Origin of the sequence: Lysobacter sp. Root604 (assembly GCF_001427505.1) — a bacterium.
Lineage (GTDB): Bacteria > Pseudomonadota > Gammaproteobacteria > Xanthomonadales > Xanthomonadaceae > Lysobacter.
The window spans coordinates 19,782-77,452 of sequence record NZ_LMGS01000011.1; the positions used below are offsets into that span (position 1 = coordinate 19,782).

40 protein-coding genes (1 of these 40 only partly in view) are annotated in these 57,671 nt (G+C 67.1%); 27 read left to right on the forward strand and 13 right to left on the reverse strand.

Annotated features, from left to right (window positions below; translation table 11 throughout):
- The 7 genes from ASD69_RS22270 to ASD69_RS17485 all read left to right on the forward strand — a co-directional run.
- A partial coding sequence (locus ASD69_RS22270) for an alpha/beta fold hydrolase (RefSeq protein WP_162250670.1) occupies positions 1-2,554 on the forward strand: 2,554 nt, incomplete at its 5' end.
- 422 nt (positions 2,555-2,976) lie between these two features.
- Positions 2,977-4,005 carry an HlyD family efflux transporter periplasmic adaptor subunit gene (locus ASD69_RS17455; RefSeq protein WP_056181347.1) on the forward strand — a complete coding sequence of 343 codons (1,029 nt, stop codon included), beginning with the start codon at positions 2,977-2,979 and terminating at the stop codon, positions 4,003-4,005.
- 75 nt (positions 4,006-4,080) lie between these two features.
- Entirely contained in the window at positions 4,081-4,797 is a 717-nt protein-coding gene (locus tag ASD69_RS17460; protein WP_056181349.1) for an ABC transporter ATP-binding protein, read from the forward strand.
- A 2,580-nt stretch (positions 4,798-7,377) separates the two neighbouring features.
- Positions 7,378-7,749, forward strand: coding sequence for a DUF6249 domain-containing protein (locus ASD69_RS17470; protein ID WP_056181354.1), 372 nt, complete (start codon positions 7,378-7,380; stop codon positions 7,747-7,749).
- Positions 7,742-8,317: an RNA polymerase sigma factor gene (locus tag ASD69_RS17475; RefSeq protein WP_056181357.1), complete on the forward strand. Its 576-nt coding sequence runs from the start codon at positions 7,742-7,744 to the stop codon at positions 8,315-8,317. Before ASD69_RS17470 ends, ASD69_RS17475 begins: the two co-directional genes overlap by 8 nt.
- Positions 8,314-8,631: a hypothetical protein gene (locus tag ASD69_RS17480; RefSeq protein WP_056181360.1), complete on the forward strand. Its 318-nt coding sequence runs from the start codon at positions 8,314-8,316 to the stop codon at positions 8,629-8,631. Before ASD69_RS17475 ends, ASD69_RS17480 begins: the two co-directional genes overlap by 4 nt.
- 72 nt (positions 8,632-8,703) lie before the next feature.
- A complete protein-coding gene (locus ASD69_RS17485; protein WP_056181363.1) occupies positions 8,704-8,916 on the forward strand; it encodes a hypothetical protein in 213 nt (70 codons plus the stop codon).
- 68 nt (positions 8,917-8,984) lie between these two features.
- Here ASD69_RS17485 and ASD69_RS17490 read toward each other — a convergent pair whose 3' ends face one another.
- Genes ASD69_RS17490 through ASD69_RS17515 form a run of 6 tightly spaced genes read right to left on the reverse strand, consistent with a single transcriptional unit; the run spans position 8,985 to position 15,617 of the window.
- Entirely contained in the window at positions 8,985-10,229 is a 1,245-nt protein-coding gene (locus ASD69_RS17490) for a cation:dicarboxylase symporter family transporter (protein WP_056181367.1), read from the reverse strand.
- Positions 10,230-10,268: 39 nt separating this feature from the next.
- The gene (locus tag ASD69_RS17495) at positions 10,269-11,033 is read right to left on the reverse strand and encodes a hypothetical protein (protein ID WP_056181370.1); all 765 of its coding nucleotides are present in this window, start codon (positions 11,031-11,033) and stop codon (positions 10,269-10,271) included.
- 17 nt (positions 11,034-11,050) lie between these two features.
- On the reverse strand, positions 11,051-11,902 hold the full coding sequence (locus ASD69_RS17500; RefSeq protein ID WP_056181374.1) for a MurR/RpiR family transcriptional regulator: 852 nt from the start codon (positions 11,900-11,902) through the stop codon (positions 11,051-11,053).
- A gap of 19 nt (positions 11,903-11,921) precedes the next feature.
- On the reverse strand, positions 11,922-13,019 hold the full coding sequence (locus ASD69_RS17505; RefSeq protein ID WP_056181377.1) for a dipeptide epimerase: 1,098 nt from the start codon (positions 13,017-13,019) through the stop codon (positions 11,922-11,924).
- Between the two features lie 32 nt (positions 13,020-13,051).
- On the reverse strand, positions 13,052-14,455 hold the full coding sequence (locus tag ASD69_RS17510) for an SH3 domain-containing protein (RefSeq protein WP_056181382.1): 1,404 nt from the start codon (positions 14,453-14,455) through the stop codon (positions 13,052-13,054).
- Between the two features lie 4 nt (positions 14,456-14,459).
- The gene (locus ASD69_RS17515; RefSeq protein WP_056181385.1) at positions 14,460-15,617 is read right to left on the reverse strand and encodes a DUF819 family protein; all 1,158 of its coding nucleotides are present in this window, start codon (positions 15,615-15,617) and stop codon (positions 14,460-14,462) included.
- A gap of 203 nt (positions 15,618-15,820) precedes the next feature.
- On the opposite strand from ASD69_RS17515, the gene ASD69_RS17520 reads away from it, so the two are divergent.
- From ASD69_RS17520 to ASD69_RS17530, 3 genes are all read left to right on the forward strand, one after another.
- The gene (locus ASD69_RS17520) at positions 15,821-17,278 is read left to right on the forward strand and encodes a transglutaminase-like domain-containing protein (RefSeq protein WP_056181388.1); all 1,458 of its coding nucleotides are present in this window, start codon (positions 15,821-15,823) and stop codon (positions 17,276-17,278) included.
- 42 nt (positions 17,279-17,320) lie between these two features.
- Positions 17,321-20,272, forward strand: coding sequence for a TonB-dependent receptor (locus ASD69_RS17525; protein ID WP_056181391.1), 2,952 nt, complete (start codon positions 17,321-17,323; stop codon positions 20,270-20,272).
- Between the two features lie 139 nt (positions 20,273-20,411).
- Positions 20,412-21,977 carry a serine hydrolase gene (locus tag ASD69_RS17530; protein ID WP_082576599.1) on the forward strand — a complete coding sequence of 522 codons (1,566 nt, stop codon included), beginning with the start codon at positions 20,412-20,414 and terminating at the stop codon, positions 21,975-21,977.
- Between the two features lie 164 nt (positions 21,978-22,141).
- On the opposite strand, the gene ASD69_RS17535 is transcribed toward ASD69_RS17530, so the two are convergent.
- Both ASD69_RS17535 and ASD69_RS17540 read right to left on the reverse strand, forming a co-directional pair.
- Entirely contained in the window at positions 22,142-23,101 is a 960-nt protein-coding gene (locus ASD69_RS17535; protein WP_056181394.1) for a hypothetical protein, read from the reverse strand.
- 3 nt (positions 23,102-23,104) lie between these two features.
- Positions 23,105-23,440, reverse strand: a complete 336-nt coding sequence (locus ASD69_RS17540; RefSeq protein WP_056181397.1) for a helix-turn-helix transcriptional regulator — start codon at positions 23,438-23,440, stop codon at positions 23,105-23,107.
- A 176-nt stretch (positions 23,441-23,616) separates the two neighbouring features.
- Between ASD69_RS17540 and ASD69_RS17545 the strand changes: the two genes are divergently transcribed.
- The 16 genes from ASD69_RS17545 (at position 23,617) to ASD69_RS17620 (ending at position 48,742) form a co-directional block, all read left to right on the forward strand.
- Complete coding sequence (locus ASD69_RS17545; protein ID WP_056181400.1) at positions 23,617-24,465, forward strand: CoA ester lyase; 849 nt, start codon at positions 23,617-23,619, stop codon at positions 24,463-24,465.
- A gap of 11 nt (positions 24,466-24,476) precedes the next feature.
- Positions 24,477-26,918 carry a sodium:solute symporter gene (locus tag ASD69_RS17550; protein WP_056181920.1) on the forward strand — a complete coding sequence of 814 codons (2,442 nt, stop codon included), beginning with the start codon at positions 24,477-24,479 and terminating at the stop codon, positions 26,916-26,918.
- 381 nt (positions 26,919-27,299) lie between these two features.
- Positions 27,300-28,184, forward strand: a complete 885-nt coding sequence (locus ASD69_RS17555; protein WP_056181402.1) for a LysR family transcriptional regulator — start codon at positions 27,300-27,302, stop codon at positions 28,182-28,184.
- A 269-nt stretch (positions 28,185-28,453) separates the two neighbouring features.
- Positions 28,454-30,730, forward strand: a complete 2,277-nt coding sequence (locus ASD69_RS17560) for a TonB-dependent receptor (RefSeq protein ID WP_056181406.1) — start codon at positions 28,454-28,456, stop codon at positions 30,728-30,730.
- A gap of 223 nt (positions 30,731-30,953) precedes the next feature.
- Positions 30,954-32,093, forward strand: a complete 1,140-nt coding sequence (locus ASD69_RS17565) for a serine hydrolase domain-containing protein (protein WP_056181409.1) — start codon at positions 30,954-30,956, stop codon at positions 32,091-32,093.
- Positions 32,090-33,022: a ribokinase gene (locus tag ASD69_RS17570; protein ID WP_056181411.1), complete on the forward strand. Its 933-nt coding sequence runs from the start codon at positions 32,090-32,092 to the stop codon at positions 33,020-33,022. Before ASD69_RS17565 ends, ASD69_RS17570 begins: the two co-directional genes overlap by 4 nt.
- Before the next feature lie 50 nt (positions 33,023-33,072).
- Entirely contained in the window at positions 33,073-35,259 is a 2,187-nt protein-coding gene (locus ASD69_RS17575) for an SUMF1/EgtB/PvdO family nonheme iron enzyme (protein WP_056181413.1), read from the forward strand.
- A gap of 4 nt (positions 35,260-35,263) precedes the next feature.
- The gene (locus ASD69_RS17580) at positions 35,264-37,108 is read left to right on the forward strand and encodes a beta-L-arabinofuranosidase domain-containing protein (RefSeq protein WP_056181415.1); all 1,845 of its coding nucleotides are present in this window, start codon (positions 35,264-35,266) and stop codon (positions 37,106-37,108) included.
- 99 nt (positions 37,109-37,207) lie between these two features.
- Positions 37,208-38,407, forward strand: a complete 1,200-nt coding sequence (locus tag ASD69_RS17585) for a CoA transferase (RefSeq protein WP_235567261.1) — start codon at positions 37,208-37,210, stop codon at positions 38,405-38,407.
- 502 nt (positions 38,408-38,909) lie between these two features.
- The gene (gene rfbB, locus ASD69_RS17590) at positions 38,910-39,968 is read left to right on the forward strand and encodes a dTDP-glucose 4,6-dehydratase (protein ID WP_056181419.1); all 1,059 of its coding nucleotides are present in this window, start codon (positions 38,910-38,912) and stop codon (positions 39,966-39,968) included.
- A 121-nt stretch (positions 39,969-40,089) separates the two neighbouring features.
- A complete protein-coding gene (gene rfbA, locus ASD69_RS17595) occupies positions 40,090-40,977 on the forward strand; it encodes a glucose-1-phosphate thymidylyltransferase RfbA (RefSeq protein ID WP_157489530.1) in 888 nt (295 codons plus the stop codon).
- Positions 40,974-41,531, forward strand: a complete 558-nt coding sequence (gene rfbC, locus ASD69_RS17600; protein ID WP_056181425.1) for a dTDP-4-dehydrorhamnose 3,5-epimerase — start codon at positions 40,974-40,976, stop codon at positions 41,529-41,531. Before rfbA ends, rfbC begins: the two co-directional genes overlap by 4 nt.
- Positions 41,528-42,439, forward strand: a complete 912-nt coding sequence (gene rfbD, locus ASD69_RS17605) for a dTDP-4-dehydrorhamnose reductase (protein ID WP_056181428.1) — start codon at positions 41,528-41,530, stop codon at positions 42,437-42,439. Before rfbC ends, rfbD begins: the two co-directional genes overlap by 4 nt.
- Before the next feature lie 96 nt (positions 42,440-42,535).
- Positions 42,536-44,542, forward strand: a complete 2,007-nt coding sequence (locus tag ASD69_RS17610; protein ID WP_056181431.1) for a S9 family peptidase — start codon at positions 42,536-42,538, stop codon at positions 44,540-44,542.
- A 109-nt stretch (positions 44,543-44,651) separates the two neighbouring features.
- Complete coding sequence (locus ASD69_RS17615) at positions 44,652-46,631, forward strand: S9 family peptidase (RefSeq protein WP_082576600.1); 1,980 nt, start codon at positions 44,652-44,654, stop codon at positions 46,629-46,631.
- A 398-nt stretch (positions 46,632-47,029) separates the two neighbouring features.
- The gene (locus tag ASD69_RS17620; protein WP_235567262.1) at positions 47,030-48,742 is read left to right on the forward strand and encodes a S9 family peptidase; all 1,713 of its coding nucleotides are present in this window, start codon (positions 47,030-47,032) and stop codon (positions 48,740-48,742) included.
- A 111-nt stretch (positions 48,743-48,853) separates the two neighbouring features.
- On the opposite strand, the gene ASD69_RS17625 is transcribed toward ASD69_RS17620, so the two are convergent.
- Positions 48,854-50,584, reverse strand: coding sequence for an oligopeptide:H+ symporter (locus ASD69_RS17625; protein ID WP_056181433.1), 1,731 nt, complete (start codon positions 50,582-50,584; stop codon positions 48,854-48,856).
- 163 nt (positions 50,585-50,747) lie between these two features.
- On the opposite strand from ASD69_RS17625, the gene ASD69_RS17630 reads away from it, so the two are divergent.
- Positions 50,748-52,826: a S9 family peptidase gene (locus ASD69_RS17630; RefSeq protein WP_056181436.1), complete on the forward strand. Its 2,079-nt coding sequence runs from the start codon at positions 50,748-50,750 to the stop codon at positions 52,824-52,826.
- A 350-nt stretch (positions 52,827-53,176) separates the two neighbouring features.
- On the opposite strand, the gene ASD69_RS17635 is transcribed toward ASD69_RS17630, so the two are convergent.
- The 4 genes from ASD69_RS17635 to ASD69_RS17650 form a co-directional block, all read right to left on the reverse strand.
- Positions 53,177-53,413, reverse strand: a complete 237-nt coding sequence (locus ASD69_RS17635; protein WP_082576603.1) for a CstA-like transporter-associated (seleno)protein — start codon at positions 53,411-53,413, stop codon at positions 53,177-53,179.
- On the reverse strand, positions 53,385-55,445 hold the full coding sequence (locus tag ASD69_RS17640) for a carbon starvation CstA family protein (protein WP_056181438.1): 2,061 nt from the start codon (positions 55,443-55,445) through the stop codon (positions 53,385-53,387). Before ASD69_RS17640 ends, ASD69_RS17635 begins: the two co-directional genes overlap by 29 nt.
- A 349-nt stretch (positions 55,446-55,794) precedes the next feature.
- Complete coding sequence (locus tag ASD69_RS17645; RefSeq protein ID WP_056181441.1) at positions 55,795-56,796, reverse strand: magnesium and cobalt transport protein CorA; 1,002 nt, start codon at positions 56,794-56,796, stop codon at positions 55,795-55,797.
- Between the two features lie 42 nt (positions 56,797-56,838).
- Positions 56,839-57,671, reverse strand: the 3' portion of a protein-coding gene (locus ASD69_RS17650) for a DUF4105 domain-containing protein (RefSeq protein ID WP_235567263.1). The gene runs 421 nt beyond the window's last position; the window shows 833 of its 1,254 coding nt (coding positions 422-1,254); the start codon falls outside the window, past its right edge; the stop codon is at positions 56,839-56,841.

Consider the following 57,671-nt stretch of genomic DNA (forward strand, 5'->3'; position numbering starts at 1 on the left):
GGCGACCGACTATCCGAAGGATGCGCTGATCCACGAACTGTTCGAGCGGCAGGCGACCGCGCAGCCGGATGCGGTGGCGGTGGTTTACGAAGACCACCATCTGACGTACGGCGAGTTGAACGCGCGCGCGAACCAGTTGGCGCACGAGCTGATCGCGCGCGGGGTGCGGCCGGATGATCGCGTGGCGATCTGCTGCGAACGCAGCTTCGACCTGGTGGTCGGCCTGCTGGGCATCCTCAAGGCCGGCGGCGCCTACGTGTCGCTGGACCCAGCCTATCCGGCCGAACGGCTGGCCTTCATCCTGCAGGACAGCGCGCCCCGGCTGCTGCTCTCGACCACGCGCCTGGACGGGCATCTGCCCGCCGGCGACGTGCCCGTGCTGTGGTTGGACCAGGCGCCAGCCACGCTGGCGAGCCATCCGGTCGACAACCTCGACGCACGACGGCAGGGCCTGAGCTCGCGTCACCTGGCCTATGTGATCTACACCTCCGGTTCCACCGGCACGCCCAAGGGCGTGGCGATCGAGCATGCCAACACGCTCAACTTGTTGGCCTGGGCGCAGGCCAGTTTCACGGCGGCCGAGCTGAGCCACACCCTGTTTGCCACCTCCACCAATTTCGACCTGGCGGTGTTCGAGTTGTTCGTGCCGCTGTCGTGCGGGGCCACGGTGGGCCTGCGCCCGGATGTGCTGGCGGTGACCGCCCAGGACACGATGACGCTGATCAACACGGTGCCCTCCGGTATCGACGCGTTGCTGCGTTCTCGGTGCGTGCCGGATACGGTACGCACGATCAACCTCGCCGGCGAGGCTTTGAAGCCGGCGCTGGTGGCGCAGCTGTTTGCCGGCACGTCTGCCGAAGAGGTGGTGAACCTGTACGGTCCCAGCGAGACCACCACGTACTCGACCTGGGTGCGGATGGACCGCAGCCATGCGGGACCGGTGCTGATTGGCCGACCGATCGCCAACACCCAGGTGTACATCCTGGATGCGCAGGGCGAGCCGGTGCCGGTGGGCGTGGCGGGCGAGCTCTACATCATCGCCAACACCCAGGTGTACATCCTGGATGCGCAGGGCGAGCCGGTGCCGGTGGGCGTGGCGGGCGAGCTCTACATCGGCGGCGATGGCGTGGCACGCGGCTATCTGAACCAGCCGGCGTTGACGGCCGAGCGTTTCGTACGCGATCCGTTCAGTGCCGACCCGCAGGCGCGCATGTACAAGACCGGCGACCTCGGCCGCTGGCTGCCGGACGGCAACATCGAGTACCTGGGGCGCAACGATTTCCAGGTGAAGATCCGCGGCTTCCGCATCGAGCTGGGCGAGATCGAGGCCCGGCTGGCGGGGTGCGCCGGCGTGCGCGAGGCGGTGGTGCTGGCGCGCGAGGACGAGCCGGGCGACAAGCGGCTGGTGGCGTATGTGGTGTCAGCGGCGGCAGCGGAGCCGACGGCGGTGCAGTTGCGCGAAGCGCTGCAAACGCAGTTGCCCGAGTACATGGTGCCGAGCGCCTTCATGGTGCTCGACGCATTCCCGCTGACGCCGAACGGCAAGCTGGATCGCAAGGCGCTACCCGCGCCGGACGGCAGCTCGATCATGCAGCGCGGGTACGAGGCGCCGCAGGGCGAGATCGAACAGGGGCTGGCGGAGATATGGCGGTCGCTGCTGAAGGTCGAACAGGTGGGTCGCCACGATCACTTCTTCGAACTGGGCGGCCACTCGCTGCTGGTGGTGCAGATGACCTCGCAGGTGCGCGAGCGGCTCGGCATCGAACTGGCTTTGCGCGAGATTTTCCTGCATTCGACGCTGTCCGCACTCGCTGCGCGGATGACGACGCACGTCTCTACTCGTACCTGGAGTCCGCTGGTTCAGTTCAAGAAGACGCCTGGAAAACCCACGCTCTATCTGGTGCCCGGTCTTGCCATGACGGCCGCTTCGTTCTGGGATCTGGCGCAGTCGCTCGATGGGCGCATGAATGTGCACGTCCTGGAAGCGCAGGGACTGGAAGAAGGTCAGAAGCCATGCACGCGGATGGAAGACATCGTCGAGATGAATCTTTCGGCCATGCGCGAGAACGGACTTCCGGAGGGGCCGATCGTGCTGGGCGGACATTCCTACGGCGGTTCGGTGGCATTCGAGCTGGCACGTGCGCTGGAGGCATCCGGGCATCGTGTGCAGCTGATGCTGATCGATAACCTGCTGGTGCTTCCGTGGCAGTTGTTCAGGACGACGGATCCGGAGTTGAAGCGCGTCCTGAGCACGGACAAGCGTCTGAAAAAACTGTTCGACGCCCAATCCGCCATTTACGAGCGATACAAACCGTCGGGTCGTTTCCGCGGCGCGGTGGAAGTCATTTACGCGCGCGACGGCAAAATCAAAACGATGCCGGAGCGCAAGCGCCTGCATGCCTGCTGGGAATATTGCGAGCAGAAACCGGTGGTGTCCTCGGTAGGGGGAGATCATCGCAGCATGCTTGGCGCAGCACATGCGGATGAACTGTCGGAAGCCATCTGGCAAGCGTGGCGTCGCTACATCGACGGGTCGGAGGGTTTCGCGCACTAGGTAAATCGAAATCGTGCTCGACTTGAACTGAATCGCTGTTGGGATATTGCACCGCCGTGTGCCGCTGGGGAGTGGCGACGGCGGTAGCCGAGGAGGATATGTGGACATACTTAGAGAAAGTCAGCCGGTAGCCCCCTGGTGGCGTCGCCACCGGCGGTGGCTGCTGGTGTCGGTGGGTGCGGCGGTGGTGGTGGTGGCGGCGATGAGCGTGCTGGGACGTGCCGACCAGCTGGCGTCGCGCGACCGGGTGGTGCTGGCGAAGGTGAAGCAAGGCGAGTTCCTGGTGCAGGTGCGCGGTGTGGGCGAACTTACGTCCAAGCACATGCAGTTCCTGGGCGCGAAGGTCGAGGGCCAGGTGGAACGCATCGCGGTGGAAGCCGGCGCGGCGGTGAANCGGTGTGGGCGAACTTACGTCCAAGCACATGCAGTTCCTGGGCGCGAAGGTCGAGGGCCAGGTGGAACGCATCGCGGTGGAAGCCGGCGCGGCGGTGAAGAAGGGCGACATCCTGGCGAGCCTGGCCAACCCGAAGCTKCACGAGCAGCTGTCGGAGAGCGAGTGGGAGCTGGCGGCGCAGAAGAAGGAGCAGCAGGCCAACATCGCCAGCATGCAGGCRGAGCTGGTSGACCTGCAGACGGACGCACGGATCGCGCAGTCGGAGYTGAAGGTGCTGTCCCTGCGCGAGGCCTCCGAGGCCAAGCTGCAAGCCGACGGCATCGTGTCGAAGCTGACCTACGAGCAGACGCAGCGTGGGGTGGAGCAGCAGAAGCTGCGCATCGTGGCGGCGCAGGAGCGCGTKCGGATGATGCAGCAGCGCCTGAGCGCGCAGCGGGARGCGGACACGGCGCGGCTGAACAAGATGGGCAACACGCTGGACATTCTTCGCCAGCAGATCGCCGACCTGTCGGTGCGCGCACCGATCGACGGTGTGGTGGGGCAGATGGCCCTGAAGCTGGGCCAGCAGGTGGTGAGCGGGGACGAGATCGGTCGGATCGCGCCGTACGACAACCTGGTGGCGTTGCTGGACGTGCAGGACTACCAGGCGCGGGATGTGCGGGTCAATCAGGCGGTGCGCATCGACACGCGCGGCAACGTGGTGCCGGGCCGGGTGACGCGCATCGATCCGGCGGTGACCGACGGGATGGTGAAGGTGGAGGTGAAGCTGGACGGTTCCGTGCCGGCGAGCCTGCGCGCCAACCAGAGCGTGGAAGGGGTGATCGAGATCGCGCGCAAACCCAACGCGCTGTTCGTCAGCCGGCCGCCGTTGGCGCAGGGGCACGGACAGGCGGCGGTCTACCGCGTGGAAGGCGACACGGCGGTGCGCACGCTGGTGGATTTCGGGCTGGTGTCCACGCGCGACATCGAGGTGCTCGGCACGCTGAAGGCCGGCGACCAGATCGTGGTTTCCGATGTATCGGCGTGGGGCGAGCACAGCCGGGTCTTGCTGAAGTAGCCCTATCCCCCTCCTTTCATTTTTCAACCATCACGCACCCGCCTGCGAGCGGGTATCCAAGGAGTGAAACGCGTTATGAACGGCGAAACCCTGATCGAACTGTCGGCGATCCGCAAATCCTTTCTCACCGAGAAGGTCGAGACCCGGGCGCTCGACGACATCTCCCTGCGGGTGGGGAAGGGCGAGTACGTGGCCCTGTCCGGCCCGTCCGGCTCGGGCAAGTCGACGCTGCTGTCGCTGCTGGGCCTGCTGGATACCTGGGACGCGGGTAGCTACACGCTCAACGGCCACGACGTGTCGGCGCTGGGCCGCGACCAGCGGGCGGCGATCCGTAACCGCGAGATCGGCTTCGTGTTCCAGGCCTTCCACCTGATCAGCGACCTGACGGTGGAAGAGAACGTGGGTCTGCCGCTGACGTACCGGACGGACCTGGGCAAGGCCGAGCGCGCGCAGTGGGTGGCGCAGGCGCTGGCGCGTGTGGACATGACCCATCGCGCGCAGCACTTCCCGGCGCAGCTGTCGGGCGGCCAGCAGCAGCGCGTGGCGGTCGCGCGTGCGGTGGCGGGGCGTCCGTCGCTGATCCTGGCGGACGAACCGACCGGCAACCTGGACTCGAAGAACGCCGAGGCGGTGATCGAGCTGCTGGACGGCCTGCACCAGGACGGCGCGACCATCTGCATGGTGACGCACAACCCGGAGACGGCGGCGCGCTGTCCGCGCCAGATCGAGCTGTTCGACGGACGCATTGTGGCCGACCGGTCGCAGCACGCCGCGTTGCGGACGGTCGGCTGAGGAGCGGACGATGTCGTACTGGACGGATGTGAAATACGCGCTGCGCCTGTTGCGCAAGACCCCGGTGTTCACCCTGACCACGATCCTGGTGTTGGCCGGCGGTCTGGCGGTGAGTCTGTACACCTTTGGTTTGCTGAACACCGCGCTGTACAAGGACCTGCCGATTACCGACGGGGATCGGGTGATGCGCCTGGAGGGTCGTTCGGGCGGTCTGCCGACGCAGACGCTGGATGCCTACGAGCTGGCGCAGATCGCGCCGCAGGTGAAGGAACTGGAAGCGATCGGGGTCTACAGCGACACCGACGTGGAAGTGAGCGATCGTGAGCTGAGCCAGATGGTGCCAGCCACGTACGGTCAGTGGGACATGTTCGGCTTTATCGGGGTGCAGCCGCAGTTGGGYCGCAGCTTCCTGCCGGCCGATACGATCGGCGGCGCCGAGCCGGTGGCGATCGTCAGCCATGCGCTGTGGCAGTCGGCCTTCGCCGGYTCGCCGGACATCGTGGGTCGGGTCATCCACGTCAACCGCAAGCCGGTACGTGTGGTCGGTGTGATGCCGGCGGGTGTGACCTTCCCGGTRTGGTCGCGGTTGTGGCTGCCGATGCCGCAGCAGGAGTCGCAGCCGGTGAACGAGGCGGCCTCCAGCGAAGTGGGCGCGTATGCCCGGCTGCGCCCGGGTGCGACGCGGGCGTCGGCGTCGGCGGAGCTGACGGACCTGTTGACCGGCCTGCGCCAGCGGCATCGTCGCGTGGACGGCAAGCCGTACGAGTACAACGCGATGGCGCTGGAAACCTTCCAGATGAGTCTGGCCGGGGGCGGCGCGGGCAACGTGATGTTCGCGGTGCTGAACCTGCTGGCCGGCTTCATCATGCTGCTGTCGTGCGTGAACGTGGGCAACATGCTGCTGGCGCGCACGCAGGAGCGGTTGAAGGAGATTGCGGTGCGGATGGCGATCGGTGCGCCGCGCGGCCGGCTGCTGTGGCAGATGATGCTGGAGAGCCTGCTGATCTGCGTGGTGGGCGGCGGGCTGGCCCTGCTGCTGATCGCGTACTGGCTGAARGCGACCGACCAGTTCCTGCAYGGGTGGAGCGACCGTCTGCCGTTCTGGGCGAGCTGGGGCGTGGACGCGCAGTCGGTGCTGATGACGTTCGSGTTCGTGCTGTTCGCCGTGTGCGTGGTGTCGATCCTGCCGACCTGGCGGGTGCTGCGCGTGCCGTGCACGACCTTGCTGCGCGACGGAACGCGCGGCGCACGCGGACGCTTGAGCGGTCGGCTGTCGCGGTTGCTGCTGACGGTGCAGATCGTGCTGATATCGGTGGTGATGGCGGTCGGCAGCGCATTGACCTTCGTGGCCTGGCGCACGTCGAACCTGGACACGGGCATCGATGGCGAGCGGCTGCTGGCGCTGGACGTGGCCGCGCCCAAGGGCAGCGACGGCACGCCGGCCAGCAAGGCGCAGTACCACGAGCGCCTGCTGGCGAGCATCCGTGCGCAGTCGGACGTCGAGGGGGCGATGCTGTGGAGTGGCGCGGCCAGTCGGCGCTTCGGGGTGGATGGCATGAACTATCCGGTGGCGGGCGATTACCCGGAGGCGACGGTGCGGCTGAGTTCGGATGCGCCGGTATCGCTGGGTGCGCGACTGCTCGATGGACGCTACTTCGACTCCCGCGACGGCAGCGACGGCAGCCGWTCGGCGCTGGTGAGCAAGACGCTGGCCGAGCGTTACTGGCCGGGCRGCTCGCCGATCGGCCGGTCGATCCAGTTGTTCGATGCGAAGGGYAAGGCGCGCGAGCAGCGGGTCGTGGTGGGCGTGGTCAGCGATGTGCTGGACGACAGCCAGCTGATGCAGGCGGATGCGCGTGCGGTGACGGCGATCTACCTGCCGTTCGCCCAGGCGGCGCCGGTCAGTGCGCGYTATCTGGTGCGTTACCGCGGCGACGAGCCGTCGGCGCGCGCAACGCTGCTGAACCTGGCGTGGCAGGCCAATGCGGCGCCCGGGGTGGCGGTGGATCGCTACACGGCGCTGCGCGACCGCACGGTGGCSCTGAGCCGSAGTCTGGCGAAGCTGTTCGTGTACAGCGGTCTGTTCGCGCTRTTGCTGGCGCTGACCGGCATCTACGGCCTGTGCAGCAACGAAGTGATCCTGCGCAGGCAGGAGGTGGGGCTGCGCCGCGCGATCGGCGCAAGCGACGGATCGATCCTGCGCTTGTTCCTGCGCCAGGGCGCGCGGCGTCTGGCGGTGGGCCTGGTGCTCGCGACGCTGATCGGNCGCGCGATCGGCGCAAGCGACGGATCGATCCTGCGCTTGTTCCTGCGCCAGGGCGCGCGGCGTCTGGCGGTGGGCCTGGTGCTCGCGACGCTGATCGGYGGGGCGGGGCTGTTCCTGCTCTCGCGTCTGGCCGGGCTGGGGACCGTGGTGCCGGTGGCGATCGGGCTGGGCGTGGCGATCACGATCACSCTGCTGGTGGGCATGGCCACCTAYCTGTCCACCCGCAGGATCCTGCGCGGCGAACCGGCCGAAGGCATGCGGTATGAATGAGTCGCTTTCGTCATTAACCTAGACAAACTACCGAGAGAACCCTTATGCAACCCGAATTCATCATTCTCTTCGTGCTGGGACTTGCGCCGATCGCCATCGTGCTGATCGTCCTGCGCTATCGCTATCAGCAGGCGCAGGCGCGCTACAACGTCGTGATGCATCTGGCGGACAAGGGCGTGACGCCGCCGGTGGAGCTGTTGATCGAGCCGCGCGCGGCGTTCTGCGAACGGCGACGGGCCCTGGTGCTGATCAGTATCGGCCTGGGCATCATCGCCATGTTCGCCGCCTTGCCGGGACACTACGAAAACGGGCGAGGGATCGGCGAACTGTGGGGGATTGGCCTGTTGCCGTTGCTCACCGGGTTCGGCTACCTCGCCAGCTGGTGGCTGAATCGCCGCGACGACAAGCATGCCTGATCACGACGCGGAAGCGCGCATAGATCAGGCCCTCGTTGCACGAGTTCTGCTCGGCAACGAGGGCCGCGCGTTCGAGCAACTGGTGCGGCGTCATCAGGGCATGGTGCGCGCGCAATTGCGGCGCCTGCTGCACGGCGACGAAGCTGGTGCCGACGACCTGGCGCAGGAGACGTTTCTGTTGGCATGGCGAAAACTCGACCAATTTCGCGGCGACGCGCGTTTTTCCACCTGGCTTTACCGCATCGCGTACACCTGCTTTCTGCAGGCCAGTCGAAAGAAGGCGGGGACACTCGAAGATGCCGATGGCGGCGAGCACGAAGCGCTGGCAGCCCCCGCCCAGACCGTCGACCTGCAAGTAGATATAGAGCGTGCGATGCAGCGCCTGTCCCCTGCCGAGCAGGCCGTGCTATTGCATTGCGTGCAATTGGGGTTGAGTCACGAAGAAGCTGTCTACGTGCTGGACATGCCGCTCGGCACGGTGAAAACCCACGCGACGCGCGGCAAGGCAAAGCTGCAAAAGTGGCTGTCAATCTGGCAAGGATCCGAGAACAAGAGGCAACTCTCATGAACGACCCGCATGATTCATCCATCGATGCGCTGCTGCGCCAACATTTCGATGGCCCCGTCGCCGATGCCGGCTTTAGCGATCGCGTCATGCGGCAATTGCCCGCACGTCGGCACGCACGCCGTTGGCAGTTGCCGCTCGGCATATTGGCGGGACTTGGCGCGTGCCTCTGGAGCCTTTCGTCCACGCCCTTGATCCGTGCTGGCTGGCAGGATTGGATGCGCGGGAGTCTTTCCTCGGCGGCCGTGATCATGCTGCTGACCCTCATGGGGATGTCGCTAATGGCATCGTGGTGGGCGTTGGCAGAGAACGAATAGGAGTCTGTCCGTCAGACCTTACCTCGCCGAGGGCGGGCTGCTGGATCTGGTGGAAGTGCGCGCCGGAAACGCATGCGGACCCTGGGTTCGGATCTGCCCGATGCCATCGACTTGCTGGCGCGGGTGGAATCCCGCTTGCGGTCGGGCGCCCTGATCGTGGCCGACAACGCCGACTACAGCCCCGACTGCAGCCCCGAATATCTGGCGTATGTGCGTTCGCCGGTATCGCGCTATCTGTCCATCGCTTTCGCCGACGACGTCGAGCTCTCGATGCGGATCGGCTAAGGCTTCAAAGCGCTACGGGCCTCGTCATCTACTAATGGCGCCTGGCGCGCATGGCCGTGTCCTGGCGCTCAGGCGGTGCCGTCGTCCGCGCTCGCCGTCCGCTCGCGACCGGCCACCACGCCGGTCGCGGCGAGGTCGCCGGTGACGTTGCCCAAGGTCGCGAACACGTCGGGGATGGTGTCGACCGCCAGCAGCAGGCCCATCGGTTCCACCGGCAGGCCGGCGGCCTGTACCACCGGCATATTGGTCGCCATGAAGCTGACCTGCCCGGGCAGGCCCACCGACCCCAGGCTGATCACCACCGCCAGCGCGGCGCAGCCGGCCAGCTGCGCCGCGCTCAGGTCGACGCCGTAGATCCAGGCCACGAAGGCGGTCACGCCGATGTACTGGATCGGACTGGTCATGCGGAACAGCGACACTGCCATCGGCAACACCAGCGAAGCGATCTCCAAGGGATAGCCCAGGCGCACGCGGGCGCTGTCGACCATCGCCGGCAACGACGCCAGCGAGGACTGCGTGCTCGCGGCGATGGTCTGCGCCGGCAGCACCCCGGCGGCGAAGCGCCGCAGCGGCGTGCCGGCCGCGGCCGCGACCAGGTACAACATCAGGGTCACCGAGATGTACAGGCTGCACTGCAGCACGATGTAGTAGCCGACCGCGCCCAGCATGCCCACGCCGACATGGGCGCAGACCGCGAACATCAGCGCGAACACGCCCAGCGGTGCGATCCACAGCAGCCAGCGCACGATCACGATCATGGTGTCGGCGATGGCCTGGAACAGTTCGACCAGGCGCGCGCGCCGAGCCGGCTCGATCCGGGTCAGGGCGAAGCCGAAGAACAGCGCGAACACCACCAGCGGCAGCATCGCGCTGGCCGCGGCGGCGGCGATCACGTTGCTGGGGATCATCGCGGTCAGCCAATCGCCCAGCGCCGGCGGCGCGACCGTGGGGGTCGAGGTGGCGGTGCGGAAGGCCTGCACCAACGCCTCGTCGCGCGGCAGCAGCGATAGCAGCGCGGGCGCGGCGATCGCGGCGAAGGCTGCGCCCAGGCTGAGCAGCACGATGAACACCACCATCGCGCGCCGCGCCGTGCGGCCGGACGCGGCCGCGTCGGTGGCTGAGGTCACGCCGATCACTACCAGCGACACCACCAGCGGCACCACCGTCATCTGCAGGGCGTTGAGCCAGAGCTTGCCGATCGGCTGCATCACCGCCGCGGCGCCGTGCGCGGCCTCGGGCGCCAAGGCGACCAGGATCAGACCGGCGGCGGCACCGGCGATCAGGGCGAACAGGACGCGGGCGGTCATCGACATGCGGACGGCGACTCCGGAGGGGCGTGGACCCAGATTGGGCTAGGGCGCGGGCAGATGCCAATCCTGCCGCAGCCGGCGCAGTTCCGCCTGCGGCAGCAGCACGAACACCGGACGTTGCTGCGGGCGCAGCCAGGCCAGCAAGGCCTCCATGGCGGGATCGGCCATCGCCGTGCAGCCCGCGGTGGGCTCGCCGGGCGCCTTCCACAGGTGGGCGAAGATGCAGCTGCCGGCGCCGCTCAGGCGCTGCGGGTTGTGCTCGATCACCAGGCCCAACCGGTAGCGCTGGTCGCCGCCGGCATGCAGGTCGCGGCGCATGGGCTCGGTGGACTCGGCGACCGCGTCGCGGCCGACCGTGCCGGCGTCGACGATGCGGTTGTACAGCGGCGAGGCGTTGACGTCGATGCAATAGTCGTCGGCGCCCATGGCCTGATAGGGCATGGGCGTCGCCGCGCTCGCGCCGTAACCGAACGCGGTGCCCAGCGCGAACACGCCGGCCGGCGCGCGCCCGTCGCCTTCGCGCTTCTGCGGTCCGTCGGACTGGGCGGGGTGCAGCCCCAGGCCCCAGGCGCTGCCGTTACGCCCGACCGTGACTGGCGTGGCCGCGCCGACTTCGCGCCAATCGCCGCCGTCGCGTTCGTAGCGGCGTAGGCGCCCGGCGCTGGCGTCCCAGCCGTCGGTGGTCACCAGCACCAGCTGGCGCGCGTTGCCCCAGGGCGAGGGTGCGTTCGTGCCCGGAGCGCTGGCGCAGGCGGCCAGCAAGAGCAGGGTGGGCATCAGCAGAGCGATACGGAACGGGATGCGCATGCGGCCTCGGGTTGGCGTCAGCTGTCGAGCAGATCCTGCATGCGCTCGAGGTTGAGGTCGAGCTGGCGGCGCCGGCCCTCGTGGGCGTCGCACAGCAGCACGAAGATCAGGTCCAGCAGATGCTGCAGCGCCGACTGGTACAGCAGCGGCTCGATATGCCGGCGCTCGTCGTGCGCTGACACCACCAGGGCGGTGTCGGCGTGCGCGCGCAACGGGTTGGGGGTGTGGCGGGTCACGGTGATGACCTGGCCCACGCGTTCGCGGAAGCGCCGGCCGATCTGGCACAGCGCCGGCTGGCGGCCGTGTTCGGAGAACAGCAGCAGCACGTCGCCGGCCGCCGCGCTGGAGATGCCGGCCTGCATCAGCATCGCATCGACGTAGTGCACGGTGACGATGCCCAGCATCGACAGCCGGGTGGCGAAGGCGCGCGCCGGGATACCGTCCTCGCCCAGGCCGATGATGTAGACCTTGCCGGCGCGCTCGATCGCCGCGGCGATCGCGTCGATGCGCTCGGCCGGGTTGATCAGGCGGGTCTCGGCCTCGGCCAGGGCCTTGAGATGCCACAGGTCCTCGGCCAGCGCGGTATGCGGGTCGTCGGCCGCGGTGGCGGTAGGCGCATGTTCCTCGCCGTTGCCGTTGCCGCGCGCGACCGCTTCGCCGATGGAGTACTTGAGGTCGGGGTAGCCCTTGAAGCCGAGCTTCTGGCTGAACTTGACCACGCTGGACTGGCTGATGCCCAGCGCGTTGGCCAGTTGCTGCGAGGAGTAGTCGCGCAGCAGGTGGGCGTTGTCGAGCAGGAAATCGCCGATGCGGCGTTCGATCGCCGACATGCGGTCGCGTTCGGCCCGGATTTTCAACAGCGGCGACATGTGCGGGGCGGTCCTGTGCTCAGCCGGGCAGGGGTTCGAGGCCGCGGATCTCGCGGATGCCCAGGCCGGGCGCGTCGGTGACCGAGATCTCCGACTCGTTGAAGATCACCCCGCCATCGACCGGATTGAACGCGCACAGGGAAGGCCCGTCCAGGTCCACCTTGGTGATCACGTTGGCCTTGGCCACCGCCACGTGCACGGCCGCGGCGACGCTGATGCTGGTTTCGATCATGCAGCCGATCATGCATTCCACCCCGTACAGGGCGGCGATGTCGGCGATGCGGATGGCGTTGGAGATACCGCCGGTCTTCATCAGCTTGATATTGATGATGTCGGCGGCGCGCATGCGGATCAGATCGATGACCTCGGTGGGGCCGAACACGCTCTCGTCGGCCATGATCGGAGTATGCACGCGCTCGGTCACGTACTTCATGCCGTCCAGATCCTGCGCCTTGACCGGCTGCTCGACCAGCTCCAGGCGCACGCCGGCGTCCTCGAGCTGCTGGATCGCGTACACCGCCTGCTTGGCGGTCCAGCCCTGGTTGGCGTCCAGGCGCAGCAGGGCGCGGCCCTCGACCGCGGCGTAGATCGCCTTGACCCGCTCGATGTCGACGCCGATGTCCTTGCCGACCTTGATCTTGAGCGACTCGAAGCCGCGCTCCACCGCGCTCATCGAATCGGCCACCATCTTGTCGATGTAGTCGACGCTGATGGTGATGTCGGTGGCGATGACCGGGTCGCCGCCGCCCAGCATCTTGTACAGGGGGGCGCCGTAGAGCTGGCCCCACAGGTCGTAGAGCGCGATCTCGACCGCGGCCTTGGCGCTGGTGTTCTTCTCCAGCGCGCCCTGGACCAGCTGGGTCAGGCGGTTGAGGTCGGCGATGTCCTCGCCGATCAGGCGCGGCGCGATGAACTTGCGGATCGCCTCGACGATGGAGCCGTGAGTGTCGCCGGTGATCACTGCGGTGGCCGCGGCCTCACCGTAGCCGATCTGGCCGCTGTCGGTGTGCACGGAGACGACGATGTCCTCGACCGTGTCGACGGTGCGCAGGGCGGTCTTGAACGGCGTCTTGAGTGGGACGCGCAGCATGCCGAACCGGATGTCGGTGATTTTCATGGAGCTCCGATCGCTTCGTGGTAGTGGGGCGCTCAGGGGCGGATGCGCTGGATGCTGGTGATGCGGTCGACGTAGCTGTGGGCCTCGTCGAACAGCAGCGGCGTCAGCGGCGATACCGATACCCCGTTGAGGTGGGCACGGGCCATGCGGCCCTCGCCGTCGCGGTAACTGATGCCGGTGGTGTCGTGGATCACATAGGGTTCGCCGTCGCGGTCGCCGATCACCATCATCACGTGGCCGGGGATATAGATCAGGTCGCCGACCTGCAGCTCGCGCACCACCTTCATGCGCGCGGCGCGGTCGTCCTGCTCGCTGAAGGCGATGCGATTCAGTGCCGGGCTCACTGCCTGGTCGCGGGTATTGCGCGGCAGGGTCACGCCGAAGCTGCGGTAGACGTCCGAGACGAAGCCGCTGCAGTCGCGCGCGTTGTAGGAATGGCCCCAGCCGTAGCGCTCGCCGAGGAACTTGAAACCCTGGCGCAACAGGTTGGCCTTGGTCAGTGGCAGGTACTGTGCGGTGGTGTCCTGGGTCTTGGGCAGCAGCGCCGGGGCGAAGCTCAGGCGGCCGTCGTCGCCGCGCAGCGGCAGTTCGATCACGTGCGCGGTGTAGGGGTGCTGGCCGTTGACCGGGCGGTCGGCCGGCCAGTCGGCCAGCAGCGGCACGCGCACGCCCATGTCCAGCTGCAGCTGCGATAGTTTGGGCTGCTCGGGCGTGTACACGGTGCGCGCGGTCGCGCCGGTGACGATCAGCTGCGGCGTGCGCCGACCGTAGCCGAACACCGCCGCGGCCTCGCCCTCGGCGACGTAGCGCTTCTCGATCCAGGCCGTGTAGAGCGGGCTGACCACGAACCACCATTGGCGGTCGCGGCTCTCGTGGGTGATCGCGACCGGGTCGCCGGGGAACAGTCCGCTTTCCTGAAAGCGGTCGATGTCGTGATCGTCGGGCGAATTGAAGACCCGCAGCGGTGTCGGGAATGCGCGCAGATCGGCGCGGTGCACGATCAGGCCGTAACGCAGGGCCTGCTGTTGCGGAATCGCGTCCAGATTCAGCGCAGTCTGCAGGCCGTCCAGCACCTGGGCGGCGATGGACTGGCCGCGGTCGTCGTACAGCGCCTGGGGCGGCCGCTCCGATACGGAGGCGATCCAGTCGCGGATCTGCTGACGCGAGACCGTCGCCGGCAGGCCTTCCAGATCGTGCACCGAGGGGTCGAGCTCGCGCAGCCTGGCGTTCTGCTCGCCGATCGCCTTCGCGTCGAGGACCACGCGGTCCGCGCGCGCCTGCCGCTGGATCCAGTAATCCGCATTCAATTGACGTTCCTCCACGCCGATTACACCGTGGGCGGGAATGGTTAGCGCGGCGGGCGACGCCGCCGCGAGCGACGGCGGCGCGGCGCCATAGAGGCCGGCCGCGACGAGCAGGACGAGGAGCGCACGCATCGGATCAGACTCCCGTGGGCGAAAGGCCGGACAGCACGCCGGCCATGAACAGTCCGATGCCGGTGCCCAGCACCAGGCCCAGCATCGCCAACAGCACCGCCGCAGGCACCAGCGCGCGCGAGTACGTCGCCGCCAGCACCGGCGCGGTCGCCATACCGCCTATCTGCGCCAGCGAGGAGATCCCGCACAAGTACAGATCGAAGCGGAACGCGCGCGCGGCCAGCGCGAACAGGGCGACATGCAGCACCAGCACGGTGAAGCCGACCAGCAGGAACAGCGGCGCGGCCGACATGCCGGCAAAATTGCTCTGCGAGGCCAGCACCGCGACCAGGCAGGCCAGCAATGCGCCGGCCAGCGGCGCGGGCACCGGCGAGCGCGCCAGCGGCGTGCGCGCGAGCGCCAGCCCGGCGACGGTCGCGATCAAGACCGTCCAGGCGGTGCCGGTGAGGAAGCCCTGCGTGGGCAGTTGCGCGGCCAGCGCCATCGCGCCGTTGCCGACCAGCAGGGCGATGCCCAGCCACAGCAGCACGCCGCCGGCGCTGGTCGCTCCATGGGCGAGCGGCGCGGCGGCCATGGGCAGCGCACGCTCGTCGGCGCGCGTCCAACGATTGAATCGGGGCGCGAAGCGCACGGCCGAGAACAGCAGCACCACCCACACCGAATAGCACAGCGCGTCGGCCAGCAGCACCGGCGGCAGCAGGTTGTCGGGCAAGCCGATCGATTGCTTGACCGCGACCAGATTGGCCGAGCCGCCGGTCCAGGTCGCGCTGAGCGCAGCCAGCATCTTCCAGCCGTCTGCGGGCAGGGCGTTGCGGAAGATCAGATAGGCCAGCACGATCGCGACCAGGATGCTGGCCATCGCGCAGGCGAAGACCGCCAGCATGCGTGGGCCCAACGCCAGAATCGCGCGTAGGTCGCAGCCGACCATCAGCAGGAACAGCAGGGCCGGCAGCAGTTGCGTGGTGAGATGGCGTTGGGCCGCCGCAATTTCGGCCGTACCCTGCCACAGGCCGGCCACCGCCAACGCGGTCACCAGCAGATAGGTCAGCACGATCGGCGGCAGCACCGAGAACAGGCGCCAGCCGTAGCGCCGCTCCAGCGACGGAAACAGGCCGGCCGCCAGCAGGACCACCGCCAGATATGGCCAGACCGTTTCGATCATCGCGTCCCCTCGCTAGCGCCGGGCGGTCGTCGCGACCGGCTCAGTGGGAATACATACTTCACAACGAGAATTTGTCAAGAATAAATTATTGACCAGCCCGTCCGGCCATGTTACACAGCCGTGACTGGGTCCTCGGATGGTCTGGCTGCGACGTGGAAACTTCCGTGCTTCCGCTAGCTTCGGCGACGTCGCCGGCACGCACCATGTGCCTGGGTGTGCGCAGCCTGTGCCTATCGGGCCTGCTGCTCGCGCTGCCTGCGGCCTACGCCGGTTACGACCGTGGCCCCGCCGATATCGTCGCCCTGATCGATGACAGCCGCTTTCTCGACGCCCACGCGAGCATAGACGCAGCGCTCGCGCGTCCTAATCTGAGCGCCGACGAGCGCGCGGCGCTGGAATTCCAACGCGAGCGCATGCGTCGCATCCGCCTGGACTTTCCACTCGGCGAGACCGAAGCGCGACGCAAATTGAGCGAGCTGGTGCCGGACCTGCGCGAGGAAGAGTTCCAGGCCTGGAAGCGCAGCAACCGGCTCGAGCATCTGGATATCGACGGCCAGTCCTACTACTTCAGCCGCGCCGTCTCCAACTTGTTCCTGCTCGATCCCGCCGCCGATGCGCGCCGTCGGCCGCCGCGCAAGCCTGGCGGCGGACCGATGGAACAGGCCAACGCTTATCACGAGGAGGCGCTGCGCGAAGCGCGCGCGACCGGCAAGAGCAGCGTCGCCCCCCGCCGCGTGCGCGTGACCCAGTCCATCGTGGTGAACGCCGACGCGGTGCCGGCCGGCGAGACCGTGCGCGCCTGGATCCCGTATCCGCGTCTGCGCCCCGGCCAACAGGAGGATCTGGTCTTCCTGTCCAGCGCGCCCGCCGCGCACCGCATCGCGCCCGAGTCCGCGCAACAGCGCACGATCTATCTGGAACAAGCCGCGCAGGCCGGCCAGCCGACCACGTTCTCGATCAGCTACGAGCTCACCGTCTACGGCCAGGTGCACCGCATCGATCCGGAGCGCGTGCAGGCGCTGGGCGAGCGCCCCGAGCTCGCGCCCTACCTGGGCGAGCGCGCGCCGCACATCGTCTACACCGACGCGCTGCGCCGCTACTCGCGCGAGGTCGTCGGCGACGAGACCAATCCCGCGCGCATCGCGAAAAAGCTCTACGCCGCGGTCGACCGCATTCCCTGGGCCGGCGCGCGGGAATACTCGACGCTGTCCAACATCAGCGATTACGCCCTGCATGCCGGCCATGCCGATTGCGGGCAGCAGACTTTGCTGCTGATGGCCCTGCTGCGCTTGAACGGCATACCCGCGCGCTGGCAGTCGGGCATGGTTTATTCCGACGGCGACTACGACAACCTTCACGACTGGGGCTGGCTGTATCTGGCGCCCTACGGCTGGGTCCCGATGGACGTCACCACGGGACGCTTCCAGGACGCCAAGGATCCCGGCGTCGAGTGGTTCTATTTCGGCGGACTCGATGCCTACCGCATCGCGTTCAACGACGACTACGGGACCGAGCTGGTCCCGGCGAAACGGCACTTCCGTTCGGAAACCGTGGATTCGCAGCGCGGCGAAGTGGAGTGGGCCGGGGGCAACCTCTACTTCGACCAGTGGGACTACCGCTTCAAAGCACAAGTACTGCCGCTGCCCGGCCACGCGCCGTAGCGGCAGCTCACCACACGGCCATGCTCTAGGGGAAACGGAAACATGCGCGCAACAACGATGAGGAAGACCGCGCTCTGCGTCGCGATGGGGCTCTGCTTCGGCTCGCTCTCCATGGGCGCGCTGGCGGCCAACAACGACGGCTCGCTGGCGGGCCGCACCACGCCCGGCGCCGAAGTCACCATCCGCAGCCCGGACACCGGCTTCACCCGCACGGTCAAGGCCGACGAACAAGGCAACTACCGCTTTCCGTTCCTGCCGGTCGGCCAGTACACCCTGCAGACCAGCATCGACGGCGCGGCCGGCGAGCCGACGCCGGTGACGGTGTCCCTGGGCACCACGACCAACGTCAACGCCGGCTCGCAGGCGGCGACGGATCTGGCGGCGGTGCAGGTGGTGGGGACGCGGGGGATCAGTCCGGTCGATGTGTCTTCTACGGAGTCGGCTACCAACGTAACGCGCGAAGAGATGGCGCGGCTGCCCGTGCCGCGGGATATCACGGACGTCGCCACGCTAGCGCCGGGAGTCAACCGCGGCGAGTTCGGCGGCGTGTCCTTCGGTGGGTCGTCCGTGGCCGAGAACTCCGTGTACATCAACGGCCTCAACGTCACCGACTTCTACAACCGTGTCGGCTTCTCCTCGATGCCGTTCTCGTTTCTGCAGGAGTTCCAGGTCAAGACCGGCGGCTATTCGGTGGAATTCGGGCGTACCACGGGCGGTGTGATCAATGCCGTGACCCGCAAAGGTTCCAACGAGTTCCATGGCGGCGTGGATTTGCTGTTCGACAATCTGGCGCAATCGGATGCCAAGAATCATCCGGGGCGCGTCGCCAAATACGACGATAACGAGCAGAACAACTATGCGGTATGGGGCTCGGGCGCTCTGATCCAGGATCGCTTGTTCTTCTTCGGCATCTACGAGAAGCGCGACCTGGACAACCAGAGCACGGACGACGGCGGCAGAAACCTGTTCATCGAGAGCGGCGACAACGATTTCTGGGGCGCCAAGCTGGATTGGCAGATCAACGATAAGAATCTGTTGGAACTGTTGGCGTTTTCGGACAAAAGCGAGACGGTCGAGGACAACTACGTGTTCGATCCGGTCACCGGGAAGCGCCTGTCCGGGCGCGAAAACCGTACCTTCGAGAAGAACGGTGGCGATAACTGGGCCCTGACCTATACCGGCTATTTGACCAACGATCTGTCGGTCAAGGCGATGTATGGCGAGAATGAGCGCGTCGCCTCGGTCAACAGCCTGAACGATGCCGCGTGCAACCTCATCCAGGACCGCCGCGTCGGATCGAGTTTCATAGGCTGCTCCAGCAATACCGCCGTGATCGATCGAAACGACAAGCGCAAGGCCATGCGCTTGGATTTCGAGTGGTCGCTCGGCGATCATTATCTGCGCTTCGGCGCCGACCACGAGAACAATACCTCCGACTACTCCAGCCGTTACCCAGGCAATGGTCTGCGCTACGAGGTCAGCGCGGTGCCGAGCAGTAGGCGTGTGAACGGCGTTCGGGTGCGAGACGGCTTGGGTGCGTACGTACGCACGCGTCAAGTCGCCAATCAAGGTACATTCGAAACCGAGAACGAGGCGTACTACATCGAGGACAACTGGTCGGTCACGCCGAATCTCGTGCTGAACCTGGGCGTGCGTTGGGAGGCGTTCGACAACAAAGACGCCGCCGGTCGCAGCTACATCAAGATGGACGATATGGTGGCGCCGCGCTTCGGCTTCTCGTGGGATATGAACGGCGACGGCCGCACCAAGCTGTACGGCAACCTGGGGCGCTATTTCCTGCCCGTGGCCAACGTCATCAACATCAAGCAAGCCGGTCCGTTCCTGGATGCGCGTACGTTCTACGAGTTCAACGGCTTTGGGACCTTCACCAACCCGGCCACCGGACAGGTTTATCCGGATCCGATCCTGGGCCCGCAGATCGGAGGGGTGGACGATTCGCAGGGCAATGGCCAGGTCGGCGACTTGAGCGGCGAAGTCGATCGGAACATGGATCCGGTCTACCAGGACGAGGCTATCCTCGGCTTCCAGTCGATGTTCGGCGACAACTGGTCCTGGGGCGTGCGCGGCATCTACCGTCGGCTGCACGAAGCCATCGACGATATGCAGATCACCCATAACGGGCATTGCGAAATCGACACCTTCGTGATGGGCAATCCCGGCAAGAACCTGACCTTCTTCACGGACACCGACCCGACCTGCGATGGCGTCAACGATGCCTTCGTCACCATCGATACCTCGAAGGAAGGCTGGGCCTTGTATGACGACGACGGGAATCTGGTCGGGCAGCGTGGTTGGGGCAAGGCCAAGCGTACCTACCGCGCCCTGGAGTTCATGATCGACCGCGCCTGGGATGACAAGTGGGCGTTCAATGCCTCGTACACGCTGTCCTACAGCAAGGGCAATGCCGAAGGGCCGGTCAATTCAGACACCGACTTCTCAGATAGTGGTCGTACCGAAGCTTTCGACAATCCGTTCGTCGAGATCGGCAGCTACGGTTACCTGCCCAACGATCACCGCCACCAATTGAAGTTCCGCGGGGCCTACGCCTTCGACGACCACTGGTCGGTCGGCGCGACGCTGGACATCCAGTCGGGGCGTCCGGTCAGTGAGTTCGGTACCGGCAACCCTTACGACTCCACCGAGTTCCTCAGCCACTACATCTGTGAGCGTAACTGTTCGGCGGACTTCGAGCCGCATGAGCGCGTCTATCGGCTGTCCCGCCGCGGCGCATACGACCGGCTGCCCTGGACCTATTCCCTGGGCGCCAGCGTCTCTTACAACGCGACGTTCGGTCGGGCGAAGCTCAACGCCAAGCTGGCGGTGTACAACCTGACCAATCAGCAGCGGGTGACCGAGGTCAACGAAGTGCGCGAGGCCCAAAACAGTATTGGTAGCCCGAATCAGTTCTTCGGCGATGGCACGGATTATCAGTCTCCGCGTTACGCCCAGCTCCTCATCTCGGTCGCGTTTTAACCCCCCTTGGCGGACTGCCTCGGCAGTCCGCCTTTTTACTTGGGCATTCGCCGAGTCGTCCGTTTCCGCGATGGGTGCGGGGTTCCGACTTCGATGCGATGATCGGTCGGTGGCGTCCGGTGCAGGAGTGGCGGATCGCATGAAGCATCTCTGGCTCGTCCTGACCCTGGCGCTGGGTGCGGCGGCACCGGTGTTAGCGCGCGAGGCGCCCGCTCCCAGACCCGAGATCGATGCCATCGTCGACGACGTGGTGGTGCGCTACCGCCTGCCCGGTCTGGCCATCGGCGTGATCGAGCACGGCGAGGTCGTATACCGACGCGGCGTCGGCGAGTTGGTCGCCGGCGGCGGCGAGCCGGTCACGCCCGAGACTCTGTTCAAGATCGCCTCCAACAGCAAGTCCATGACCACCGCGCTGCTCGCGCGTCTGGTTGATGCCGGCAAGCTGCGTTGGGACGATCCGGTCACCAAGTACCTGCCGCAGTTCCGCATGTACGACGATTGGGTCACGCGCGAGATGCAGGTGCGCGACCTGTTGATCCACGACAGCGGCCTGCGCGCGGGCGCGGGCGACCTGATGCTATGGCCGGAGCCGAACAGCTTCAGCCGCGCCGACGTGATCCATGGGCTGCGTTACCTGAAGCCAGTGCATAGCTTCCGCTCGCGCTACGACTACGACAACCTTATGTACATCGTCGCCGGCGAAGTCGCGGCGGCGGCTGGCGGCGCACCCTACGAGGAGTTGTTGCGTCGCGAAGTGTTCGCACCCTTGGGATTGAAGCGCTGTCGGATCGGCGAATGGCGCCGCGACGAGGTCGGCAACATCGCCCAGCGGCATCGGCGCGAGGGCCTGCGCAACCTGCCGGTGCGCGAGGACGGGGCCGTGATCGCCAACAGCACCATGGCCGCGGCTGGCGGCGTGCGCTGCAGCCTCGACGATATGCTGAGCTGGGTCCGCACCTGGTTGCGTCCCGAGGCCTCCGCCACGCCCTGGCTGTCGGCCGAGCAGCGGCGCGCGCTGTGGGCGCCGCAAATGCCGATGCCGGTCTCGCAGCGTCAGCGCGACTGGGATGGTAGCCGCTACAGCGCCTACGGCTACGGCTGGCGTCTGTCCGATGTCGACGGCAGCTTCAAGGTCTCGCACACCGGCACCCTGATGGGCATGTACTCGGTGGTGACCATGCTGCCGGAGCGCGACGTCGGCTTCGTGATCCTGATCAACGGCGAGGCCGAGGAGGCGCGTACGGTGCTGAATCAGGTGCTGATCAAGCATTACGCCGCACCCTCGCAAGGCCGAGACGTTGCTTACTACGCGCGGGCGTTGGAGCGCGAGCGCGCGAGAACGCCGGCTGCGCAACGAGCGCCCGACTCTTCCGCGCGCGCGCCGGCCGGCATCGACGCGATGCAAGGCTGGCTGGGTCGCTATCAAGACCCTTGGTTCGGCGGCGTTTCGCTATGCGCCCAGGATGGGCGGGTTCGCTTCGTATCCCGGAAATCGCCGATGCTCAGCGGCACGGTGCAGCGCGTGGGACAGCGTTGGCTGGTGGACTGGGACGACGATAGCGTCGACGCCGAGGCTTGGCTGGACTTCGCCACGGGCGCGGCGCCCCAGGGTGGGGCGATGACCCTGGCCAAGGTCGATCCCGAAGCGGACTTCAGCTACGACTACGAGGACCTGGTATTCGTGCGCACGGGCGGTTGCGATTGAATGGCCGCTCGTTTCTCTGCGCAGCCATCGCCGTGGTCCGATGCACGAAACGCCAAGAAAAATATGGCCGAGCGCGCTAGGGCGCGATCGGCCGTGGGGACAGCGCTCGGTGTAGTGGGACTATCCGGCGCGAGTAACATTCAGGCAGCGCTTGCGCAGCACCTTTATGCCCGCTCCACCCGATCCGGCGCCGGCTTGACCTTGCGCAGCGCCAGCAAGGCGGTGGTGAGCAGCGAGAACGCGACTATCAGCGCCATCAAGGCCTTGGCCGTGCGATCGCTGGTCGGCGTCATCATCACCGGGCCGTCCACGATCACCCACAGCATCGCCGCGCAGGTCAGCAGGACGAACACCGTTTCGATGCGGCGCAGCGCCGGCGACCAGCGGCCGCGGATCATGACGGTGGCGTAGAAGGGCAGGTTGAGCAGCAGCAGTGCGAACATCCAGGGCGCTTGGCGCTGCAGGAAGGTATCGGTGTAGGTGAGGGCCTGGTAGGCCACCGGCGCGGCGCGGCCGCCGAAGGCCAGATCCAGCACCACGGTCGGTTGGGTGAGTATGTACAGCCCGCAAGCCATGCCGACCAGCGCCAGCACCATGGCGGCGCGGCCGCCCTGGATGCGGTCGCCCGAGCGCGGTTCCCACTGCGCGGTTTGCGGCCAGCGTCGACGGATCCAGGCGGCGAGGGCGTAGCCCGTCACCAGCATGCCGGGCCACCATAGCGAGGGCACGAACACGCTGCCCCACCAGTAACCCCAGCGATGGCCGAAGGCGCTGAGCAGGCTGACGCCGGGGTCGATGGGTTGGCTCAGGCTGGACCACAGCCCCAGGCCCCAGATGATGAGCAGGCCGATCACCGAAGCGCGCAGGAAGGCATGCGCGTCGGCGGGATCGATGATGCTCAGATTGGGGCGGTAGCGCGCCGCGACCTCGTCGGGGCGTCCGAACTCGCGCAAGAACGCGATCGCCATCGCGGAGTCGGGCTCGCGCCCCGCGGCTTCGGCGCGGTCCTGCAGCCCTTCGCCGATCAGGGCGCGCAGCTCGTAGGCCACGTCGTTGCGTTGCTTGCGCGGCAACTGCAGGGCCACGTCGGACACATAGGACTCGATCACTTCGTTCGCATTCATTCCTCATTCCTCCCGCAGCAGTCGATGCATGGCGTCGTTCATCCCCTGCCATGAGTCGGTGAGCTTGCTCAGCAGTTTTCGCCCGTTCGCATTCAGCGAGTAGTAGCGGCGCGGCGGCCCGTCCTCGGTGCGCCATTCGCTCTGCAGCAGGCCCTGGGTTTCCAGGCGCCGCAGCAGCGGGTAGAGCGTGCCTTCCTCGATCGCCATGCCTTTGTCGGCCAGGGCTTGGCGCAGTTCGTAGCCGTAGCGCGGGGCTCGCAGCTGCGACAGCGTGGCCAGCACCACCACGCCGCGTCGCAGCTCGAGTTCCAGTTTTCCGAAGGCGTCTGTGTCGACCATGTGGCGCACAGTACTGTGCGTTACACAGTATGTCAACCGGCTAGGTTGCGGAGGCGCGGAACGCCCGAATTCGAAACAAAACCTATCGTTTGAACATGCCTGGCCTGTGCGCTCGCTATCTTTGCCTTGGCGCACACTGCCGGCCATGACCCAGATCAGCCAGGCTCGGCCGTTCCATGCGTAGCAAATTGTTCGTGCCCGGAACGCGGCCGGAGCTGTTCGCCAAGGCGCTGGCCGGAGAGGCCGATGCGCTGTCGTTCGACCTGGAAGACGCGGTCGCGCCCGAACGCAAGGACGAGGCGCGTGCGGCGGTGGCTGAGTTCGTGGCCTCGGAGGCGCTGGCCGCCAGCGCCAAGCTCGGCATCGTGCGCGTCAACGCGCCGGACTCGCCCTGGTTCGCGGCCGATCTGGCCGCGGTGGCGCGGCCGGGCGTGAGCTTGCTCAACCTGCCCAAGATCGAATCGGCCGAGGCGCTGCATGCGGCAGTCGCGCGCATCGAGGCGGCCGAGGCCGGCAACGGCGTCGAACGTCCGATCGGGCTGCTGATCAATATCGAGACGCCGCGTGCGCTCGCCGCGGCGGCGCAGATCGCCGCCGCGCATCCGCGTGTGGCCGGGCTGCAACTGGGCCTGGGCGATCTATTCGAACCCGAGGGTGTGGACCGGCGCGATCGCGCCAATGTGCACGCGGCGATGTTCGCGCTGCGCATGGGCGCGGCCCAGGCTGGCGTGTTCGCCTTGGACGGGGCCTATGCGGACCTGCAGGACGACGAAGGCTATCGCGCCGAAGCGGAGATGGCGCGGCGTCTGGGTTTCCTCGGCAAGACCTGCGTGCATCCGCGCCAGATCGCCTTGGCCAATGCGGCCTTTGCGGCCACCGAGGCCGAGTTGGCGGCGGCGCAGCGCATCGTCGATGCCGCGGCGCGGGCTCCGCAGCGCGGCGTGTTCGTGGTCGATGGGCGCATGATCGATCTGCCATTCTTGAAACGCGCCCAGGCGCTGCTGGCTGCGAAGGGGCGTGCATGAGCGTGCGGACGATGCGTGGATGGATTAGCGGCGCGTCGGCGTTGCGGAAGTCGTGGCGCACGGTGTTGATGTTGTTGCTGCTGGCCGTGGTCGGCCCGCTGCACGCCGAAGCGCTGACGCCGATGCGCGCGCAGCCGTTGCCCAGCCTGAAGACCGAGTCGCCGCTGATCGGCCTGGCGCGCGTGCAGGGCCGCGCGATCGCGCTCACGCGCGACGGCGCGTGGTCGCTGGAGGAGGGCGCCAGCGCCTGGGCGCCGTTGCCTTGGCCTGCGCAGACGAAGGCGTCCGAAGTCGTGTCGCTGGTGCAGGACGGCGAGCGCGCCTATCTGCTGCTGGGGCAGGGCGCGCAGCGCATGGCCACGCAGGTGGTGCAGCTGAGCCTGCGCGACGGCGCGATTGTCCTGCGGCCGCTGGCGCCGCTGCCGCTGGCCTTGCGCGATGCGCGCGGGGCCCTGTCTGCGGAGGCCTTCTATGTCGCGGGCACCGCCGGCGACGGTACGGCGCATCTGTTGCAGCTGAAGTTCGAGGACGAACGTCCGCATTGGGCGCCGCTGACGCCCTGGCCGGGCGGCGGTGCGGCCAGTTCGCTGGTCGCGCAGACCAAGGCCCTGTTCGCGGTGGTGCCGGCCGCCAGCGGCGGCGACCGCGTGCTGCGTTGGTCGGCGGAGCCGGGTTGGACCGAAGCTAGCCGCGCGCCGGGGCGCGTCGTGCCCGGCTCCGGCCGCGCCATCGGCCAGGCCCACATTCTGTATCTGGTGGAGGAGGGCGCCGAGGCCGGCGCCGCCGCAAAGATCGCCACCTATCAGACCATCACCGCCAGCTGGGCGACCCTGCCCGGCGCGCAGGCCGCCCACAGCATCGCCACGGCGGCCTGGCCCGACGGTTTGATCTGGGCGCAGGCCGGCGCGGACGGGCGCGAGATCGCTTTCGCCAGCGCCCAGGTGCAGTCCAGCAAGCTGCGCCTGCACTGGCTGGACTGGGTGGTGATCGTGGTCTATCTGGCCGGCATGATCGGCATCGGCCTGTACTTCTACCTGCGCGAGAAGCGCAGCTCGACTTCCAACTTCTTCGTCGGCGGCCGCACCATTCCGTTCTGGGCCGCCGGCATCAGCCTGTACGCGGCCAATACCAGCTCGATCAGCTTCATTGCGATCCCGGCCAAGGCCTTCGAGACCAATTGGCAATACATGGCCAACAACGTCATCGCGGTGTTCGGCCTGATGTTCGTGGCGGTGTGGATCGTGCCGTTGCTGCGGCGCCTGGACCTGATGTCGGTGTTCTCCTACCTGGAGACCCGCTTTCATCCCTCGATCCGCATGCTCGCCAGCGCCTTGTGCGTGTTCGTGCAGATCGGCAGCCGCATGAGCGTGATCCTGTTCCTGCCCGCGCTGGCCATCGCCACCATCACCGGCATCAGCGTGTTCTGGAGCGTGATCCTGATGGGCGGCTTCACCATCGTCTACACCGCCATGGGCGGCATGAAGGCGGTGATCTGGACCGATTTCGTGCAGGTGATCGTGAAGATGGGCGGCGCGATCTTCGCCATCGGCTTCATGATCTGGAGCCTGCGCGGCGGCTTCGGCGAGTTCTGGTCGGCGGCGATGGCCGAGAACAAGATGCACACCTTCGACTTCAGCTTCGACCTAACCAAGGCCACGGTCTGGGGCTTCATTTTCCTGGTGCTGTTCGAGGTGGTGCTGACCTTCCCCAAGGACCAGGTGTTGATGCAGCGCACCCTGTCGACCAAGTCCGACCGCGAGGCCGGGCGTTCGATCTGGGCCTTCGCGGCCATCATGATTCCCGGCGGCATCATCTTCTACACCATCGGCACGGCCCTGTTCGTCTACTACAAAGCCAACCCGGAGCGGATGAACCCGCTGCTGCCGATCGACGCGACCTTCCCGATGTTCATCGCCGCCGAACTGCCGGTGGGGGTGACCGGGCTGATCATCGCCGGCATCTTCGCCGCCGCCATGGCGACCCTGTCGGGCATCATGAATTCGGTCGCGACCCTGATCTCGGTCGACTTCTACGAGAAGCTGGCCAAGAACCGCACGCCCAAGCAGAGCGTGTTCTTCGCCGAGATCATGACCGTGGTGGTGGGCCTGGTCGGCATCGCCACCGCACTGGTGTTGTCGCGCTTCGACATCCACTCGCTGTTCGACGTCTCGATCGAGCTGGCCGGCCTGCTCGGCGGCGGTTTCGCCGGCGCTTACACCCTGGGCATGTTCACCCGCCGCGCCAATTCGCCGGGGGTGGCGATCGGCATCGGCGCCAGCATCGTGCTGACCCTGGTGATCTGGTCGTTCGACATGGTGCACCCGTATTTCTACCTGGCGATCTCGATTCTGTTGTGCATCGTGATCGGCTACGTCGCCAGCCTGTTCTTCCCGGCGCCGACGCGGTCGCTGAAGGGCCTGACGATCTATCGCGACCGCGCTAGCGATATCTGAGCCTGGCGTGCGCGGGCGGCGCGCGTTTGCGGGTGTCGGTTAGGGGTTCGAGATGATCCAGCGGCGGAGGATGGCATCTCGGTTGCGGCCCGCGGCCAGGTATCGCGACGCCGCAGCGCATTCGCGCGTCGCGCGAACCGTCCTGCCTGCCCATCGTGTCCGGATCGTGCGCGCCGCCGCCGGGCGCGCTGTGTCCCCCTTGGGTTGGGTGCGGCGTCGATTGTTGGCCTGCCCGCATGGGTCGCCAAGGCGCGAACGCTATATTCAGACGCTGGCGCAGCTTGGCTTTGGCGGTCGTTCCGCACGGCGGTGCGCGGCGCGGCGAGCATGGTGCCGGCATCGGCGCTGGAGTAACCTCCAGCCTTCAAGGGATAGGGTCACGTGGAAACTCAGTTCCTGCACACCTTCGTAACCGTGGTCGACCAGGGCTCGATGGCCGCGGCGGCGCGCGTGCTCGGGATCACCCCGGCCGCGGTCGCCCAGCAGATCCGCACCCTGGAACGCGAGATCGGCGCGCCGCTGATCGCGCGCGTCGGCCGTACCGTCAGCGTGACCGAGGAGGGTTCGCGGATCCTGTCGCGCACGCGCGAGCTGCTGCGCAGCGTCGCCGACCTGCGCAGCGTGGCCAACGAGAGCGGGGTCTCGGGCGAGCTGCGCCTGGGCGCATGCCCGACCGCCTTGGCCGGCATGCTGCCCGACGTGCTCGCGCGCATGGTCGAGACCTTTCCGCAGATCAACGTGTTCATCAAGCCGGGCTATTCGGCCGACCTCTACCACGCGGTGGAAAAGGGCGACCTGGACGCGGCGGTGGTGCTGCAGGCGCCGTTCCCCCTGCCCAAGACCTGCGAATGGCAGCTGCTGCGCGAGGAGCCGCTGATCGTGCTGGCGCCGCAGAGCATGGCCGAGCGCGACCCGCACGAGCTGCTGGCGACCCAGCCGCTGATCCGCTACGACCGCCACCAGTGGGGCGGGCGCCAGGCCGACGAGTACCTGCGCGCGGCCAACATCGTCCCGCGCGAGCGTTTCGAGCTCAACGCGCTCAACGCGATCGCGGTCATGGTCGACCGCGGCCTGGGCGTGTCGCTGGTCCCGGATTGGGCCAAGCCGTGGCCGGAAGGGCTGAAACTCGCGCGCATCCCGTTGCCCGACGCCTCGGCCACGCGTCGGATCGGCATCGTTTGGTCGCGTTCCAGCGTGCGCGTGCGCCTGGTCACGGTGTTCCTGCAGGAAAGCCGCAAGGCGATGCAGGCGGCGCAGAAGGGCTGAGCGTCGGGTCGCGCTTCGTCGCGGAAAAATGTTGCAACGCGACATTTTTCCTGCGGACTCAAGCAACAAAACCTAGTCTCTGAACATAGCCCGCGCCGGTTCTATGCCTGCGTCCGAGCGCATACGCTCGCTTGCACCAACAGGGCTGCGGGGACGTCGGGGGCGTCGCCAGAGCGAAGCGCGATCCGCGCGGTTCCACGCATCATCGATCAACGACCACGCCGCGACGGCGCGAACCGTCGCCATCCGAATCCAGCACGAGACACGACATGGTCAAGCCACTCAGCGCCGCGATCAGCAGCATCCTGCTGCTCTCCGTCATCTCCGGAAATGCCCGCGCGCAGGACGCCGAAGCGGTTGCCGAAAGCGAAACCAAGGACTCCTCGGCGGTCGATCTGGACAACGTGGTCGTCACCGGCACGCGCAGCCCGAAGGCGGTCGACAAGATTCCGGGCGCGATCACCCTGGTGTCGAAGGAAGAAGTGCAGCGCAGCCTGGTCCTGACCGAGGACGCGACCGCGGTGCTGGCGCGCTCGGTGCCCGGCTACGCCGAGTCCTCGCAGGCGATGAGCAACACCGGCGAGAACCTGCGCGGCCGCGTCGCGCTGCGCCTGTTCGACGGCGTGCCGCAGGGCTCGCCGCTGCGTGAGGGCACGCGCAACGCGACCTTCACCGACATGGGCATCGTCGGCCGCATCGAGGTCATCAACGGCCCCTCGGCCTCGGAAGGCATCGGTGCGGCGGGCGGCATCATCAACTACCTGTCGGCGGCGCCGACCAAGGAAGGCAACGAGGTCACCCTGATCTCGCGCTACTCAACCCAGTTCGGCGACGACAGCGACGGCTGGAAGCTCGGCCTGAACTTCGCCCGCAAGGACGGCGATTTCGACATGCTGGCCAGCGCCTCGATCATCGATCGTGGCATCAGCTACGACGCCGATGGCCGCCGCGTCGGCATGAACACCAGCGGTTCGGTCGCCGATTCGGAGGCGCGCAACCTGTTCCTCAAGGCCGGCTACAACTTCGGCGAGGACGGCACCCAGCGCATCGAAGGCTCGGTCAGCCATTTCAAGATCGAAGGCAAGGCCAACTACGTCCAGGTGCTGGGCTGCCGGCCGGAGGAGTTCGCGATCTGCGGACAGACCCGCACCAACACCTCCGAGCGCGGTCAGATCTTCGGTTCCAAGGCCGCCTTCAACGACTTCAAGCAATACCAGCTCAGCTACACCCATTTCGACTTCTTCGGCGGCACGCTGGTGCTCAACGGCTACAAGGCCGATCAGGCCATGCGTTACCTGGTCGAGAACTCCTCCGACCGTCAGGACCCGTTGATCGCTCCGATCGGCAGCATCTACGATCAGTCCGAGATCGTGACCAACAAGAAGGGCCTGCGCACCTCCTGGACCCGGCCCTCGCTGTTCTCGGTCGAAGGCCTGGAACTGCGCGTAGGCCTGGACCTGGTCGAGGACACCGCCGAGCAGCGCCTGGCTCTGACCAACCGGGTCTGGGTGCCGCCGATGGAGTACAAGAGCCGTGCGCCGTGGCTGCAGCTGTCCTGGGACGTGGGCCCGCTCACCTTCAGCGGCGGCATCCGCCGCGAGGACGGCGAGTTGCACGTCGACGACTACACCACCACTTGGTTCCGCGACCGTCGCTTCGTGCGCGGCGGCACCCTGGACTACCAGGAAAACCTGGTCAACGCCGGCGTGGTCTGGCGCATCAACGAAGGCTTCTCGGTGTTCGGCTCCTACGGCGAGGGCTTCACCCTGGCCAACGTCGGCATCCCGCTGCGCAACATCCAGTGCTCCAACGACAGCCCCGACGGCACCCAGCCCGACGGTTGCCCGAACGACCCGCAGATCAGCGTCGGCGACCTGCTGGATCTGAACGCGATCGTGGTGGACAACACCGAGTTCGGCTTCAACTGGCGCGGCAGCCGCGGTTCGCTGAGCGCGTCGCACTACGATTCCAAGTCCGACTTCGGCCAGTCGCTGTCGATCGATCCGGTCACCAACGACTTCGTGCTGCTGCGCGCGCCGGTGCGGATCAAGGGCTACGAGCTGTCCGGCGATTACCGGTTCTCGGAGAAGTGGAAGGTCAGCGCGGTGTACTCGCATACCCGCGGCGAGACCTCGTTCTGGTCCGCCGATGCGGCCGGCCGCTATCCGGCCGGCGGCCTGAACCGTCCCATGGGCGTGCTCGACATCAACCCCGACAAGTTCGCCTGGTCGGTGACCTGGAACTTCGTGCCGCGCGGCGACATTACCCTGGGCGCGACCACGCTGTTCTCGCGCAAGCTCTCGGGCAGCGAGGTGCGTCCCTTCGACGGCCAGCGCTTCACCTTCACCGAAGAGACTCACGGCTACACCCTGTTCGACCTGGGCATGAACTACGAGACCGAACGCTGGGGCCGGTTCTCGCTGGGTATCGAGAATCTGCTGGACAAACAGTACATCCTGAGCTGGTCGCAGCCGCCGGGCGGCTTCCAGAACTACTGGGCCGGCCGTGGCCGCATGGTTTCGCTCACCCACACCATCAAGTTCTGATTCATAAGAAGTGGCGCGACACTCCCGAACTGCCGCCGACGGGTCCGTGGCCCGCGGCGGCTCTCTTTTCTCCGCGCTGGTTCGATGCGCAGGCCTGTGCGGCCTGCTGGTCTGCGCTGCCACGCTGGCGCCTGTACAAGCGGCCGAGCCTTCGCCTCTGCCGGAGTCGGCGCCCGAAGCGCAAGGCTATTCGGCGCCCCGCCTGCAACGCCTGCACGCCTTCATGGACCAGACCACCGGCGCCGACGGCTACCTGGGCGGGATCAGCCTGATCGCGCGCAACGGCCGCATCGTCGACTGGCGCGCCTACGGCTACCGCGACCTCGCGCGCAGCAGACCGCTGCAACGCGACGATATCTTCCGCATCTATTCCATGAGCAAGACCGTTACTTCGGTGGCGGTGCTGATGCTGATGGAGGAGGGCAAGTTCGCCCTCGACGACCCGATCTCGCGTTATCTGCCGGGTTTCGACGCGCCGCGGGTCGTGGCCGGCGGCAGCATCGACGCGCCGCGGCTGCGTCCGGCCGCGCGGCCGATCACGATCCGACATCTGCTCACCCACACCGCCGGTTTCGCCGCCGGCCGTCCGGGCGACGACATCGCCCTGGCACTGCTGCAACGCGCCGATCCGCACGCCGCGCGCGATCTGCGTGGCTTCGTCGAGCGCTTGAGCCGGGTGCCGCTGGCCGCCGATCCGGGTACGCGCTTCGGTTACGACGGCGCGGCCTTGGAGACCCTGGCGCGCTTGGTCGAGGTCGGCAGCGGCCTGAGTTTCGACGACTTCCTACGGCAGCGCGTATTCGCGCCGCTGCGCATGCGCGACACCGGCTTCAGCGTGCCCGCCGCGCAGCGCGCGCGTGTGGTCGACATCACCCGCATGGGCGACGACGGCCATCTGGGCCTGGACGACGGCCCCAGCGCGCGCGAACCCGGCGCGCCGCTCAATGCCTATCCCAGCGGCGCCGGTGGGCTGTACTCGACCGCCGGCGACTATCTGCGTTTCTGCCAGATGCTGCTGGCCGGCGGCACGCTGGACGGCCAGACCCTGCTGGGCCGCAAGACGGTCGAGTTGATGATGCGCAACCACCTGACCATGTTGAATCCGCCGGTCACGCAGTTCAGCGATGCCGAAGGTTTCGGCTTGGGCGGCTACGTGGTGCTGGACCCGGCGCTGCGCGGCCAGCCCGGCTCGGTGGGGCAGTTCGGCTGGTCGGGCGCGGCCTCCACCAGTTACACCATCGATCCGCAGGAGCGGTTAGTGGCGATCCTGCTGTTGCAGCATTTGCCGCGCGAGGATCGCGCCGACCTGCCGCGGGTGGCACGCCGGTTCTACGGTCTGGTCTATCAGGGCCTGGTGCCATGAACACGCGTGGCGGCAGTGTGCTGGTCGCGGGCTCGGCCAACCTGGATTTCGTGGTGCGCGCAGCGCATGTGCCGGCGCCCGGCGAGACCGTGCTTGGCCAGGGCTTTGCGACCTATCCGGGCGGCAAGGGCGCCAACCAGGCCGTCGCCTGCGCGCGCGCGGGTGCGCCGACGCGCTTGCTGGCGGCGTTCGGCGACGACGACTACGCGGCGCCGATCGAACGCTCGCTGCAGGCGGCCGGTGTGGAGGTGATGGCGCTGCGGGTGGCCGACACCACGACCGGCACAGCCTTTATCTGCGTGTCCGACGACGGCGAGAACGCGATCACCGTGGCCCCCGGCGCGAACGCCGCGCTGCGGCCCGAACATCTGCCGGACCTGGATGGCGTCAGTCATCTGCTGCTGCAACTGGAGACGCCATTGGCGACGGTCGAAGCTTGGGCGCTGGCGGCGCGCGCGGCAGGGGTGGCCGTGATCCTGAACGCTGCGCCAGCACAAGCGTTGCCGGATCGACTGCTGGCCGCCGTCGATGTGCTGATCGTCAACGAAGGCGAGCTGGCCGCGATCACCGGCGTGCACGACGACCGCGCCGCGGCCCTGGCACGTTTGCGCACGCCCTGGGTGATCGTGACCCTGGGCGCGCGCGGCTGCTGCGCGCGGATCGGCGATGCCTTGCTGGATCAACCCGCCTATCCGGTGACCGCCGTGGACACCACCGCTGCCGGCGACACATTCTGCGGCACACTGGCCGCGGCGTTGGCCGCGGGCGAGGACGGCGCCACGGCCCTGCGTCGCGCCAGCGCCGCCTCGGCCCTGGCCTGCACCCGCGCGGGCGCGCAATCCAGCGTGCCCAGCCGCGACGAGGTCGATGCCTTGCTCGCCCACGTGCGAATCGGCGACGCGCCGACGACGCGGGCCGCGTCACCCTAGCCAAGCCTGCCTCAGTCCCCATTCCGCACCTTCCGATACGACCCGATCCGATGAACTCCAGCACCGACCCCAGCGTTCCCGATTCCGCCGATGCCGACGAACGCCGTCCGGTGCGTAGCGAATACAAGTTCTCGCACGTCACTACCCAGCGCTATCTGCCCCTGCCGGGCAAGGCGCCGGGCTGGCCGTTCGCCGAGATCGGGCACTGGAAGATGGATGTGGATGGCACGGTCGACGACTGGATCGCCGAGCTGGTCGATTGGCGCCGCGAGCACCTGACCCGGATCGGCTACGACGACGCCAACTACCGTCGTCCCGAATTGCAGTGGGCGCAGCGCAACTTCGTGCATGCGCAGATGATGGCCGAGGATCGCTACTTCTACGACCCGGTCGAAGGCCGCTACACCGTCGGGCGCTATCTGGACGATCTCAAGCTGCGCTACGGCGGCATCGACAGCGTGCTGATCTGGCATGTCTATCCCAATATCGGCATCGACGACCGCAACCAGTTCGATCTGGCCGGCGACCTGCCCGGCGGCCTGGACGGCCTGCGCGAGGCGATCGCCGACTTCCATCGCCACGGCGTGCGCGTGCTGCTGCCGACCATGCCCTGGGACAACGGCACCCGCGACGACGGCCGCAACGACTGGGAGTCCATGGCCGAACTGGTCAAGGCGGTGGGCGCCGACGGCATCAACGGCGACACCTACAACGGCGTGCCGCGCGCGTTCTTCGACGCCTGCGATGCGCTGGGCCATCCGGTGGTGCTGCAACCCGAGTCCACCATCAGCGCCGAGGAGGCCTTGATCTGGAACGTGCAGAGCTGGGGCAAGAAGGCGCCCAACGAGCTCGTGCCGCCGGTGGCCAAGTTCAAGTGGCTGGAACCGCGCCACATGATCAACTACGAGAACCGCTGGGGCCGCGACCGCAACCACGATCTGCAGTACATCTTCTTCAACGGCGTCGGCTACAACGCCTGGGAGAACATCTGGGGCCTGTGGAACCAGCTCACCCCGCGCGATGCCGAAAGCCTGCGCCGTATCGCCGCGATCGAGCGCCGCTTCGCGGCCTGCATGGTCAGCCTGGACTGGCGGCCTTACGAGCGCACCCTGCAGGCCGGCGTGTTCGCCAGCCGCTTCCCGCACGCGGGCGCGACCTTGTGGACCTTGGTCAACCGTAACGAGTACGAAGTCGCGGGCGAGCAGTTCGCGGTGCCGCACTTCGAGGGCCAGCGCTACTTCGATGTCTGGAACGGCGTCGCCCTGAGCCCGCGCCTGCAGGACGGGCGGGCGGTGTTCGAGTTCGCGATCGAAGGCCGCGGTTTCGGCGCGGTTGCGGCACTGGCGCCCGGCGCCGAGGGCGAGGGTTTCCAGACCTTCTTGAGCGACATGGCCGAACGCGCGGCCACGCCCTTGCGCGACTATTCCAATCAATGGCGCGCGCTCGCGCAGCAACTGGTCGCTATCGAGGCTACCGCTCCGGCGGCGACCGCGCCCGCGGGCATGATCGCCATCCCCGGCGGCGATTTCGATTTCGTGGTCGGTGGCGTCGAGATCGAAGGCCAGACCTGGGAAGGCGTGGACGTGCAATACCCCTGGGAGCCCAGCGCGCGCCGCAACCACCGCCAGCGCATGCGCATGCGCCCGTTCCATATCGACCGCACGCCGGTGACCAACGAGGACTACCTGCGCTTCGTCCAGGCCAGCGGCTACCGTCCGCGCGACACCCGCAACTACCTGCGGCACTGGATCGACGGTGCGCCGCCGCCGGGCTGGGAGCGCAAGCCGGTGATCTGGGTCGCGCTCGAAGACGCGCGCGCCTATGCGCAATGGGCCGGCAAGCGCTTGCCGCGCGAATGGGAGTGGCAGTACGCCGCGCAGGGCGGCGACGGCCGCCGCTATCCTTGGGGCAACGATTGGCGCGAGGACGCGGTGCCCGCGACCAATCGCGGCCGCCGCCTGCGCGCGCCCGACGATGTCGATGCGCATCCGGGCGGCGCCAGCCCGTTCGGCGTGCTGGACCTGGTCGGCAACGTCTGGCAGTGGACCGACGAGTACCAGGACGAGCACACCCGCGCCGCGATCCTGCGCGGCGGCAGTTCGTACCAGCCGCAGACCTCGCATTGGTATTTTCCGCAGGCGCACCGGCTGGACCAGCACGGCAAGTATCTGTTGATGGCGCCCAGCAAGGACCGTTCCGGCTGCGTCGGCTTCCGTTGCGTCGTGGATGCGGCCTGAGACCATGGAACGCATTCCCGCCGCCGCGGTTCGTCTGGAAGGTCTGCTGGGCGAGGCCCTGGACGCCAATCTCGCCGGGCGCCTGTCGCATTTCATCGTCGACGAGCGCAGCCCGGCGATCGAGATCTTCGCCCCCGAGCGGCGCGCGCAGAACCGCGAGGGCGACTGGTACGGCGAGCACGCCGGCAAGTGGATGGTGGCCGCGGCCAAGGCCGCCGCACGCTCGGGCGATGCGCAGTTGCTGGCGCGACTGCGGCGCGTGGCCGATTTCCTGGCCGACAGCCAGGAAGCCGACGGCTACCTGGGCACCTACGCGCCGGAACGCCGCTTCATGCGCAAGCAGCCGCCCAAGCCGCTGAGCTGGGACGGCGCCCCCAGCGTGCGGACCTGGGATATCTGGACCCACGCTTATCTGATCCTTGGCTTTCTCGAAATCCACCGACACTTCCCCGAGCCGCGATATCTCGAGGCCGCGCGCCGCATCGGCGATCTGTGCGCGCGCACGCTGGGCGAAGGCGGCATCGACATCACCGAGCTGGGCAACCATCACGGCATGTCGGCGACGGTGCTGATGGACCCGGCGACGGAGCTGTACTTCGCCACCGGCGAGCGCCGCTATCTGGATCTGGCGACGACGGTGCTGGAGCAGGCCGACCTCCATCCCGAACTGGCCCTGCTCAGCCGCGCTCTGGCCGGCGTCGACGCGGCCGAGATCGCGACCGGCAAGGCCTATCAGCTGGCCTGGAACCTGGTCGGCCTGGCCAAGCTGCACCGCGCCACCGGCATCGCCGTCTATCGCGATGCGGTCGAGCGCCTGTGGCGCAGCATCCGCGATCATCATCTGAGCCTGGGCGGCGGCCCCTGGGGCGGCGTCGCCCATCGTTCGCGCGAAGTGTTCAACCCGCCCGGCATGTTCAGTCCGCACGGCTATGTCGAGACCTGTTCGACCCTGGCCTGGATCCAGTTGAACCGCGAGCTGCTCGCGATCAGCGGCGACGCGCGCTATGCCGAGGAGGTCGAGCGCTCGGCCTATAACGATCTGCTGGGCGCGCAGGCGCCCAACGGCGAAGACTGGTGCTACTACGTGTTCCCGAACGGGCGCCGCGTGCACACCACCTATTGGCGCTGCTGCAAGTCCAGCGGGGCGATGGCGTTGGAGGAACTGCCCGCGATCGCCTACGCGCGCAGCGGCGACGATGGGATCGCGGTGAATCTGTACGGTCCGGGGTGGGCCGAGATCGAATTGGGCGCAGCCGGTCGGGTGCGTCTGGAACAGGCGACCGGCTATCCGTTCGACGGCGAGGTGCGCCTGCGCATCGGCCTGGAGCGCGAAGCGCGGTTCGCCTTGAGGTTGCGCATGCCGTCCTGGGCCGAAGACGCGACCGTGCGCGTCGACGGCGATACGGCCAGCGCCGTGGTCGAGCACGGCGGCTATGCCGTGCTCGACCGCGTCTGGCGCGACGGCGATACGGTGACGGCGCGATTCCCGATGGCACCGCGCAGCCATCGCGCGCTCAATCGCAACGTGCAGGAATCGCGCGCGCCCGACGGCAGCCCGGTCCGCCAGGAAGTGCTGCGCCACGAATACCTGGGCGTCACCCGCGGCCCGCTGGTCTACGCCTCGGGCCTCATCGACGGTTTCAAGACCGAGGAGACCCTGCGTCTGCCCGCGCAGCCGGAGGCGACTTGGCTGCTGGCGACGCAGGACGAACAAGGCGGGCCGCTGGTGGAATTGCGCTTGGGTTACCGCTCGCCGCTGGTGTTGGCGCCCTATTACCGCGCCGGCGGCCGCGTCGACGGCGCCTGGCGCCTGACCTGGATGAGTCTGGCGCCGGAGCCCAAGTCATGAGCGCCAAGCAAGATTTTGTGGCGCCAGAACATATGCGGCCTGCCTGTTTCTTTTTGCGGGCACGCGGCACAGTGCAGCCAGCATCACGCCAGGAGTTTCATGGACGCGCAGCGTATGGACGCATTCCGACCTGACCCCAGCACCGGACGCAGCGCGCCGGCGGGGCCGCTCGCCGGTGTGCGCGTGCTCGACCTGAGCGCTTACATCGCCGGCCCCTACGGCTGCGCGCTGTTGGCCGACCAGGGCGCGGACGTGATCAAGATCGAGCCGCCCGATGGCGACAATCTGCGCCAGTATCCGTCGACCCTGCCCAGCGAAAGCCGCGCCTTCCTGGGCGTGAATCGCAGCAAGCGCGGCATCGTGCTGGATCTCAAGCAGGCCGCCGATCACGCTGTGCTGTTGCGCCTGGTGCGCGATGCCGATGTGCTGGTGCACAACTTCCGGCCCAGTGTGCCGCAGCGGCTGGGCATCGATTTCGAGCGCCTGAGCCTGATCAATCCGCGCCTGATCTATTGCGCCGTCACCGGCTACGGCGAGACCGGGCCGATGAAAGACAAGGCCGGTTACGACCAGGTGCTGCAGACCATGACCGGCATGTGCGCCTTGCAGGGCCGGCGCGGCGGGCCGCCGGAGATCATCTACGGTTCGGTCGTCGACTATTACACCGCGGCCCTGCTGGCCGCGGGCGTGTCCTCGGCGCTGTACGAGCGCGAGCGCAGCGGCCTGGGCCAGTTCGTCGGGGTATCGCTGTTGCGTAGCGCCCTGACCATGCAGTCGGCGCGCATGATCTGGGCCGAGGGCGAATCGCTGGACATCGGCCGCGACATGCGTTCCGGCGGCGTCACCGGCATCCATCCCACCCGCGACGGTCATATCTATATTTCCGCGAACACGCCGCGCTTCTGGAAGGCGCTGTGCGAGAAGACCGGGTTGCAAGACCTGGCCGCGCAGGCGCGCTACGACAGCGTGCGCAAGCGCGCCGAGCACGCCGCTGAAATCGTCCCGCGCCTGCACGAGGCGCTGGCGCAACGCGGCGCGATGGAGTGGGAGGCCTTGTTCGGCGACGAGGTGCCGTGCGCGGCCGCGCGCCGCATCGAGGACATGTTCGAACATCCGCAAGTGCTGGCCGAGGGCATCGTCGGCACTATCGAACACCCGCGCGTGGGTCGCTACCGCGCGGTCGCGCAGTCGATCAAGTTCGGCCGCACCCCGGGCCCGGCGCCGTTCGCCGCGCCGATGCTGGATCAGGACACGCAGGCGGTGCGGGCGGCGGTCGAGGCCGGCGAGGGCGCGGAGTAGGGCGCCGACGGCTGGAATGAGCGGCCAGAATGAGAGCTCCGTCGCAAACCGCCGGCCGGACGCCGAGCGGACCGATCGGCACCAGTTAGTCACTTTTTAGGCGTCTAGTTTGCCGCGTCCGTCTTCAAGCCCGGCGCCACCGCGGCCGGGCTTGGGCGCGCGCGCGTTCAGGCTGGCCCCAGGCCGCGCCGATTTCCCGCACGCAGGTCATTGGCGCGTAAGGCTTTGCGCGTCCGGATGCGACTGAACGGACCGGCGCGGGCCGCCCCGTCGTGCCTGTTCCACGCCGCCTTCTGCAAAAAGAAAGTATTAGAATCATTCGCTTGCACGACTCGACCGTCATCGGACGATGGCCGGGCGCTGGCGTGATGGGTCCTTTCAGCTGGCCTGCCGTATCGTTCGGGCGGTTTTGGCGTCCGGTGCGGCCGGCTCGGTCCGATCTTCCGTCTTGCCGGCGCAGGTCGGCGTGCAGCGACTAATTTCTTAAGCAGGGAGTGTCTGAGTGTCTACTTGGTTGGTCACCGGCGGCGCCGGTTTCATTGGCGGTAATTTCGTACTCGAAGCGGTGCAGCGCGGCGTCAAAGTCGTGAACCTGGATGCACTGACCTATGCCGGCAACCTCGACACCCTGAGCCCGCTCGACGGCGACGGACGTCACCAGTTCGTACAGGGCGACATCGGCGACGCGGCCTTGGTCGCGCGCCTGCTCGCCGAACACCGCCCCGACGCGGTGATCAATTTCGCCGCCGAGAGCCACGTCGACCGTTCGATCGACGGCCCGGCCGCGTTCGTGCACACCAACGTGGTCGGCACCCTGAGCCTGCTGGAGCAGAGCCGCGATTACTGGAAGTCGCTGGACGCGCCGGGCCGCGACGGGTTCCGGTTCCTGCATGTGTCCACCGATGAGGTTTACGGCAGCCTCGGCGATACCGGCAAATTCACCGAGACCACCGCGTACGCGCCGAACTCGCCGTACTCGGCGTCCAAGGCCGCGTCGGATCATCTGGTGCGGGCCTTTCACCACACCTACGGTCTGCCGGTACTGACCACCAATTGCTCGAACAACTACGGCCCCTATCAGTTCCCCGAGAAGCTGATCCCGCTGATCATCGCCAAGGCTCTGGCCGGCGAGCCGCTGCCGGTGTACGGCGACGGCCTGAATGTGCGCGACTGGCTATACGTCGGCGACCACTGCGCCGCGATCCGCCGCGTGCTCGAGGGCGGACGCCTGGGCGAGACCTATAACGTCGGCGGCGACGCCGAGCGCCAGAACATCGTCGTGGTCAAGACCATCTGCGAGTTGCTCGACCAGCGCCGCCCGCTCGCCGACGGCCGCAAGCGCGAGTCGCTGATCTCCTACGTCAAGGACCGCCCGGGCCACGACCGCCGTTACGCGATCGACGCCTCCAAGCTGCAGGACGAGCTGGGTTGGGCCCCGACCGTGACCTTCGAGCAGGGCATGGCGCTCACCGTCGACTGGTACCTGGACAACCAGCCCTGGGTGCAGCGCGTATTGGACGGCAGCTACCGACTCGAACGCATCGGGGGAGACGGCGCGTGATAACAGATGCCGACAAGGCATCTGCTGCGCCGTCGAGCGCCCGGCCATGGTTGGCCGGGCAGGACCATCCGCAAGTGATGGGGTTGCGCCAGGGATGGCGGCAAGACTATTCGGAGTTCAATTGATGAATCGCAAGGGCATCATCCTGGCCGGCGGCTCCGGCACCCGGCTGTATCCGATCACCCAGGCGATCAGCAAGCAGCTGTTGCCGGTGTACGACAAGCCGATGATCTATTACCCGCTGAGCGTGCTGATGCTGGCGGGCATCCGCGACGTGTTGATCATCAACACCCCGCACGAGCAGGCGCTGTTCCGCCACCTGCTGGGCGACGGCTCGCGCTGGGGCATGAACATCGAATACGCCGCGCAGCCCAGCCCCGACGGGCTGGCGCAGGCCTTCCTGATCGGGCGCGAGTTCCTCGCCGGCGGTCCCAGCTGCCTGGTGCTGGGCGACAACATCTTCCACGGCCCCGGCCTGACCGCGATGCTCAAGCGCGCCGATCAGCGCGAGCACGGCGCCACGGTGTTCGGCTATTGGGTCAACGATCCGGAGCGCTACGGCGTGGCCGAGTTCGATGGCGAGGGCCGGGTGATCGGGTTGGAGGAAAAGCCGGCCGAGCCGCGTTCGAACTACGCCGTAACCGGTCTGTATTTCTACGACGGCCGCGCCAGCGATTTCGCCGCCGAGCTCAAGCCCTCGCCGCGCGGCGAGTTGGAGATCACCGATCTCAACCGGCGTTACCTTGAGGAAGGTTCCTTGCATCTGGAGCAGCTCGGTCGCGGCTACGCCTGGCTCGACACCGGCACCCATCAGTCGCTGCTGGAAGCCTCCAATTTCATCGAGACCATCGAGGCGCGCCAGGGCCTGCGCATCTGCTGCCCCGAGGAGATCGCCTGGAACAACGGCTGGATCGACGCCGACCGCTTGGTCGAACTGGCCGCGCCCTTGGCCAAGAACGGCTACGGGCAGTACCTGCTGGGTCTGGCCAAGCGGGGTTTCGTACCGTGAAGGTCATCGAAACCGATCTGCCCGGTTGCGTGGTGATCGAACCGCAAGTGTTCGGCGACGCGCGCGGCTTTTTCTTCGAGTCCTTCAATCGCGACAAGCTGGCCGCGCACGGCCTGTCGCCGAATTTCGTCCAGGGCAACGTGTCCTCGTCGGCGCGCGGCGTGCTGCGCGGCCTGCACTACCAATGGCCCAATCCGCAGGGCAAGTACGTGTCGGTGATCGAGGGCGAGGTCTGGGACGTCGCCGTCGACATCCGTCGCGGCTCGCCGCACTACGGCCGTTGGACGGCGGTGCTGCTGAGCGCCGAGAACCGGCGCCATTTCTGGATACCGGAAGGTTTCGCCCACGGCTTCTGCGTGCTCAGCGAGCGCGCGGTGTTCACCTACCTGTGCACTGCGACCTACGACGCCAAGGCCGATGCCGGCATCCGCTGGGACGATCCGGCGCTGGCGATCGACTGGCCGGTGAGCGAGCCCTCGCTGTCGGACAAGGACGCGCGCGCGCCGCTGCTGGCCGAGGTCGCCGAAGACCGCCTGCCGATCTACAGCGCATGAGCAAGATCCTGCTGCTGGGCGCCAACGGCCAGGTCGGCCAGGAGCTGCGGCGCAGTCTGGCGCCCCTGGGCGAGGTCGTGGCGACCACGCGCAGCGGCGAGCTGCCCGACGGCGGCCGCTGCGAGGCCCTGGATCTGGCCGAGCTCGACGCGATCGCGGCCTTGATCGAGCGGGTGGGGCCCGACGTGGTCGTCAACGCCACCGCCCATACCGCGGTCGATCGCGCTGAGGACGAACCCGAGGTCGCGTTCCGGGCCAATGCGCAGGCGCCCGGCCGGATCGCGCAGGCTTGCGCCGCGCGTGGCGCGACCTTGCTGCATTACTCGACCGACTACGTATTCGACGGCAGCGGCACACGCCCGTATCGCGAGGACGACGCCACCGCGCCGCTGGGCGTGTACGGCGCGAGCAAGCTCGCCGGCGAGCAGGCCATCGCGGCCAGCGGCGCGTCTCATCTGATCCTGCGCACAGCCTGGGTCTACGCCACCCATGGCGCCAACTTCCTGCGCACCATGCTGCGCGTCGGCGCCGAGCGCGACGAACTGCGGGTGGTCGCCGATCAGATCGGCTCGCCGACGCCGGCCTGGCTGATCGCCGACGTCAGCGCGGCCATCCTGCGGCAGGGCTTGGCCGAGTCCGGTGTGCGTCACCTCGTCGCCGGCGGCGAAACCACCTGGCACGGCTTCGCCGAGGCCATTTTCGAGCGTGCGTTCGCGCAGGGGCTGATCGCGCGCAAGCCGGTCGTGCACCCGATCGCGACCGCCGATTACCCCACGCGCGCGCGCCGCCCAGCCTATTCGGTGCTGGACACCGCCCGGCTGCGCGGCGAGTACGCGCTGGCTCTGCCGGACTGGCGGACCGCCCTGGATAGGACGCTGTCGACAGATTCGGCAAAGTCTCCGGCCTGAACCCGCTGACGGGTAGGGGCCTGTATGCCCTGAGCCGTTGGATGGGTTAGGCTAGGCGCGAGCCGTTTTTTCGCGTCGTTTTAGGGGATAACCGAAATGAAAAAGCTGCACCTAGCGGTGCTGGGCCTGGCGCTGTGCGCGGCCTCGGCACAAGCCGCCGATGCGCCGTCCGGCGCGCCCTCGATCGCCGACTTCGTCCGCCATTCGACCTACAGCGGCGCCAAGATCTCGCCCAGCGGCGAGTACCTGGCGCTGACCGTGGACCGCGGCGACCAGGACGTGTTGACCGTGCTGCGCACCAAGGACCTGAGCCTGGTCAAGGTCAATCAGCTGCCTGACGAGAAGAGCGTCGGCCAGTTCGAATGGGTCAGCCCCGAGCGCCTGATCTTCAACTCGGTCAAGAAGCTTGGCCGTTACGCGCAGCCCTTCGGCACCGGCGAGTGGTACGGCGTCAACGCCGACGGTACCCAGCCGCGCCCGCTGGTGTTCTACGGCACCCGCGACGCCACCCAGCGCGGCAAGCAGGTCGGCAACGAGCGCTTCCAGTTGCTCGACACGCTGCCCGACGACGACGTCAACGTGATCATGGCGGTGACCTCGCCGCGTTCGAACGAGGGTGTGGGCACCGAGCTGGTGCTGTTCGACACCCTGACCGGCCGCCGCAAGTCGCTGGCGCGTGCACCGCGCGAGAACTGCGAAATCGCGCTCGATGTCGCCAAGGCGCCGCGTTTCGCCATCTGCTACGACGACGAGGATGCGCAGGGCAACTTCGACAGCCAGAACGAGCTCTACCGCCGCGGCGACGACGGCAAGTGGACCCTGATCAACAGCTCCAAGAGCTCGGGCAAGCACCTGAGCGTGATCGGCACCTCCACCGACGGCCTGATCTATGCCAACCAGAGCGACGGCAAGAAGCCGGAGGCGCTGGGTACCATCGACCCGGTGACTGGCGCGTTCAATACCTTGTTCGAGGATCCGGTCTCCGACCCGGCCAGCTACATCACCTCGGCCGACGGCGACACCATCCTGGGCGTGATCACCGAGGCCGGCGCGCCGCGCGTGACCATGGTCGACGAGAAGCACGCCGACGCTGAGATCTACGCCTCGCTCGCGGGCGCTTTCCCGGGCCAGCTGGTGCGCTTCTCCAGCGCCACCAAGGACGGCAAGAAGATCGTGGTTTCGGTGGTCAGCGACAAGAACCCGGGCGAGCTGTACCTGTACGACCGCGACACCGGCAAGGCGCGCTTCCTGATGCAGGGCCGCAAGTGGCTGGACCCGAAGAAAATGGCCAGCGTCAAGCCGTTTTCGATGACCACCCGCGACGGTCTCAAGATCTACGGCTACCTGACCATTCCGCACGGTTCCGACGGCAAGAACCTGCCGATGATCGTCAACGTGCACGGCGGCCCGATGGGCCCGCGCGACAACTGGGCGTTCAACTGGGAAACCCAGTTGCTGGCCAGCCGCGGCTACCTGGTGATGCAGATCAACTACCGCGGCTCGGGCGGCTTCGGTAAGGGCTTCCAGGACATGGGCTACGGCACCTGGGCCACCGGCATCATGAACGACATCATCGATGCCACCAAGTGGACCATCAACCAGGGCTATGCCGACGAGGATCGAGTCTGCATCTACGGCGGCAGCTTCGGCGGCTACGCCTCGCTGATGGCGCCGACCATCGACCAGAAGCTGTTCAAGTGCGCGTTCGGCTACGTCGGCGCCTACGACATCGACGTGCAGTTGACCAAGAGCGATACCTCGGATCGCGAAAGCGGCCGTCGCTACATGGCGCGCGCCTTCGGCAAGACCAAGGCCGAGCAGGACGCGATGTCGCCGGTCAAGCACGCCGACAAGTTCAAGATCCCGGTCTACCTCGCTGCCGGCGCACGCGATCCGCGCTGCCCGCCGGAGAACACCGAGTCGATGAACAAGGCCCTGATCGCGGCCGGCAACCCGCCGGAAGGCATGATCATCCAGTCCGGCGAAATGCACGGTTTCTACAAGGAAGAAAACAACCAGCGCCTGTACACCGAGATGCTGGGCTTCTTCGATCGCCATATCGGCGGCAAGGTCAACGTCGGGGGCGCATCCAAGGCGAACTGAGCCTAGGTGCGAGTATCCAGGCAGTAAGCCGCGGCCACCTTCATCGGTGGCCGCGGTCGTTTCCGGCATGGAGCGCCGAAGTAGATGGCTTGAAGAATCAGGGGGCTCAATGATGAAACTGTTGCATGCCGTGGTCCTGGGTGCAGGACTGTTGATCGCCATGCCGGCGTTCTCCGCCGTCAATGTGGAGGCCTTCGTTCGCCGGGACCGCTTCAACGAAATCAAGCTCTCCCCGAATGGCGAGTACCTCGCCGCGACGGTGCCGCTGGAGGACCGCACCGCACTGGCGATCATTCGTCGCTCCGACAACAAGGTGACGGCTGACTTCCGGCTCGAGAAGAACACGCATGTGGCCGAGTTCTGGTGGGTGAACCCGCAGCGCGTGTTGATCAGCATGACGCGAACTTTCGGCGACAGAGACACGCCATTCCGGGACGGGAATCTGCTCGCGATCAACGCCGATGGAACCGATCCAGAACTGCTGGTCGGGCAGTCCGTGCGCGGAGAGGGCGCAAAGACTCGGATTCAGCCGAAGAAAGTGGAGCAGGTGGCGGCCTACCTGGCCGACGGACTGCGGGAGGATGAGAAGAACGTCATCATTTCGGTGTCGCCCTTCGGTTACGACACCTACTCGCGGGCGGACGAAATGGACGTCTACACGGGTCGCCGTGTGACTGTGGCGCGAGCGCCCGTCAGAAACGCCAGTTTCGTCACCGACAATCGCGGTAATGTTCGCTTCGCGTTCGGTTTCGGTGCCGATAACGTGCGCAAGCTGTATTACCGAGGCGGTGCGGATGCTCCCTGGGAGCAGATCGGCGACGAGGCCGGCACAGGCATGGCGGAAGTGCCGTTGGGCTTTTCCGAAGACGATAAGATCGCCTACTTGCTGGCCGAGCAGAGCAACGGCCCCGACGCCATTGTCGCTTACGACCCTGTCGCGCGCTCGCGCACTCAAGTCATGCGCGATGCCCGGGTAGACCCGGACGAGATCGTCTACCGCAAAGGCACGATTCCGGTGGGAGCCTTCTTTGTGGACGGCAAGCGCGAGGCCAGGTTCTTCGATGCGAGCGCTCCGGAAGCCGGCATCTATCGCGCGCTGGCTCCCGCATTCGGCGCCGATTCGATACGTGTCACTTCGATCACCGACGACCAGAAGCTGGCGCTGGTCGAGGTGAGCAGTGGGCGAAATCCGGGCGACTTCTATCTCTACGATACGACCACCAAGAAGGCCAACCATCTGCTGAGTCGGCGGGATTGGTTCGACCCCGAGAAGATGGCGGAGAAGAAGCAGGTCTCGCTGCAGGCTCGCGATGGCTTGAGCCTGCGCGGATACTTGACCCTGCCGAGCGGCAGCTCGGGCAAGAATCTGCCTATGGTGCTGTTGCCGCACGGCGGCCCCTTCGATGTCCAGACCGTCTGGAGCTTCGACGGCGAGGCCCAACTGCTTGCTGCCGCGGGCTATGCCGTGCTTCAGGTCGATTTTCGGGGCTCCAGCGGCTATGGGCGACAGTTCGTGCGCGCAGGTGCCCGCGAATGGGGCGGGAAGATGCAGGACGATCTGACCGATGCCACCCGCTGGGCCGTACGGGAGGGCATCGCGGATGCGAACAAGATATGCATATACGGCGCCAGCTACGGCGCCTACGCCGCATTGATGGGGACTGCAAAAGAAGCCGGTCTGTATCGCTGCGCGGTCGGCTATGTCGGTGTGTACGACCTGCCGGCGATGCACACGTCCGGCGATATCCAGAATCGCGGTTCCGGCGAGGCCTACCTGCGTGAATGGATAGGAGTGCGCGAGGAACTCGCTTCCGTGTCACCAGTGAGAATGGTCGACCGTATCAAGGTTCCGGTGTTCCTTGCAGCCGGTGGGCGCGATATGCGCGCGCCGATAGAGCACAGCATTGGAATGGAAAAGGCCCTGCGCAAAGCCGGGGTGCCGGTGGAGACCCTGTACTTCGATATGGAAGGCCACGGCTTCTACACCGAAGAGCATCGTCGCGAGTACTATTCCCGGCTGCTGGATTTTCTGGCTCGTAGCCTGGGCGGTCTGACCGCCGCGCCGCTGGAGCCTGCCGGTCGCAAGTGAAATGGCGCTTGTTTCGCGTGATTTAAAGGCATCCGCGCACATGCTGCGAGATCGCTTGCGTCGATGGCTACAATTGTTTTATGGATGCGCCGTCAGGCGTATCGCAATCACGGGGATGAGACGAAATGAAGCAATACCTCAGTGCAGCACTGCTGTGCGCCGGGATGATAGCCGCGCCGGTCGCATCGGCGGTCAACGTCGATGCCTACATCAAGAAGGACCGGTTCAACGAGGTCAAGATTTCGCCCAATGGCGACTACCTTGCGGCGACGGTGCCCTTCGAGGACAAGACGGCGCTGGTGATCCTGCGCCGGTCGGACAACAAGGTCACGGCGAATTTCAGGCTGGAGAAGAATACGCACGTAGCTGGGTTCTGGTGGGTCAATCCGGAACGCGTCGTGATCAGCATGGCGCGCAAGATCGGCGCGCTCGACAAGCCTCAGTGGGACGGCAATCTCTATGCCATCAACGCCGATGGAACCCAGCCCGGTCTGCTCGTGGGACAGAGCGTGCAAGGCGCGGGCCTGGCGACCAAGATCCAGCCGAAGAAGGTCGAGCAGATCGCCGCCTTCATGGTCGACGACTTGGTTAACGACGACAAGAACATCGTGATCTCAGTGCAACCGTTTAGCGATGACCCTTATACCCGTGTCGAGAAGATCGATGTGTATACGGGGCGCCGCTCGCCGTTGGCGCGCGCACCGGTGCGCAATGCCGATTTCATCACCGACAATCAAGGCTTGGTCCGCTTCGCGATCGGCTACGGCACCGACAACGTCCGCAAGCTCTATTACCGCAAGACCGAGAGCGCGGAATGGGAGTTGATCAGCGCCGATAACATCGGCGAGGGCATCGAGATCCCGGTCGGTTTCTCCGCGGACGACAAGACCGCCTATTTCCGGGCCGAGCGCAAGAAGGGGCCGGACGCGATCGTGGCCTACGATATCGCGACCCAGAAGCGCAGCGATGTGTTGCAGGATGCCAAGGTCGACCCGTCGACCTTCATCTATCGCGGCAACTCGTATACCCCCGTCGGCGCCTTCTTCATCGATGGCAAGCGGGTCACCAAGTTCTTCGATACGGCGGCTCCCGAGGCTCGCCTGTACAAGAGCCTGGAATCCGCGTTCGGCGGCGACCCGGTGCGCATCACCTCTCGCAGCAGCGACGGCCGCCTGGCTCTGGTCGAAGTGTCCAGCGGTAACAACCCAGGCGATTTCTTCCTGTTCGACACAACCGCGAAGAAGGCCGAGCACCTGCTCAGTCGCCGCGATTGGTTCGACCCGGCAGAGATGGCGGAGAAGCGTGGCATTTCGCTGAAGGCGCGCGATGGCTTGGCGCTGCAGGGCTACCTCAGCCTACCCAAGGGCAGCAGCGGCAAGAACCTGCCGATGGTGGTCATGCCGCATGGAGGGCCCTACGACATCCAGGATCCCTGGGGCTTCGACGAGGAAGCGCAAATGTTGGCCGCGGCCGGCTACGCGGTGCTGCAGGTCGATTTCCGCGGCTCCAGCGGTTACGGTCAGGCCTTCGTGCAGGCCGGCGCGCGCGAATGGGGCGGTAAGATGCAGGACGATGTCACCGACGCCACGCGCTGGGCTATCCAGCAGGGCATCGCCGACAGCGGTCGCATTTGCATCTACGGCGCCAGCTACGGCGCTTACGCCGCACTGATGGGCGCGGCCAAGGAGCCGACCCTGTACAAGTGCGCGGCCGGCTATGTGGGTGTCTACGACCTGCCGAGCATGCACAACACCGGCGACATCCAGCGGCGCGGCTCCGGCGAGACCTATCTGCGCGAGTGGATCGGCAGTCGAGAGGAGCTCGGCGCGGTGTCGCCCACGCGCATGGCCGACCGCATTAAGGTGCCGGTATTCCTGGCGGCGGGCGGCGAGGACGAACGCGCGCCGATCTCGCACAGCAAGATGATGGAGCAGGCGCTGCGTAAAGCGGGCACCCCGGTGGAAACCCTGTACTACGACACCGAAGGCCACGGCTTCTACACCGAGGCGCACCAACGCGAGTACTACACCAAGCTGCTGGCGTTCCTGGCGCGTAGTCTTGGCGGCCAAGTGGCGACGGCACCGGCGACGAAGCCTGCGGCGGCCAAGTAAGCCAGCGGTCTTGCGCTCGGATTCGTTAGGGGCCGGCCGCAGCCATCAGGCAAAAGAAAACGGCGCCGCAAGGCGCCGTTTTCTTTGCGGTATCGCTTAGGCGAACGGGGCTTACTTCACCCCATGCATCCACTTGCGCAGCAGCGGCGACAGCAGGAAGTACAGCACGCCCGAGCCGATGCCGATCCACATCATCAGCTGGAACAGCTCGCCGTACTTGGCGCTGGCGGTGACGAAGTCGACAGCGGCGCCTTCCGGCAGGTCCAGCGAGGCGAGCTTGCCGAACTGCGCGGCCAGCACTTCCGAGTAGGCGGTGGCCAGCCAGAAGCCGCCCATCATCAGGCCGACTACGCGCGCCACCGACAGCTGGGTGACCGCGGACAGGCCGATCGGCGACAGGCACATTTCGCCGACTTCGAGCACGAAGTAAGCCAGCACCAGCCACCACACGCTGGCCATCGTGCCGCCGGCCGTGGCCTGGGCGGCCAGCATCAGCGGGACGAAGGCCAGGCCGGCGACGATCAGGCCGATGGCGATCTTGGCCGGCTTGCTCGGGTTGAGCCCGCGCCGCTCCAGCCACGGCCACAGCCAGGCGAAGATCGGCGACAGCACGATGATGAAGAACGCGCCCAGGAAGGTCAGCGAACTGGCGGTCTGCGGCTTCAGCACCACGTCGTGGAAGGAGGCCACCGCCAATCCCAAGGCCAGCAGGCCGACCATGGTCTTGGCCAGTCCGGCGTTGCCGCGATCGCTGGCCTTCAGCGCGGCGATCATCAGGAACGGGCTGGCCGCCAGCAGGAACAGCGACCACGGCAAGGCACCGCTGCTGATGCCGCTGAGGCTGGGGAACATGTCCTTGGTCAGCAGGCGGTCGCTGAAGGTGATCCAGCTGCCGTAGGTCTGCTCGTACAAAGTGAAGAACACCAGTACGCCGACGATCATCAGGAGCAGCGAGATCATCTGCTCGCGCTGCACCTTGTTGCATTTCGTGATCAGGAAGTAGATGAACCACAGGCCGAAGCCGGCTGCGATCAGGTGCATGGCGCCATGCACGGTCGCGGTGCGCTGGATCAGCTGCCAGACCACGGCTACGCCGGCGAACGAGCCGAGATAGATCCACCACTCGCGCGACAGGCCTGCGATGCGTTCGCGCAGCAAGCCGGGATTCGTTGGGGCGGCATGGCCGTACAGATACTTCTGGCCCCAGATGAACATGATCAGCCCGGCAACCATGCCGACGCCGGCGGCGCCGAAGCCGTACTTCCAGCCATAGGTCTCGCCCAGGAAGGCGCAGATCAGACTGGCGAACATCGCGCCGACGTTGATGCCGGCGTAGAACAGGGTGAAGCCGGAATCGCGACGCGGATCGTTTTCGGGGTAGAGCTTGCCGACGATGGTCGAGATGTTCGGCTTCAGGAAGCCCACGCCCATGATGATCAGCGCCAGCGACAGGTAGAACACCTGCAGCGCGGCGGCGTCGCGTTGGATCGTGCCGTCGGCCAGGCGAACGGCCTGGTGGCCCTCGTAGGCCATGCCCAGATGGCCCAGCACCAGCAGCACGCCGCCCAGCACCACCGCCTTGCCCATGCCCAGATAGCGGTCGGCCAGTACGCCGCCGATCACCGGCATGGCGTAGACCAGGCCGCCGTAGGCGCCGAGCAGGTCGTAGCCGGCGTCGTCCGTGAACAGGTGGTACTTCAGCAAATACAGCAGCAACAGCGCCTTCATGCCGTAGAAGGAGAAGCGCTCCCACATCTCGGTGAAGAAGCAGACGTAGAGGCCTTTGGGATGGCCGAAGAACTCGCCGTGGGCCGGCGTCGATGCGGTTGCGGGTACGGTCACAACGGGCTCCGTAGGGAGGGGCTTGCGGGACGGCATTCGGGACAATCGGGGGAGTATAGCGGCGCCGGCCCGGTCGCCCGATCCGGCCCGGGCCCGCCCCCGGCCTTTGCGGGTCCCCGCCCGGACCCCTACCATCGACGTTTTGGCCCCGCCCGGAGTTCCCATGAACCTGCGTCACGCTGTCCTGCCGTTGTTGATCGCGGCCGCGCTGCCCGCCACCGCCGCCCCGCGCGGCTTCGATGTGCGCGACATGGCCACCATGGACCGCGTGTCCTCGCCGACCGTGTCGCCGGATGGGCGCCGGCTGGTGTTCGCCAAGCGCAAGGTCGATTTCGCCGCCAACAAGTCCAGCACCGGCCTGTTCGTCGAAGACCTGTTCGCGCGCGATGCGGCGCCGCCGCAGCCGCTCACGCCCGCGGGCTGGAGCGTGAACTCGCCGGCCTTCTCGCCCGACGGCCGCACGGTTTACTTCCTCAGCGCCAAGTCCGGCAGCCAGCAGCTGTACTCGATCCCGGTCACCGGCGGCACGCCCAAGCAGCTCACCGCGTTTGCGGCTGACGTCGGCAGCTTCCAGCTTTCGCCCGATGGCAAGCGCGTGGCCTTCAGCGCCGAGACCTACGTGGACTGCGCCGGCGATCTGGCCTGCAGCAAGAAGCGCGTCGACGAGCGCGCGGCCAGCAAGGCCAGCGGCGTGGTCTTCGACCGCATGTTCGTACGTCACTGGGACGCCTGGAACGACGGCCGCCTGAATCGCCTGTTCGTGGTCGCGCTGCCGCAGGCGAACAAGCAGGGCGTGGTCAAGCCGGTCGCCGCCGCCACCCTGATCGGCGCCGACGTGATCGGCGACGTGCCTTCGCGCCCGTTCGGCGACAGCAGCGAGTACGCCTGGGCGCCCGACGGCGAGTCGCTGGTGCTGAGCGCGCGCCAGGCCGACGCCAAGGAGCCTTGGTCGACCAACTTCGATCTCTATCGCGTGCGCGCCGACGGCAGCGGCGCCGCTCAGAACCTCACCCCCGACAATCCCGCCTGGGACACCGGCCCGGTGTTCAGCGACGACGGCGGCACCTTGTACTACCGCGCGATGAAGCGTCCGGGCTTCGAGGCCGACCGTTTCGGCCTGATGGCGCTGGACCTGGGCAGCGGCCAGCGCCGCGAGATCGCGCCGAAGTGGGACCGTTCGGCCGAGAACATCGTGCTGTCCGCCGACGGCAAGACCATCTACACCACCGCCCAGGACCTGGGCCAGTTGCCGGTGTTCGGCGTCGACATCGCCAACGGCAGCGCGACCCGCGTGATCGGCGAGGGCAGCGTGTCCTCGCTGGTGCGCGGCGGCCCGACCCTGGCCTTCACCCGCAACAGCCTCAAGAGCGGCGACCAGGTCTTCGTCGGCGGCGTCGAGGGCGCGCCGGTGCGCGCGATCACGCCCAGCGCCAGCGAGATGCTCAAGGACGTGGCGTTCGGCGACTACGAGCAGTTCGAGTTCAAGGGTTGGAACGGCGATACCGTGCGCGGCTACGTGGTCAAGCCCTGGAACTACCAGGAAGGCCAGCGCTATCCGGTCGCGTTCCTGATCCACGGCGGCCCGCAGGGCAGCTTCGGCGACGGCTGGAGCTACCGCTGGAATCCGCAGACCTACGCCGGCCAGGGCTATGCCGTGGTCATGATCGACTTCCACGGTTCCACCGGCTACGGCCAGGCCTTCACCGATGCGATCAGCCAGCATTGGGGCGATCGTCCGCTGGAAGACCTGCAGAAGGGCTGGGCGGCGGCGCAGAAGAAGTACTCCTTCCTCAACGGCGACAAAGCCTGCGCGCTGGGCGCGTCCTACGGCGGCTTCATGGTCAACTGGATCGCCGGCAACTGGAACCAGCCCTGGAAGTGCCTGGTCAATCACGACGGCGTGTTCGACCAGCGCATGATGGGCTACGCCACCGAGGAGCTGTGGTTCACGGAGTGGGAGCAGGGCGGCACGCCTTACGCGGTGCCGAAGAACTACGAGCGCTTCAACCCGGTCAACCACGTCGACAAGTGGCGCGTGCCGATGCTGGTGGTGCACGGTCAGCTCGATTTCCGCATCCCGGTCGAACAGGGTCTGGCCGCGTTCACGGCGCTGCAGCGCCAGGGCATCGAGTCCAAGTTCCTGTACTTCCCCAACGAGAACCACTGGGTGCTCAAGCCGCAGAACAGCGTGCTCTGGCACGACACGGTCAACGGCTGGCTGAAGCAGCACATCGGTCAGTGAGTTTGCGCCCCTCTCCCGCGCGCGGGAGAGGGTTGGGGCGAGGGTGCGTGTGTGCGACAGCGTAGGCTGCCTAAGTCGCAGACGCACCGCATCGCACGCAGTCGTTCGGCATGGCGATGATGCGGTTGTCACCGCATCCTACGAGATGCGGTAGCGAAGAACGGGCTGCCCTGTGGGGCGGTTCTTCTGCGGTTCGCGGCGCCTGCCGCAGGTAGGATGCGGTAAGCCGTAGGCGCACCGCATCGTTCGCGGCCGTTCGGCATGGCGCTGATGCGGTTGTCACCGCATCCTACGAGTCTCGAAAAAAGGCCGCCCGAGGGCGGCCTTTTCTTTGCGGCGATACGGCGCCCTCAACAACAGCGCGACCGGCCCTTCCCGTACCGCGCCAACATCCGCTCATGGAAGAAGGCATCGCGCGGCATCGGTGCTACATCCGGATGCGCGCGCCGCATGTGTTCGACGTAGTAGTCGTAGTCGGGTATCCCGATCGCCAGGCGCGCGGTCTGCGCCGCCGTGCGCCACCAGCGCAACAGCAGCGACCAGACCAGCAGACCGGCCTCAGCGAGCCAGCGTATCGAGCGCGACATAATCGCTCTCCTTGGCCGTGGCCACGTTGTTGCGACGCGCCGCGAAGGCCGCGCGCAGGCCGAAGAACACCGTCGCCACCACCACCGCGACGAACAGCGCGGTCAGGCCGGCGTCGAGGTAGTTGTTGAACACCACCCGCTGCATTTCCTCGACCGACTTGGCCGGCGCCAGCACCTCGCCGCGCGCGGCGGCGTCGGCGAACTTGCGCGCGTTGGCGATGAAACCGATCTTGGGGTTGGGGTCGAACAGCTTCTGCCAACCCGCGGCGAGGGTGCAGATCAGCAGCCAGACGGTCGGGATCAGCGGAATCCACAGGTACTTCTCGCGCTTCATCTTCACCATCACCACGCAGCAGAACACCAGCGCCAGGCCGGCGAGCATCTGATTGGCGATGCCGAACAGCGGCCACAGGGTGTTGATGCCGCCCAGCGGATCGACCACGCCCTGGTACAGGAAGTAGCCCCACATCGACACCGCGAGCAGAGTGCTGGCGATGTTGGCGGCCCAACTGTCGGTGCGCTGGAACGGCGCGTAGGCCAGGCCGACCAGTTCCTGGATCATGAAGCGCGCCACGCGTGTGCCGGCGTCGATGGTGGTCAGGATGAACAGCGCTTCGAACAGGATCGCGTAGTGGTACCAGAAGGCCATCATGCCGTCGCCCGGGATCAGCCCGTGCAGGATCTGGGCCATGCCCACCGCCAGGGTCGGGGCGCCGCCGGTGCGCGACAGGATCGTGCCTTCGCCGATTTCCTTGGCGGTGGCGGTCAACACGTCGGGGGTGATCACGAAGCCCCAGTTGGAGATCGCCAGGGCGGCCGATTCGGCGGTGGTGCCGATCAGCGCGCCCGGCGAGTTCATCGCGAAGTACACACCCGGCTGCAGCACGCAGGCGGCGATCAGGGCCATGATCGCGACGAAGGCTTCCATCAACATGCCGCCGTAGCCGACCAGGCGGATGTCGCCTTCGCTGGAAATCATCTTGGGCGTGGTGCCCGAGGAGATCAGCGAGTGGAAGCCGGACACCGCGCCGCAGGCGATGGTGATGAACAGGAACGGGAACAGCTTGCCGGAGAACACCGGGCCGGTGCCGTCGACGAACTGGGTCATCGCCGGCATCTGCAGATGCGGCGCGGCGATCACGATCGCCAGGGCCAGCACCAGCACGGTGCCGATCTTGAGGAAGGTCGACAGGTAGTCGCGCGGCGCCAGCAGGAACCACACCGGCAGCACCGAGGCGATGAAGCCGTAGCCGATCATCAGCCAGGCCAGGGTCGTGCCCTTGAGGTGGAAGATCTCGCCCCAGGTCGGGTCCGCGGCGACCTTGCCGCCCAGCCAGATCGCCAGCAGCAACAGGACGAAGCCGATGATCGACACTTCCAGGATGCGGCCCGGGCGGAAGTAGCGCAGGTACACGCCCATCAGGATCGCGATCGGGATGGTCATGGCGACCGTGAAGGTGCCCCAGGGGCTTTCCGCCAGGGCCTTGACCACCACCAGCGCCAGCACCGCCAGCAGGATCACCATGATCATCAGGATGCCGATCATCGAGATCACGCCGGCCGCGGGACCCATCTCGGCGCGGATCATCTCGCCCAGCGAGCGCCCGTCGCGGCGGGTGGAGAAGAACAGCACCAGCATGTCCTGGACCGCGCCGGCCAGGACCACGCCGAACAGGATCCACAAGGTGCCGGGCAGGTAGCCCATCTGCGCTGCCAGCACCGGGCCGACCAGCGGGCCGGCGCCGGCGATGGCCGCGAAGTGGTGGCCGAACACCACGCTCTTCTCGGTGGGGACGTAGTCCAGGCCGTCGTTGCGGCGCCAGGCAGGGGTCGCGCGGCTGGGATCGACCAGCAGGGCGCGCTGGGCGATGAAGCGGCCGTAGAAGCGATAGGCGATGGTGAACGTGGAGACCGCCGCGACCACCAGCCACATCGCGCTGATGGATTCGCCGCGGTTCAGGGCCACGGTACCCAGGCAGAACGCCGCCAGTACCGCGAGCAGGCCCCAACCGAGCCAGGACAGAGCTTTCATCGACGCCTCTCCAAATGGACTTGGGCAGCGTCGCCCCTGGGTCCGCCCGGGGTCAATGCGCAGTGCGGCATCGGGGCTAGTACTTTGGTCTAAGGCCCGGTACCGGCCGCTATTCATCGGCGCGCGACGGCCCAGGCTCTGCTCAGGGGTAGGAGCGGCGTGAGCCGCGACCGTGAGGCTTCGGCGACGACGCGGTCGCGGCTCGCGCCGCTCCTACCCGCAAGCACGGCGCGATTCGGATAACGGAGGGGCGGATCGCGGTTGCGCGGCTATGGGATATAGCGCGGTCGCGGCTTACGCCGCTCCTACCCCAAAGCGGATGCGTGGCGGATGTCGGGTGCCGCTTGGGCTACAACCACTTCGCGCGGCGCAGCAGGCCGAACAGGACCACGCAGACCACGGCGGTTATGCCGATCACGATCCAGTAGCTGTGCTCGCCCGCGAGTTCCGGCATGTGGACGAAGTTCATGCCGTACCAGCTCGCGATCAGGGTCGGCGCGGCCAGCAGCGCGGCCCAGCCGGCCAGGCGCTTGACCACCTCGCCCTGGCGGATGGTCACCAGCGACAGGTTCACGCTCATCGCCGCGGTCAGCATCTCGCGCAGGGTGTCGGTGGTTTCGTTGATGCGCACGGCGTGGTCGAGCACGTCGCGGAAATACAGCTGGCTTTCCTCGTCGATCAGGGCGCTGCGCGAGCGCGCGAGCTGGCCCAGGATGTCCTGCAGCGGCGATACCGCCATGCGCAGGCGGGTGAGCTCGCGCTTGAGGTCGTAGAGCTTCTCGACCGTGCCTTTGCGGAAGTCCTCGGCGAACACGTCCTTTTCCAGCTCGTTGAGCTCCTGGCTGAACTCGTCGACGATCGGGGTGAAATTGTCGACCACCATGTCCAGCACCACGTACAGCGCCGAGGCCGGGCCGTGCCGCAGTTCCTCGGATTCGCGCTCCAGGCGCAGGCGCGCGGCCGCGTAACTGCTGGAGGCGCCGTGGCGCACCGAGACCAAGTAGCGCGGACCGACGAACAAGTGGGTTTCGCCGAAGCGGATATGGCTGTCGACGGTCTGCGCGGTGTGCACGACGATGAACAGCGAATTGCCGTAGGTTTCGATCTTGGGGCGCTGGTGGGCGTTGTGCGCGTCCTCGATCGCCAGATCGTGCAGGCAGAATTCTTCCTGCAGTTTCTCCAGGATGCCTTCGTCGGGCTCGTACAGGCCGACCCAGACGAAGCTGCCGTCGTCGACCGCGAGCACGTCGCTGATCTGGTCCAGGCTGATGTCGCTGCGAACGCCTTCGCGGCTATAGGCCGCGCAGTTGATCACGCACTGAGGCAGGTTGGGATCCTTCATCCCGCGCATCGTGCCCGTGCGAGGCCGCGCGGGCAAGCCGCGCGCGTTCCATCAGCGCTTGCGAAAGCCCGCGAGCAGGCCCAAATGCAGGGGCAGGATCAGGCTGATCCAGTGCACGTTGCGCTGCGGCTGCATCGGCAGCCAATGCGCGAACAGCGCCAGCACCGCGCAGGCCGCGACCGCCGCCAGGATGCGCCCGAACCAGGGCCCGGCATCGCGCCCGCGCAGCACGCGCCAACCGCCCAGCCACAACAGCCAGCACAGAGGATTGAACAGCAGCAGGTTCTGGTTGGCCCAGCCGTAGGTGTGTTGGGTACCGAACCAGATGAACAGCATCAGCGCCGACAGGATGCCGCACAGGGTCCACAACGGCAGCGCGATCGCCGCCAGCAGGCGCGGGCGGCGCCGGCCCAGCCAGGCCAGGCCCAGCCCGACGACCACGCCGGACAGGGCCCAGGGCACCCAGTCGATCGGGGTGTCGACCGGCTCGGGCGCGATCCGATGCGGCAGGATTTCCTGTTCGGACAGGACCAGCGGGCGGCCCTGGGTGTTCTTGGTCTCGCGCAGCGCCGCGGCCAGGCGCATCGGCACGTAGGACTCGCTCCACACCGGCAACGGGCGATCGGCCGACGGCCCCAGGCCGATGTCGAAGCCCAGCCACATCCACGGCGCCGGCGAGGCCAGGCGCACCGCCTCGCTGCGGAAGGTGCTGCCGTGCGAGCGGCCCTCGATCTGCCGGCGCAGCGCGCCGCCCAGCGCCCGGTCGATGGCGTCGCGCACGCGGGTGGCGCAGTTGTCGTCGAAGTACTGGTAGCGGTAGTAGGCGTTCTCGGGCTTGGCGTTCTCGGCCAGGGTGGCGGCAAGCGTGCGCGCCTGATCGTCGT

Coding starts and splice junctions, on each gene's coding strand:
- ASD69_RS17460 (WP_056181349.1), top strand. CDS start 4,081: ATGAACGGCGAAACCCTGATCGAACTGTCGGCGATCCGCAAATCCTTT.
- ASD69_RS17470 (WP_056181354.1), top strand. CDS start 7,378: ATGCAACCCGAATTCATCATTCTCTTCGTGCTGGGACTTGCGCCGATC.
- ASD69_RS17475 (WP_056181357.1), top strand. CDS start 7,742: ATGCCTGATCACGACGCGGAAGCGCGCATAGATCAGGCCCTCGTTGCA.
- ASD69_RS17480 (WP_056181360.1), top strand. CDS start 8,314: ATGAACGACCCGCATGATTCATCCATCGATGCGCTGCTGCGCCAACAT.
- ASD69_RS17485 (WP_056181363.1), top strand. CDS start 8,704: ATGCGGACCCTGGGTTCGGATCTGCCCGATGCCATCGACTTGCTGGCG.
- ASD69_RS17490 (WP_056181367.1), bottom strand. CDS start 10,229: ATGTCGATGACCGCCCGCGTCCTGTTCGCCCTGATCGCCGGTGCCGCC.
- ASD69_RS17495 (WP_056181370.1), bottom strand. CDS start 11,033: ATGCGCATCCCGTTCCGTATCGCTCTGCTGATGCCCACCCTGCTCTTG.
- ASD69_RS17500 (WP_056181374.1), bottom strand. CDS start 11,902: ATGTCGCCGCTGTTGAAAATCCGGGCCGAACGCGACCGCATGTCGGCG.
- ASD69_RS17505 (WP_056181377.1), bottom strand. CDS start 13,019: ATGAAAATCACCGACATCCGGTTCGGCATGCTGCGCGTCCCACTCAAG.
- ASD69_RS17510 (WP_056181382.1), bottom strand. CDS start 14,455: ATGCGTGCGCTCCTCGTCCTGCTCGTCGCGGCCGGCCTCTATGGCGCC.
- ASD69_RS17515 (WP_056181385.1), bottom strand. CDS start 15,617: ATGATCGAAACGGTCTGGCCATATCTGGCGGTGGTCCTGCTGGCGGCC.
- ASD69_RS17520 (WP_056181388.1), top strand. CDS start 15,821: ATGTGCCTGGGTGTGCGCAGCCTGTGCCTATCGGGCCTGCTGCTCGCG.
- ASD69_RS17525 (WP_056181391.1), top strand. CDS start 17,321: ATGCGCGCAACAACGATGAGGAAGACCGCGCTCTGCGTCGCGATGGGG.
- ASD69_RS17530 (WP_082576599.1), top strand. CDS start 20,412: ATGAAGCATCTCTGGCTCGTCCTGACCCTGGCGCTGGGTGCGGCGGCA.
- ASD69_RS17535 (WP_056181394.1), bottom strand. CDS start 23,101: ATGAATGCGAACGAAGTGATCGAGTCCTATGTGTCCGACGTGGCCCTG.
- ASD69_RS17540 (WP_056181397.1), bottom strand. CDS start 23,440: ATGGTCGACACAGACGCCTTCGGAAAACTGGAACTCGAGCTGCGACGC.
- ASD69_RS17545 (WP_056181400.1), top strand. CDS start 23,617: ATGCGTAGCAAATTGTTCGTGCCCGGAACGCGGCCGGAGCTGTTCGCC.
- ASD69_RS17550 (WP_056181920.1), top strand. CDS start 24,477: ATGCGTGGATGGATTAGCGGCGCGTCGGCGTTGCGGAAGTCGTGGCGC.
- ASD69_RS17560 (WP_056181406.1), top strand. CDS start 28,454: ATGGTCAAGCCACTCAGCGCCGCGATCAGCAGCATCCTGCTGCTCTCC.
- ASD69_RS17565 (WP_056181409.1), top strand. CDS start 30,954: ATGGACCAGACCACCGGCGCCGACGGCTACCTGGGCGGGATCAGCCTG.
- ASD69_RS17570 (WP_056181411.1), top strand. CDS start 32,090: ATGAACACGCGTGGCGGCAGTGTGCTGGTCGCGGGCTCGGCCAACCTG.
- ASD69_RS17575 (WP_056181413.1), top strand. CDS start 33,073: ATGAACTCCAGCACCGACCCCAGCGTTCCCGATTCCGCCGATGCCGAC.
- ASD69_RS17580 (WP_056181415.1), top strand. CDS start 35,264: ATGGAACGCATTCCCGCCGCCGCGGTTCGTCTGGAAGGTCTGCTGGGC.
- ASD69_RS17585 (WP_235567261.1), top strand. CDS start 37,208: ATGGACGCGCAGCGTATGGACGCATTCCGACCTGACCCCAGCACCGGA.
- rfbD (WP_056181428.1), top strand. CDS start 41,528: ATGAGCAAGATCCTGCTGCTGGGCGCCAACGGCCAGGTCGGCCAGGAG.
- ASD69_RS17610 (WP_056181431.1), top strand. CDS start 42,536: ATGAAAAAGCTGCACCTAGCGGTGCTGGGCCTGGCGCTGTGCGCGGCC.
- ASD69_RS17615 (WP_082576600.1), top strand. CDS start 44,652: ATGATGAAACTGTTGCATGCCGTGGTCCTGGGTGCAGGACTGTTGATC.
- ASD69_RS17630 (WP_056181436.1), top strand. CDS start 50,748: ATGAACCTGCGTCACGCTGTCCTGCCGTTGTTGATCGCGGCCGCGCTG.
- ASD69_RS17635 (WP_082576603.1), bottom strand. CDS start 53,413: ATGTCGCGCTCGATACGCTGGCTCGCTGAGGCCGGTCTGCTGGTCTGG.
- ASD69_RS17640 (WP_056181438.1), bottom strand. CDS start 55,445: ATGAAAGCTCTGTCCTGGCTCGGTTGGGGCCTGCTCGCGGTACTGGCG.
- ASD69_RS17645 (WP_056181441.1), bottom strand. CDS start 56,796: ATGCGCGGGATGAAGGATCCCAACCTGCCTCAGTGCGTGATCAACTGC.